At 53.4% G+C, this 57,671-nt stretch carries 48 protein-coding genes and 3 pseudogenes (1 of these 51 running past the window's edge); 24 read left to right on the forward strand and 27 right to left on the reverse strand.

All coding sequences use genetic code 11. The features are described 5' to 3' along the window. Positions 1 to 178: 178 nt before the first annotated feature. Positions 179 to 970: a crotonase/enoyl-CoA hydratase family protein gene (locus BFP93_RS20700; protein WP_065894706.1), complete on the reverse strand. Its 792-nt coding sequence runs from the start codon at positions 968 to 970 to the stop codon at positions 179 to 181. Positions 971 to 1,392: 422 nt separating this feature from the next. Here BFP93_RS20700 and BFP93_RS20705 point away from each other — a divergent pair, with 422 nt between their 5' ends. Beyond that, positions 1,393 to 3,066 (forward strand): DEAD/DEAH box helicase, encoded by a 1,674-nt coding sequence (locus BFP93_RS20705; RefSeq protein WP_065885148.1) that lies wholly within the window; start codon positions 1,393 to 1,395, stop codon positions 3,064 to 3,066. Positions 3,067 to 3,173: 107 nt separating this feature from the next. Here the strand turns inward: BFP93_RS20705 and BFP93_RS20710 are convergent, their stop codons facing one another. After that, on the reverse strand, positions 3,174 to 3,941 hold the full coding sequence (locus BFP93_RS20710; RefSeq protein WP_065894707.1) for a DODA-type extradiol aromatic ring-opening family dioxygenase: 768 nt from the start codon (positions 3,939 to 3,941) through the stop codon (positions 3,174 to 3,176). A gap of 103 nt (positions 3,942 to 4,044) precedes the next feature. Here BFP93_RS20710 and BFP93_RS20715 point away from each other — a divergent pair, with 103 nt between their 5' ends. Continuing rightward, positions 4,045 to 4,701 carry a thiopurine S-methyltransferase gene (locus BFP93_RS20715; protein ID WP_065894709.1) on the forward strand — a complete coding sequence of 219 codons (657 nt, stop codon included), beginning with the start codon at positions 4,045 to 4,047 and terminating at the stop codon, positions 4,699 to 4,701. Between the two features lie 56 nt (positions 4,702 to 4,757). On the opposite strand, the gene htpX is transcribed toward BFP93_RS20715, so the two are convergent. Together htpX and BFP93_RS20725 are read right to left on the reverse strand one after the other, a co-directional pair. Further along, positions 4,758 to 5,645: a protease HtpX gene (htpX, locus tag BFP93_RS20720; protein WP_065885152.1), complete on the reverse strand. Its 888-nt coding sequence runs from the start codon at positions 5,643 to 5,645 to the stop codon at positions 4,758 to 4,760. A 304-nt stretch (positions 5,646 to 5,949) separates the two neighbouring features. Beyond that, positions 5,950 to 7,161, reverse strand: a complete 1,212-nt coding sequence (locus tag BFP93_RS20725) for a pyridoxal phosphate-dependent aminotransferase (protein WP_065885153.1) — start codon at positions 7,159 to 7,161, stop codon at positions 5,950 to 5,952. A gap of 201 nt (positions 7,162 to 7,362) precedes the next feature. On the opposite strand from BFP93_RS20725, the gene msrB reads away from it, so the two are divergent. Both msrB and BFP93_RS20735 read left to right on the forward strand, forming a co-directional pair. Then, complete coding sequence (gene msrB / locus BFP93_RS20730; protein ID WP_065894710.1) at positions 7,363 to 7,755, forward strand: peptide-methionine (R)-S-oxide reductase MsrB; 393 nt, start codon at positions 7,363 to 7,365, stop codon at positions 7,753 to 7,755. Between the two features lie 287 nt (positions 7,756 to 8,042). Next, on the forward strand, positions 8,043 to 8,528 hold the full coding sequence (locus tag BFP93_RS20735; protein WP_065885155.1) for a glutathione peroxidase: 486 nt from the start codon (positions 8,043 to 8,045) through the stop codon (positions 8,526 to 8,528). 16 nt (positions 8,529 to 8,544) lie between these two features. On the opposite strand, the gene BFP93_RS20740 is transcribed toward BFP93_RS20735, so the two are convergent. After that, positions 8,545 to 10,854, reverse strand: coding sequence for a hybrid sensor histidine kinase/response regulator (locus BFP93_RS20740; protein WP_065894804.1), 2,310 nt, complete (start codon positions 10,852 to 10,854; stop codon positions 8,545 to 8,547). 161 nt (positions 10,855 to 11,015) lie between these two features. On the opposite strand from BFP93_RS20740, the gene BFP93_RS20745 reads away from it, so the two are divergent. Together BFP93_RS20745 and BFP93_RS20750 are read left to right on the forward strand one after the other, a co-directional pair. Continuing rightward, positions 11,016 to 11,906, forward strand: a complete 891-nt coding sequence (locus BFP93_RS20745; protein ID WP_065894711.1) for an ATP-binding protein — start codon at positions 11,016 to 11,018, stop codon at positions 11,904 to 11,906. After that, complete coding sequence (locus BFP93_RS20750; protein WP_065894712.1) at positions 11,903 to 12,385, forward strand: GAF domain-containing protein; 483 nt, start codon at positions 11,903 to 11,905, stop codon at positions 12,383 to 12,385. Before BFP93_RS20745 ends, BFP93_RS20750 begins: the two co-directional genes overlap by 4 nt. Positions 12,386 to 12,535: 150 nt before the next feature. On the opposite strand, the pseudogene BFP93_RS20755 reads toward BFP93_RS20750, so the two are convergent. After that, a pseudogene (locus tag BFP93_RS20755) lies at positions 12,536 to 13,840 on the reverse strand (ATP-binding protein); the annotation flags it as partial. A gap of 974 nt (positions 13,841 to 14,814) precedes the next feature. After that, positions 14,815 to 15,111, reverse strand: a complete 297-nt coding sequence (locus BFP93_RS20765; protein ID WP_065894715.1) for a helix-turn-helix domain-containing protein — start codon at positions 15,109 to 15,111, stop codon at positions 14,815 to 14,817. A 284-nt stretch (positions 15,112 to 15,395) separates the two neighbouring features. Between BFP93_RS20765 and BFP93_RS20770 the strand changes: the two genes are divergently transcribed. From BFP93_RS20770 to BFP93_RS20780, 3 genes are read left to right on the forward strand one after another with little or no spacing between them, the layout of a single operon-like run. Beyond that, positions 15,396 to 15,782, forward strand: a complete 387-nt coding sequence (locus BFP93_RS20770; protein ID WP_065894717.1) for a hypothetical protein — start codon at positions 15,396 to 15,398, stop codon at positions 15,780 to 15,782. Between the two features lie 50 nt (positions 15,783 to 15,832). Then, on the forward strand, positions 15,833 to 16,507 hold the full coding sequence (locus tag BFP93_RS29390; protein ID WP_256095230.1) for a hypothetical protein: 675 nt from the start codon (positions 15,833 to 15,835) through the stop codon (positions 16,505 to 16,507). Next, on the forward strand, positions 16,500 to 17,003 hold the full coding sequence (locus tag BFP93_RS20780; protein WP_065894720.1) for a hypothetical protein: 504 nt from the start codon (positions 16,500 to 16,502) through the stop codon (positions 17,001 to 17,003). Before BFP93_RS29390 ends, BFP93_RS20780 begins: the two co-directional genes overlap by 8 nt. A 124-nt stretch (positions 17,004 to 17,127) precedes the next feature. Here BFP93_RS20780 and BFP93_RS29745 read toward each other — a convergent pair. Beyond that, positions 17,128 to 17,310: pseudogene (locus BFP93_RS29745) on the reverse strand (hypothetical protein); the annotation flags it as partial. Positions 17,311 to 17,614: 304 nt separating this feature from the next. On the opposite strand from BFP93_RS29745, the gene BFP93_RS20785 reads away from it, so the two are divergent. The 6 genes from BFP93_RS20785 to BFP93_RS20810 all read left to right on the forward strand — a co-directional run bounded on the left by BFP93_RS20785 (position 17,615) and on the right by BFP93_RS20810 (position 25,405). After that, positions 17,615 to 19,276, forward strand: a complete 1,662-nt coding sequence (locus BFP93_RS20785; protein ID WP_256095231.1) for a GmrSD restriction endonuclease domain-containing protein — start codon at positions 17,615 to 17,617, stop codon at positions 19,274 to 19,276. Positions 19,277 to 20,048: 772 nt separating this feature from the next. After that, positions 20,049 to 20,324 (forward strand): hypothetical protein, encoded by a 276-nt coding sequence (locus BFP93_RS20790; protein ID WP_065894806.1) that lies wholly within the window; start codon positions 20,049 to 20,051, stop codon positions 20,322 to 20,324. Continuing rightward, positions 20,324 to 21,220, forward strand: a complete 897-nt coding sequence (locus BFP93_RS20795) for a TIR domain-containing protein (protein ID WP_065894721.1) — start codon at positions 20,324 to 20,326, stop codon at positions 21,218 to 21,220. The genes BFP93_RS20790 and BFP93_RS20795 overlap by 1 nt, the downstream gene beginning before the upstream one ends. Positions 21,221 to 21,435: 215 nt before the next feature. Beyond that, positions 21,436 to 22,584 (forward strand): HNH endonuclease, encoded by a 1,149-nt coding sequence (locus BFP93_RS20800; protein WP_065894723.1) that lies wholly within the window; start codon positions 21,436 to 21,438, stop codon positions 22,582 to 22,584. Positions 22,585 to 23,069: 485 nt separating this feature from the next. Continuing rightward, positions 23,070 to 23,714 carry a hypothetical protein gene (locus BFP93_RS20805; protein WP_065894725.1) on the forward strand — a complete coding sequence of 215 codons (645 nt, stop codon included), beginning with the start codon at positions 23,070 to 23,072 and terminating at the stop codon, positions 23,712 to 23,714. Positions 23,715 to 24,718: 1,004 nt separating this feature from the next. After that, positions 24,719 to 25,405, forward strand: a complete 687-nt coding sequence (locus tag BFP93_RS20810; RefSeq protein WP_141687996.1) for a hypothetical protein — start codon at positions 24,719 to 24,721, stop codon at positions 25,403 to 25,405. Between the two features lie 564 nt (positions 25,406 to 25,969). Here BFP93_RS20810 and BFP93_RS20815 read toward each other — a convergent pair. From BFP93_RS20815 to BFP93_RS20830, 4 genes are all read right to left on the reverse strand, one after another. Continuing rightward, positions 25,970 to 27,745 (reverse strand): UvrD-helicase domain-containing protein, encoded by a 1,776-nt coding sequence (locus BFP93_RS20815; RefSeq protein WP_065894729.1) that lies wholly within the window; start codon positions 27,743 to 27,745, stop codon positions 25,970 to 25,972. Position 27,746: 1 nt separating this feature from the next. After that, positions 27,747 to 29,885, reverse strand: coding sequence for an ATP-dependent nuclease (locus tag BFP93_RS20820; RefSeq protein ID WP_065894731.1), 2,139 nt, complete (start codon positions 29,883 to 29,885; stop codon positions 27,747 to 27,749). Between the two features lie 372 nt (positions 29,886 to 30,257). After that, positions 30,258 to 31,007 carry a PaeR7I family type II restriction endonuclease gene (locus BFP93_RS20825; RefSeq protein WP_065894733.1) on the reverse strand — a complete coding sequence of 250 codons (750 nt, stop codon included), beginning with the start codon at positions 31,005 to 31,007 and terminating at the stop codon, positions 30,258 to 30,260. Next, complete coding sequence (locus tag BFP93_RS20830; protein ID WP_256095232.1) at positions 31,007 to 32,719, reverse strand: Eco57I restriction-modification methylase domain-containing protein; 1,713 nt, start codon at positions 32,717 to 32,719, stop codon at positions 31,007 to 31,009. The genes BFP93_RS20825 and BFP93_RS20830 overlap by 1 nt, the downstream gene beginning before the upstream one ends. A gap of 676 nt (positions 32,720 to 33,395) precedes the next feature. Here BFP93_RS20830 and BFP93_RS20835 point away from each other — a divergent pair. Together BFP93_RS20835 and BFP93_RS20840 are read left to right on the forward strand one after the other, a co-directional pair. Continuing rightward, positions 33,396 to 34,877, forward strand: a complete 1,482-nt coding sequence (locus BFP93_RS20835) for an AAA family ATPase (RefSeq protein WP_065894735.1) — start codon at positions 33,396 to 33,398, stop codon at positions 34,875 to 34,877. Beyond that, entirely contained in the window at positions 34,874 to 35,560 is a 687-nt protein-coding gene (locus BFP93_RS20840; protein ID WP_065894737.1) for an HNH endonuclease, read from the forward strand. The genes BFP93_RS20835 and BFP93_RS20840 overlap by 4 nt, the downstream gene beginning before the upstream one ends. 680 nt (positions 35,561 to 36,240) lie before the next feature. Here BFP93_RS20840 and BFP93_RS27805 read toward each other — a convergent pair. The 11 genes and pseudogenes from BFP93_RS27805 to BFP93_RS20900 form a co-directional block, all read right to left on the reverse strand. Further along, the gene (locus tag BFP93_RS27805) at positions 36,241 to 37,614 is read right to left on the reverse strand and encodes a site-specific integrase (RefSeq protein WP_083205704.1); all 1,374 of its coding nucleotides are present in this window, start codon (positions 37,612 to 37,614) and stop codon (positions 36,241 to 36,243) included. Continuing rightward, positions 37,615 to 38,142, reverse strand: a complete 528-nt coding sequence (locus BFP93_RS20855) for a hypothetical protein (protein ID WP_065894741.1) — start codon at positions 38,140 to 38,142, stop codon at positions 37,615 to 37,617. Further along, entirely contained in the window at positions 38,139 to 40,400 is a 2,262-nt protein-coding gene (locus BFP93_RS20860) for a hypothetical protein (RefSeq protein WP_065894742.1), read from the reverse strand. Before BFP93_RS20860 ends, BFP93_RS20855 begins: the two co-directional genes overlap by 4 nt. Next, positions 40,393 to 42,666 carry a hypothetical protein gene (locus BFP93_RS20865; RefSeq protein ID WP_065894745.1) on the reverse strand — a complete coding sequence of 758 codons (2,274 nt, stop codon included), beginning with the start codon at positions 42,664 to 42,666 and terminating at the stop codon, positions 40,393 to 40,395. Before BFP93_RS20865 ends, BFP93_RS20860 begins: the two co-directional genes overlap by 8 nt. Positions 42,667 to 43,086: 420 nt before the next feature. Continuing rightward, positions 43,087 to 45,417 (reverse strand): annotated as a pseudogene (locus BFP93_RS20870) (transporter substrate-binding domain-containing protein); the annotation flags it as partial. An 8-nt stretch (positions 45,418 to 45,425) separates the two neighbouring features. Continuing rightward, entirely contained in the window at positions 45,426 to 46,052 is a 627-nt protein-coding gene (locus BFP93_RS20875) for a response regulator transcription factor (RefSeq protein ID WP_065885160.1), read from the reverse strand. 264 nt (positions 46,053 to 46,316) lie between these two features. Beyond that, on the reverse strand, positions 46,317 to 46,703 hold the full coding sequence (locus tag BFP93_RS20880; protein ID WP_065894808.1) for a response regulator: 387 nt from the start codon (positions 46,701 to 46,703) through the stop codon (positions 46,317 to 46,319). A gap of 166 nt (positions 46,704 to 46,869) precedes the next feature. Then, positions 46,870 to 48,201: a deoxyguanosinetriphosphate triphosphohydrolase gene (locus BFP93_RS20885; protein ID WP_065885161.1), complete on the reverse strand. Its 1,332-nt coding sequence runs from the start codon at positions 48,199 to 48,201 to the stop codon at positions 46,870 to 46,872. A 168-nt stretch (positions 48,202 to 48,369) separates the two neighbouring features. Next, the gene (locus tag BFP93_RS20890) at positions 48,370 to 48,708 is read right to left on the reverse strand and encodes a hypothetical protein (RefSeq protein ID WP_065885162.1); all 339 of its coding nucleotides are present in this window, start codon (positions 48,706 to 48,708) and stop codon (positions 48,370 to 48,372) included. Then, on the reverse strand, positions 48,705 to 49,094 hold the full coding sequence (locus BFP93_RS20895) for a phage holin family protein (RefSeq protein ID WP_057722765.1): 390 nt from the start codon (positions 49,092 to 49,094) through the stop codon (positions 48,705 to 48,707). Before BFP93_RS20895 ends, BFP93_RS20890 begins: the two co-directional genes overlap by 4 nt. Positions 49,095 to 49,098: 4 nt before the next feature. After that, positions 49,099 to 49,413: a DUF883 family protein gene (locus tag BFP93_RS20900; RefSeq protein WP_065885163.1), complete on the reverse strand. Its 315-nt coding sequence runs from the start codon at positions 49,411 to 49,413 to the stop codon at positions 49,099 to 49,101. A 315-nt stretch (positions 49,414 to 49,728) separates the two neighbouring features. On the opposite strand from BFP93_RS20900, the gene BFP93_RS20910 reads away from it, so the two are divergent. The 3 genes from BFP93_RS20910 to BFP93_RS20920 all read left to right on the forward strand — a co-directional run bounded on the left by BFP93_RS20910 (position 49,729) and on the right by BFP93_RS20920 (position 51,340). Beyond that, positions 49,729 to 49,965: a glutaredoxin family protein gene (locus tag BFP93_RS20910; RefSeq protein ID WP_065885165.1), complete on the forward strand. Its 237-nt coding sequence runs from the start codon at positions 49,729 to 49,731 to the stop codon at positions 49,963 to 49,965. Between the two features lie 74 nt (positions 49,966 to 50,039). Further along, the gene (locus BFP93_RS20915) at positions 50,040 to 50,375 is read left to right on the forward strand and encodes a transcriptional regulator (protein ID WP_065894749.1); all 336 of its coding nucleotides are present in this window, start codon (positions 50,040 to 50,042) and stop codon (positions 50,373 to 50,375) included. Between the two features lie 74 nt (positions 50,376 to 50,449). Further along, positions 50,450 to 51,340: a pseudouridine synthase gene (locus BFP93_RS20920; RefSeq protein WP_065894750.1), complete on the forward strand. Its 891-nt coding sequence runs from the start codon at positions 50,450 to 50,452 to the stop codon at positions 51,338 to 51,340. Between the two features lie 55 nt (positions 51,341 to 51,395). On the opposite strand, the gene BFP93_RS20925 is transcribed toward BFP93_RS20920, so the two are convergent. Next, positions 51,396 to 51,617 (reverse strand): YgdI/YgdR family lipoprotein, encoded by a 222-nt coding sequence (locus tag BFP93_RS20925; RefSeq protein WP_005786486.1) that lies wholly within the window; start codon positions 51,615 to 51,617, stop codon positions 51,396 to 51,398. A 79-nt stretch (positions 51,618 to 51,696) separates the two neighbouring features. Further along, positions 51,697 to 52,299: a molybdenum cofactor guanylyltransferase MobA gene (gene mobA / locus BFP93_RS20930; protein ID WP_065894809.1), complete on the reverse strand. Its 603-nt coding sequence runs from the start codon at positions 52,297 to 52,299 to the stop codon at positions 51,697 to 51,699. 76 nt (positions 52,300 to 52,375) lie between these two features. Here mobA and moaB point away from each other — a divergent pair, with 76 nt between their 5' ends. Together moaB and glp are read left to right on the forward strand one after the other, a co-directional pair. Then, positions 52,376 to 52,915: a molybdenum cofactor biosynthesis protein B gene (gene moaB, locus BFP93_RS20935; RefSeq protein WP_065885168.1), complete on the forward strand. Its 540-nt coding sequence runs from the start codon at positions 52,376 to 52,378 to the stop codon at positions 52,913 to 52,915. Beyond that, complete coding sequence (gene glp / locus BFP93_RS20940) at positions 52,899 to 54,125, forward strand: molybdopterin molybdotransferase MoeA (protein WP_065894751.1); 1,227 nt, start codon at positions 52,899 to 52,901, stop codon at positions 54,123 to 54,125. The genes moaB and glp overlap by 17 nt, the downstream gene beginning before the upstream one ends. 197 nt (positions 54,126 to 54,322) lie before the next feature. On the opposite strand, the gene BFP93_RS20945 is transcribed toward glp, so the two are convergent. Together BFP93_RS20945 and BFP93_RS20950 are read right to left on the reverse strand one after the other, a co-directional pair. Beyond that, complete coding sequence (locus tag BFP93_RS20945; protein ID WP_065885171.1) at positions 54,323 to 54,652, reverse strand: EscU/YscU/HrcU family type III secretion system export apparatus switch protein; 330 nt, start codon at positions 54,650 to 54,652, stop codon at positions 54,323 to 54,325. Further along, positions 54,649 to 56,226: a flagellar hook-length control protein FliK gene (locus BFP93_RS20950; RefSeq protein ID WP_065894810.1), complete on the reverse strand. Its 1,578-nt coding sequence runs from the start codon at positions 56,224 to 56,226 to the stop codon at positions 54,649 to 54,651. The genes BFP93_RS20945 and BFP93_RS20950 overlap by 4 nt, the downstream gene beginning before the upstream one ends. Before the next feature lie 221 nt (positions 56,227 to 56,447). On the opposite strand from BFP93_RS20950, the gene ccmA reads away from it, so the two are divergent. After that, positions 56,448 to 57,083: a cytochrome c biogenesis heme-transporting ATPase CcmA gene (ccmA, locus tag BFP93_RS20955; RefSeq protein ID WP_065894753.1), complete on the forward strand. Its 636-nt coding sequence runs from the start codon at positions 56,448 to 56,450 to the stop codon at positions 57,081 to 57,083. Continuing rightward, positions 57,080 to 57,671, forward strand: the 5' portion of a protein-coding gene (gene ccmB / locus BFP93_RS20960) for a heme exporter protein CcmB (protein WP_065885198.1). Its footprint extends 77 nt past the window's final position; only the first 592 of its 669 coding nucleotides appear in the window; it begins with the start codon at positions 57,080 to 57,082; its stop codon lies off the right edge, out of view. Before ccmA ends, ccmB begins: the two co-directional genes overlap by 4 nt.

The raw sequence follows: 57,671 nt of genomic DNA on the forward strand, positions 1-57,671 counted from the left end.
ATTCAAGCCTGCGTTCGGCCAGCGTGGTTTAACGGGGCGCCTGAGATCAAAAGCAGATCAAGATCAAGGGCGGCTCGCTTCGCATCGTGGTTACCGGCGACTCGCTGCGCATCGTGGTTAGGGTTGGGCGCTGCAGAGTTGTGTAGATGCCTATGGCCCATTAGGCGGTATGGCCAAGTCAAATACCCTTGAACACGCCCGGGCGCTTCTCGATCATCGCCCGCACGCCTTCCTTGGCATCCTCGCTGTTGAGCAATTTATCCACCGTCGGCGGCAATGCGGCCGCCGCTACGGTCTCACCTTCCCTGTGTGCCAGTCGCGCCGACATCAGCGTTGCCTGCACCCCAAGCGGCGCCTGGCGTGCGATGCGATTGGCCAACTCGATGGCGCGCGGCAGCAGGTCTTCGCTGGCCATCACTTCCTGCACCAGGCCCAGGCGCAGGGCTTCATGGGCGTCAAATTCATCGCCGGTCAGCAACCAGCGCATTGCATTGCCCCAGCCGGCGATCTGATGAAAGCGTAATGTCGCGCCGCCGAACGGAAAGATCCCACGCTGCACTTCCATCTGCGCGAAGCGAGTGTTGCTGGCGCAAAGGTTGATATCCGCCGCCAGCATCAGTTCGATGCCGATGGTCAGGCAGTAGCCGTGGACGGCAACGATCACCGGCTTATTGACCCTGGGGCCGGCGAACACGCCCCAGGGATCGCAGCCACCCAGGGGCGGTTGCCAGCCTCCGGCCATTACCCCGCTGACGTTGGCCAGGTCGAGCCCGGCGGTGAAGTGGTCGCCATGGGCAAACACCACGGCAACCCGCGCGTCATCGTTTCGATCAAATTCGCCATAGGCCATGCTCAGTTCGTTGAGCAGATCCAGGTCGAAAGCATTGCGCTTGGCCACCCGGTCCAGTCCCAACAGCAGGACATGACCCTGAAGTTCACGGCTGACGCGGCTGGTGCTGGCTTGATTCATCGGGTGTGCCCTCGGGCGCGGGTAAGGTTTCAGACCAAAGGGACGGTCTGGACAGGTGAACCGTTTAAGCGTGATGACCAACAGGGCCGGGCTTGTGAAAAATAGACCCTGGCGCAGTTATCTGCAAAGGCTGTGTCGCAGCACGGTTTCTCAGTGCTTTTCGATAAAAAAAGCTCCCTTTTTCAGCTATTTCCGGTATAGTGCGCGCCGGCCTTTAACCGGGCCGCGTTTAGGTAGCGCAATTCCCCGAAGTCAGCTTCGGCTGCACGTCCGCACAGCGGACTCTTCCTTGACGAATCTTTTTCATTCATTCGTTTTCGCAAATCCCCGCCGACAAAGCAGCCAGGGCGACTCTTGAGTCTCAACACGGCATGCGCAGCTTTGGAGCATGGGTCTTTGCGGATGCACTTAGAGGCAGACCCATGACCCAGGAAACCGGCGGCTTCGCCGCTTTTAATCTTAACCCGAACATTCTCGCCGCAGTCATCGCGACTGGCTACGAAGAACCTTCGGCTATTCAGCAGCAATCGATCCCGATCATCATGGCCGGCCAGGACATGATTGGCCAGGCGCAAACCGGTACCGGTAAAACCGCCGCGTTCGCCCTGCCTATTCTGCATTGCATCGATCCTGCCAAGCGCGAGCCGCAAGCCCTGATCCTGGCGCCAACCCGTGAGTTGGCGCTGCAAGTAGCAACCGCTTTCGAAACCTACGCCAAGCAAATGCCAGGTGTAACCGTTGTGGCCGTTTACGGCGGCGCGCCCATGGGCCCACAACTGAAAGCCATCCGTAACGGCGCACAGATCGTTGTCGCCACCCCGGGCCGTCTGTGCGACCACCTGCGTCGTGACGAGAAAGTGCTGTCGACCGTGAACCATCTGGTTCTGGACGAAGCCGACGAAATGTTGAAGCTGGGCTTCATGGATGACCTGGAAGTCATCTTCAAGGCACTGCCACCGACCCGTCAGACCGTGCTGTTCTCGGCCACCCTGCCGCAGTCGATCCGTGCCATTGCCGAACGCCACCTGCGCGATCCGCAACACGTGAAGATCCAGACCAAGACCCAGACTGTCACCGCGATCGAACAGGCTCACCTGTTGGTTCACGCTGACCAGAAGACCTCGGCTGTATTGAGCCTGCTGGAAGTCGAAGACTTCGACGCCCTGATCATGTTCGTGCGCACCAAGCAAGCGACCCTGGACCTGGCCAGTGCCCTGGAAGCCAAAGGCTACAAGGCCGCTGCGCTGAACGGTGACATTGCCCAGAACCAGCGTGAGCGCGTGATCGACTCCCTCAAGGATGGCCGCCTGGACATCGTTGTAGCGACCGACGTTGCTGCCCGTGGCCTCGACGTTCCACGTATCACCCACGTGTTCAACGTTGACATGCCTTACGATCCGGAATCCTACGTTCACCGTATCGGCCGTACCGGCCGTGCCGGTCGCGAAGGTCGTGCGCTGCTGCTGGTCACTCCACGTGAGCGCCGCATGCTGCAAGTGATCGAGCGTGTAACCGGCCAGAAAGTTGCCGAAGTCCGTCTGCCGGATGCCCAGGCCGTTCTCGATGCGCGCATCAAGAAACTGACCAACAGCCTGGCGCCACTGGTGGCTGACGCTGAATCGACCCACGGCGACCTGCTGGACCGCCTGACCGCCGATATCGGTTGCACCCCCCGTGCCCTGGCTGCAGCGTTGCTGCGCAAAGCCACCAACGGTCAGGCCCTGACCCTGGCGGCCATTGAGAAAGAACGCCCACTGGTACCGAACAACGCGCCACGCGGTGATCGTCCAGAGCGTACCGGCGACCGTCCAGACCGTGGTGATCGTGAGCGTCGCGCTCCGGTCCCATTGGCCGAAGGCCGTGCCCGTTGCCGTACCGCGCTGGGCGCGCGTGACGGTATCGCGGCCAAGAACCTGCTGGGCGCTATCCTCAACGAGGGTGGCCTGGCACGTGAAGCCATCGGTCGCATCCAGGTGCGTGACAGCTTCTCCCTGGTGGAGCTGCCGGAAGACGGCCTGGAAAAACTGCTGGCCAAGTTGAAAGACACTCGCGTTGCCGGTAAGCAGTTGAAGCTGCGTCGCTACCGCGAAGATTGATCCGCCGTCAGGCTGATTGATCGCACATAAAAAATCCCCGACTGGTTCGGGGATTTTTTTTGCCTGGGATTTATGGCCGGCACTCGATTGTGGTGAGAGGGGCTGCGTCAGCCAAAACGATAGATATCCATTCCAAGCGCGCCCAGTGTGAAGCCCTGGTGCGCCACGCTGAAATCTCCGCCCACCCCCCGCGCGAAGTACAGCGGCAGCAAGTGCTCATCGCTGGGATGGCTGCGCACGGCGTGTGGCGCCTGGCGGCGATAGTCATGCAAGGCTGCGTCGTCATTGGCCGCCAGCTTGTCGACGACCCAGTCGCGAAACTCCAGCGCCCATGGCGTGATGGTTTCAGGCCCTGCGCGCCAATCCAGCTCGCCCAGGTTATGGGTGATGCTGCCAGAACCGATCAGCAGCACACCTCGCTCGCGCAGGCCGGCGAGCGCCCGCCCGACCCGGCTCTGCAGGGCCGGGCCCATGCGGCTGGGCAGCGACACTTGCACCACCGGGATATCCGCCGCCGGGTACATCAGCGACAGGGGCACCCAGGTGCCATGGTCGAAGGGGCGGTGCTCATCGATGTGCGCACCCAGGCCATCGGCATGCAGCAATTCGACGATTTCAGCGGCCAGCCGTGGGTCGCCCGGCGCGGGATACTGCACGGCAAACAGCTCGCGCGGGAACCCCCCAAAGTCATGCCAGGTCTCGGGTGCGCTGGCGCCACTGACCAGCAACTCCTGGCTTTCCCAATGCGCCGATACCACCACAATCGCCTTCGGGCGCGGCAACTCGGCCGCCAGGCGTTGCAACGCCGGGCCGCTCGCGCCGGGTTGCAGGGCGAGCATGGGGGAACCGTGCGAGATAAACAGGCTGGGGAGCATAATAGGAGTCCTGAGCGTTAACATAGGCCCATCTTCAGTCAGATCATCAATCAAAATCTAATATAAGTTTTAGTGCTTTTTGATCGAATTTTCGAGGTGATTTATGCAGCCTGAGTTTTGGCAGGAGCGTTGGGCCCGCAACCAGATTGGCTTTCATTTGCCCGAGGTCAACCCCTATCTGCAGCGGCATTGGCCGCAGTTGGAGCTGGTGGACGGGGCCAAGGTGCTGGTGCCGTTGTGTGGCAAAAGCCTGGATCTGGTATGGCTGGCCAGTCAGGGCTGCCACGTGATGGGGGTGGAACTGTCCGAGCAGGCGGTTGAGGCGTTTTTCAGCGAGCAGGGGCTGGCGCCGCAGATCAGCCGAAGGGGCGACTTCAAGGTGTACCAGGCGGGCTTGATCGAGGTGTGGTGTGGCGATTTCTTCGCGCTCGACGCACAGATAGTCGCTGGTTGCAGCGCCCTGTATGACCGCGCAGCGTTGATCGCGTTGCCGCCGCTGATGCGCGCCCAATACGCCGAGCGCCTCACTGCCTTGCTGGGCCGTGGTTGCCAGGGCCTGCTGGTTACGCTCGATTACGACCAGGTGCAAAAGGCCGGGCCGCCTTTTGCCGTCAGCGATGCTGAAGTGCGCGTATTGCTGGGCGAGCACTGGGCATTGGACAGGCTCGAAGAGCAGGACATTCTCGGCGAAAGCTGGAAGTTTGTTCAGGACGGCGTCACCCGCCTTGACGAGCGGGTTTACCGGTTGACCAGGGCCTGAATCACGCCCGCAAAAAAGGGGCGATTCAATCGCCCCTTTTGTCTTGCCCGATGCTGTCAGCCGCGACGACGCAATGCGTCAATCCGCTCTTCCAGCGGTGGGTGGCTCATGAACATGCGCGCCAGGCCTTGCTTGATGCCACCGTTGATACCAAAGGCGGTCAGGCTGTCCGGCATATGCACCGGCAGGCCTTGTTCGGAGCGCAGGCGCTGCAGTGCGCCGATCATCGCGCTGGTGCCCGCCAGGCGTGCGCCGGCTTCGTCTGCGCGGAACTCACGTTTACGCGAGAACCACATCACGATGGCGCTGGCCAGGAAACCCAGCACCAGCTCGGCGAAGATGGTTGCCACGAAGTAGGCGATACCGCGGCCTTCTTCATTCTTGAAGATCACCTTGTCGACGAAGTTGCCGATGATCCGTGCGAAGAACATCACGAAGGTGTTCACCACGCCCTGTACCAGCGCGAGGGTGACCATGTCGCCATTGGCCACGTGGCCGATCTCGTGGGCCAGCACCGCTTTGACTTCGTCCGGCGAGAAACGCTCCAGCAGGCCCTGGCTGACGGCGACCAGTGCGTCGTTCTTGTTCCAGCCGGTGGCAAAGGCGTTGGCCTCGTAAGCAGGGAAAATCCCCACCTCGGGCATTTTGATGCCTGCTTCTTGAGACAACTGCTCCACGGTTTGCATCAGCCATTGTTCATGGCGAGTGCGTGGTTGAGTGATGATCTGGGTGCTGGTGCTCATTTTCGCCATCCACTTGGAGATGAACAGCGAGAACAGCGAACCGGCAAAACCAAAGACCGCACAGAAAATCAGCAGCTGATTGAGGTTCAGATCAACCCCGTTGGCCGCCATGAACCCATTGAAGCCAAAAAGGCTCAGGGTGACGCTGGCAATCAGTACGACTGCCAGGTTAGTGGCCAAGAACAGCAGGATGCGCATCATGGTTGTAGAATTCTCCTCATGCTTAATATGTCGCTTACTGCGGGGTATATAAGGTGCGGCCTGGGGTGATTCAACCGGGCGACTATTTCAAACTGTGTCCTACAGCGAAAATGTAGCGCGTTGAAGGGATTTTCCCACATCCAATCCCCTGTCGATTAGCCGCCAGGCGTGTCGAACAGCCCGTTAACACTGGGGCAGGGCGGCTGGCGCGGTGCCATCGTCGGCGCCGAGGCCGCCCTTGCCAAAGAAGTGTTGCCAGATAATCGCTGTACGACCAAATGAAGGTCGTACAGCCACATTTTCCTTACTGGCGATAGGACTTGAGGAAGTTGCCGATGCGACCGATGGCCATATCCAGCTCATCCACGCGCGGTAGGGTCACCACGCGGAAGTGGTCCGGCCACGGCCAGTTGAACGCGGTGCCTTGCACTACCAGCAGCTTTTCCGACAGCAGCAGGTCGAGCACGAATTTTTCGTCGTTGAGGATCGGGCAGACTTTCGGGTCAATCCGCGGGAACGCGTACAACGCCCCCATGGGCTTCACGCAGCTGACGCCCGGGATGGCGTTGAGCAGCTCCCAGGTACGGTTGCGCTGCTCCAGCAGGCGCCCCTGGGGCAGGACCAGATCGTTGATGCTCTGGTAGCCGCCGAGGGCGGTCTGGATCGCGTGCTGGCTCGGCACGTTGGCGCACAGGCGCATATTGGCCAGCATGTCGATGCCTTCGATATAGCTCTGGGCGTTGTGCTTGGGCCCGGAAATGGCGATCCAGCCGGAGCGGAAGCCCGCGACGCGGTAGGACTTGGACAAACCGTTGAAGGTCAGGCACAGCAGGTCGGGTGCCAGGGAAGCGGTGCATACGTGGACGGCGTCATCGTAGAGGATCTTGTCGTAGATCTCGTCGGAGAACACCACCAGGTTGTGTTGGCGTGCCAGTTCAAGCATGCCCAGCAGCACTTCCCTGGAATACACGGCACCGGTGGGGTTGTTCGGGTTGATGATCACCAGGGCCTTCGTGTTCGGGGTGATCTTGGCCTTGATATCGGCCAGGTCAGGGAACCAGTCGGCACCTTCGTCGCAGAGGTAATGCACCGGGTGGCCACCGGCCAGGGTCACGGCGGCGGTCCACAATGGGTAGTCCGGCGCGGGCACCAGCACTTCGTCGCCGTTGTTGAGCAGCGCCTGCAGCGACATCACGATCAGCTCGGACACGCCATTGCCCAGGTAGATGTCCTCAATCCCGACACCTTCCACCTGCTTCTGCTGGTAATACTGCATCACCGCCTTGCGCGCGCTGAACAGGCCTTTGGAGTCGCTGTAGCCCTGGGCCGTGGGCAGGTTGCGGATCACGTCCTGGAGGATTTCGTCGGGCGCTTCGAAACCAAAGGGCGCCGGGTTGCCGATGTTCAGCTTGAGGATGCGGTGGCCTTCCTCTTCCAGGCGTTTGGCGTGCTTGAGCACCGGGCCGCGAATGTCGTAGCAGACGTTGGCGAGCTTGTTCGATTTGCTGACCTGCATGGCGATGTGATCCTGAAAATGAACGATCCAGACGGCGTGGGCACTACCGTACTGTGAATCCTGCGCGGCCCGCACCTTAAATACGTTTGAATGCCGGTGGCGCGGGTGCCAGACTGGCGTTTTGAAGAGGCGCAATCATACGTGCCGCCTGATCCACGGAAAAGACACAGATCAGGGTTTTTCAGTTGCCGAGGTGTACCCATGGAAAAGCTGCAGAAAACCGTTGAAGAATGGAAAGCCATGCTCGATCCGGAGCAGTACAACGTGTGCCGTCTCAAAGGCACTGAGCGACCTTTCAGCGGCAAGTACAACGAAACCAAGACCGACGGCGTGTATCACTGCATTTGCTGCAATGAGCCGCTGTTCGATTCCAAGGCCAAGTTCGATTCAGGCTGCGGCTGGCCCAGCTTCTACGAGCCGATTGCCGACAGTGCCATGGTTGAGATTCGCGATGTCAGCCACGGCATGATCCGCACCGAAGTCACCTGCGCCAAATGCGATGCACACCTGGGGCACGTGTTCCCGGACGGCCCGCCGCCGACCGGCCTGCGTTACTGCATCAACTCGGTGTGCCTGGACCTGGTGCCGCGCTGAGAGAACACGTGTTCGGCCACAATGTGGGAATGCCAGTCCGTTAAGCGTACATCGCCCTTTGTAGGAGCGAGCTTGCTCGCGAAAAATGTCGACGATAATGCGTGCTTTCTGAATGAGCGCGGTGACTGTCAGTTTTTCGCGAGCAAGCTCGCTCCTACAAAAAGCCTTTATTGACTGGCATTCACATTGGGGGCTGGTTGATGGGGCGTCATCATTCCCGCTTATTAGTTTGTACACAATTCAATTGCGTACTATCTTTCTGCTTCCCCTTTGCCAGAGTCACTGCCATGAGCGACAACCTGCTGAGCATCCCTTGCACCACCATCAAGGGTGAGCAAAAGACCTTGGCCGATTTTGCCGGCAAGGCCATCCTGGTGGTCAATACCGCCAGCAAATGTGGTTTCACCCCGCAGTACAAGGGCCTGGAACAACTCTGGCAGCAATACAAGGACCAGGGCCTGGTGGTGCTGGGCTTTCCGTGCAATCAGTTCGGCAAGCAGGAGCCGGGCAACGAAGGCGCGATTGCCGAGTTCTGCGAGCTGAACTTCGGCGTCAGTTTCCCTTTGTTCAAAAAGATCGACGTCAACGGCAGCGACGCCCACCCGCTGTTCGTGCAGCTGAAAAAGCAGGCGCCGGGGCTGCTGGGCTCAAAGAATATCAAATGGAATTTCACCAAGTTCCTCATCGGGCGTGATGGCAGGCAGGTCAAGCGTTTTGCACCGACCACCAAGCCTCAGGATCTGAGCCAGGAGATCGAAGCGCTGCTCAAATGACCGATGCCGGCCCCAGTCAGAGGCTTGTCGTCTCAGGCACCCACAGGTCCAGCAGGGCTTTGAGTTCTTCACGGCGAAACGGCTTGGCCAGGTAGTCATTCATCCCCGCCGCACGGCAACGTTCACGCTCTTCGGCGAGGGCGTTGGCGGTCAAGGCAACGATCGGCAGGTCTGGCCAGCGGCCGCTCCGGCGAATCTGCCGGCTCGCTTCGTAGCCGTTCATCACGGGCATGTTGCAGTCCATCAACACCAGATCGAAACGCTGGTCCTCAAGCCACTTGAGGGCTTCGCCACCATGGGCGGCCACAATGACCTCGCAGCCAAGCTTGCCGAGCATGCCCTTGGCCACCAGTTGATTGACCGGGTTGTCCTCCACCAGCAGGATACGCGCGCGATGGCTGAGTGACGTGGCGTCGATGCGGACAGGGTCCGCCATCGGTTGCGTGTCGCTGTGCAAATTACGCTGCAGGATCTGATAGAGCGCGTTACGGCTCAGCGGGCGTGCCTGTTGCTGCAGCGGTGCCAGCGCCGCGACTTCTTCGCCGGGCATGAAATTGCCATAGGCCGTTACTACCAGGATCGGCGCGGTAATGCCCATCCTCAGGCGGAACAGGCACTCCGGGCAATCGGTGATCAACAGGTCGGGATGCTGTCCGCTCAGGTCGTCTTCCATGGAATAACAACGCGGCGCCAACCCCCAGTGGGGCAGCAGCAGGGTGAGCAACTCTCCCAGGCCACTGCTTGGGTTGGTAATGACGATCACGTCGCCCGCCAGTGGTACTTGAGCCACCGCCGGCAAGTGGGTGGGCAGCGGCAGGTCGACGCAGAACTGGCTGCCGAAGCCGACCTCCGAACTGATACTCAAGCGGCCCTGCATGGCATCGCACAGGTTATGGGTCAATGCGAGCCCCAGGCCCGTGCCGCCAAATTGGCGCGTGATACCGGCGCCGGCCTGGGTAAACGGCTGGAAAATCTTCACCTGCGCGTCCTGGGCAATGCCGATGCCGGTATCGCAGACCTCGATGCGTACGCCATCACCGTGTTGGCTCAGGCGCACATCGACGCGGCCGAAGCGGGTGAACTTCAAGGCATTGGACAGCAGGTTACTGACGATTTGCCGTACCCGCGTCGGATCGCCAATCACCTGGGCAGGAAACAGCGGGTCGATCAGGCAGGTCAGTTCCACGCTGGGTGCGGCGTTTTGCGACAGCAGGTTGGCGGTGTCTTCCACCAGTGAGCCCAGGTCGAACGCGATACGCTCAAGCTCCAGTTGACCGGCGTCGAACTTGGACAAGTCGAGGATATCGTTGAGCAACTCCACCAGGACCTTGCCGGAGTCATGGGCGATGGACAGTTGCTGGCGCTGCTCGGCATTGAGCGAGCTGTCCAGCGACAGGGCAATCATGCCCAGCAGGCCATTGAGCGGGGTGCGGATTTCATGGCTCATGTTGGCCAGGAACGCCGCCCGCGCCTGGGCCATTTCCAGCGCGGTCAATCTGGCAGCCTCCAGTTCATCATTGAACTGGCTCAAGCGTTGGTTGCTGGTCTTGAGCTCAAGGGTGCGCGCAGAAACGATGTCCTCAAGCTGACCCAGGTATTCGGTGAGACGATTCTCGGCATGGCGACGCTGCTGAATCTCGGTTTCCATGTTTTCGAACTGCTGGTTGGCAACGTTGACCAGCACACCGATTTCGTCATGCTCATGTCCCGGCGGGCAGTCCAGGCGCGCCTGTCGGCGCGTGCTCAACGCTCGAATAATGCGCACCAGCGGCTGGGTGAGCATGACGTAGAACAAGCCCAGCAGGATCCCGGTCAACAGCAGGCTGCGGATAAAACCGTTGAGCAACGTGACCTCGGCGCGGCGCAGGAAGCGGCTGCCGAACGCGTAGGTGTCTACATCCAGGCGCAACACGCCGAGGGATTCGTCGGGCATGTGGCTGAGGTACAGACGGTCCTCGAATGGACGGTTGGCGCCAAACAGAAAATCGCTGACGGGCCGATAATGGCTTTCCTTGCGCGGCCGGTCGACGTCGGCCAGCACCACGCCGTTGTTGTCGATCAACTGGGCGTGAACAATGGCAGGGGAGTGCAGCAGGCCCAGGGTCAGTTCCTGGGCGAGTTCGGCATCAATGTTATAGGCGATGCGCGAGGCGGGGTTATGGCTGATTTCGATCAGCGAGCGTATTTCGCGGTTGATGGATGCGTCTTCGCTGGCATAATCAATGCCGATTTGGATAAGACTGAGCAAGGTTCCCAAGACGAAACCGACCAGCACAGTCAATCTGGCTTGTTTATAAGACAAGCGGTGGGCGAACTTGATATCCATCGAGTGTTGAACCACTTCACGTTTCCCTTCGCCCGGCAAGCATAGCTGAACATCCACCAATGCTGACTTGCCCGGCATGAATCGAATTTCGCAGCCTTGTGCGGTCTGCCGCTGGGTTGCCAATACGCCATCTTTTACAAGAACTTGCCAGAGGAATAGACGTGGATTCTCGATTGAATGCCTTTCTTGAGCGGGCTGACGCAGTGCTCGCGCGCCTGGAACCCCTCTTACCCGCGCCGCGCCAAGCCATTGACTGGAATCACTGCCTGGCCGCGCGCTGGCAGCGCGAAGGCCGCACAGGCTTCCTGTTGCCGCTGCAAGTGAGCCTGGACATGCGTCTGTCGGACCTGATCGGCGTCGACAAGCAACGCGAAACGCTGGCGCGCAACACCCAGCAGTTTCTTGACGGCTTACCCGCCAACCATGCGCTGCTATGGGGTTCGCGTGGCACCGGCAAGTCCTCCATGGTCCGCGCCTTGCTCGCCCAGCATGCCAAGGCCGGCCTGCGCTTGATCGAAATTGAGCGTGACCACCTGGCCGACCTGCCGCGCGTGGTCGAGCAACTGCTCAAGCTGCCGCAGCGTTTCATTCTGTTCTGCGACGACCTCTCGTTCGAAGCAGGCGAAGGCGACTATCGCGTGCTCAAGAGTGTACTGGATGGTTCCCTGGAGCAGGCGCCGGAAAACGTATTGCTGTACGCCACCTCCAACCGCCGTCACCTGGTGCCGGAGAACCAGAGTGACAACGACAATTGGAAGCGCGTGGATGGCGAACTGCACCCGAGCGAGGCGGTGGAAGACAAGATCGCCCTGTCCGACCGTTTTGGCCTGTGGCTGTCGTTCTATCCATTCACCCAGGAACACTTCCTGGATGTGGTGGAACACTGGATCGGTGAGCTTGCAGGCAAGGCCGGCCTGCAGTGGCAGCGCGATGAACAACTCGACATTCTCGCCGTGCGCTGGGCTACCGGCCGCGGTAACCGTAACGGCCGCTGTGCCTATCAGTTCGCCCGTTACTGGGTGGGTCTCAAATTGCTGGAGCGTCAACCATGATCGATTTGCAACAGACCGGCACCGGTCTGGATGGCTATGCGCTGCTGTGCGCGCAACTGGAATCGCTGCTGGCCGATGAGCGGGATTTCATCGCCAACAGTGCGCAATTCTCCGCGTTCCTGTTCAATCAACTGGACGACCTGAACTGGGCGGGTTTCTACCTCAATCGCAATGATGAGCTGGTGCTTGGCCCATTCCAGGGCCAGATTGCCTGTGTGCGGATCCCTTTCGGTCGTGGTGTGTGCGGCGCCGCCGCCGCGACCCGGCAGACCCAGCGAGTGGAAGACGTGCATGCGTTTGCCGGGCACATTGCCTGTGACAGCGCTTCAAACAGCGAATTGGTGGTGCCGCTGGTCAAGAACGGCCAATTGATTGGCGTCCTTGACCTCGACAGCCCGTCGCTGGCTCGTTTTACCCCCGAGGACCAGTTGGGTATCGAACAGCTGGCGGCTATTTTCCTGCGCTTGACCGATTGCTGAGCGAGCGAGGCGGGGAACGCCAGTCAGTTAAGCGTATACCGCCCTTGTAGGAGGGAGCTTGCTCGCGAAAAATGTCAACGATAACGCGTGCTTCCTGAATGAACGCGGTGCCTGTGAGTTTTTCGCGAGCAAGCTCGCTCCTACACTGACTTATTGGCTGTCCAGTTCATGCAGTTGAACTTGCAGCGCCCGTTCCAGCTCGAGCATGAGCTTTTCCAGGGATTTGATCCCCGCCTCGACCACTCGCCGATCATCGTCGCGGGAACAGGCTTGTTCCAGGGCTTCGCATTGCCCGGCCAGGGCATTGGCTTGGACGATGCGTGCGGCCCCCTTGATCTTGTGGGCTTGTTCGATGATGTCCATGGGCGACGCCTTGCGCTCCAGTAGCGCGGTGAGTGCCTGACGATCATGAACGCTGCTGGTCAGCAGTTCTTCGAGCAACCGTCGGCTCAATTGCGGATCGCCTCCCGTCAGCGCGTCCAGGCACGCCAGGTCCAGGCGCTGGCTCGTGGGCTGCGGTGTGATCTGCGCCAGTTGCCGCTCCAGTATCGTGAGACTGATGGGCTTGAACAGGCAGTCGTCCATGCCCGCTTCCAGGCAGCGTTGTCTTTCTTCCGGCTGGGCATTGGCGGTGAACCCCAGTACCACGCAGGGTGCCAACTGTTCGCGTTGCTCGTACTCACGAATGGAACGGCTTAACTCGTAGCCATTCATGATGGGCATGTTGCAGTCGGCGATCACCAGGTCGAACTGTTCCTGGCGCCAGGCCTGGAACCCGGCGGCACCGTGCTCGGCGGCGGTGAACTGATGGCCCAGGTAGCCCAGTTGCTGGCACATCAGCAGGCGGTTCGCCGGGTGGTCGTCTACCACCAGCACATTGAGTACCGGGGTAGAGGCCGGCTTGGCGGGTGCATGCTCGCCCACGGTCGTCACCGGGTGCAGGCGCGGCATTTTCAGGTTGACGTGCACCTGGGTGCCGACCATGGGCACGCTGCTCAAGCTTAACTGGCCGCCCATCATTGCGCAGAGGCTGCGGCAGATCACCAGGCCCAGGCCGGCGCCACTTCTGGCCAGGTGCCCGGAGTTGTCGGCCTGGGCGAATGGCTCGAACAGGCGCTGCTGGTCTTCCCGGTTGATGCCTATGCCGGTGTCCTCCACCACCAGCTTCAGTTCGACCTGTTCCGGTGTCTGGCTCGGTTGCACCTCAACCTTGATCTTCACCTGCCCATGTTCGGTGAACTTGATGGCGTTGCTCACGAGGTTGGACAGCACTTGCTTGAAGCGCAGCGGGTCGATCAAGACTTCGATGTCGCTCGGATCGGGCTTGAATTCCAATAGCAGGCTGAGGGTTTTCTGGCGGGCAAGCCCATCGAAGACACGCACCACCGACTCAATCACCTCCCGCAGATTGACGCGCTCCGGGGCCAGGCTCAGGCGCCCGGACTCAATACGCGCGTTTTGGCTTTTACTCCAATATCAGGCCGTAATCGTCAGCGGCCATACTACATATCCCTTTATTAAATCTTTTGCCCTTGATCTTCACCGTTTTTCCAAGGTTTTCCCGAAAACTCGCACGGTCGATGGCTATTTTCTTCCACGACCCAACCAGAAATCGTTAGATTATCTACCTGCCGGGGAGTGAGCCTAAGATGAGTTAACGATCCGAGATGAAGTGTTAATGTCAATCATATTTAACAAGCAGTTGGAGCGGCAAAGATTTAGTGACAGACTATACGTAAAATGCATCAACATAAAGTTAATAGTTATGAGCTTGAGTTATATGATGCGTCTAACATAAATATGGCCTGTGAGATTTTGTAGTAATAAATTTGATGTCAGAGATGAGTGCCTAGGAGATATGTTCTTGCTTCGTAATGAGATGGGTGCTGATGACAGGATTCTGAAACGCACTTTTATTCTGGAGCGCATATCTCCAGATGTGGGGGGCTCGTTTTTCGCCTCGTACCAGCTTAACGATCTGCTGGTAATAGCTCATTCAGTCGAGAGTGTGTATGTGATTGTTGAGAACCTACAGATATATACTTACAAGTGTTGTGTGCTGGAGTAGTGCGGCTAGCCTGCCTGCAATTGAACGGTGCCAATCCCCGGAGGGAGATATGTTAACTTCCTAAGTCGAGCGACTTATCATGGCACATGAAAGGACGGTGCGGGAGTGGACTAGCGAGGGACCTCCACGTGCTAGCAGGCGAGCCGTATTTGGATCTACCTCAAATCCGACAGAATCCTTTCTGCAATATTATTATTGCTATATCGATCCAGACGTTTTGGAGCTGCCCCCCCCTCAAGCATCCTAGGAGTCGAAACCAAAATCCCTGCTGAAGGTCTATGCTCGGCGATGTGTGTAACAAGAGAGTCGCCACCTGTCAATTATCGTCAGCGAGATCGTAAATCCCGAGTCCCTCTGCGCCCTAAACCCCGAATGCTTCCAGATCTGTTTTGATCCTGGTCATCATGTCCTCAGGCGTATTCCCCTCGAAATGCAGGTACGTGAGCGTTAGGAGAGTCAAGGGATGCAAGCCCAGCTCGCGGGATATTTCATCCACCTTCCCTATGGTTGGCATCTTCTCACCCCTTTCGAGGGCACTAAGGTACGTACGGCCGCTCACCCGCTGTGCTAGTTCGAGAATGGACAAATTTTGGCGGAGGCGAGCTTCCTTTAGAACGACTCCCAACGCCTTACGTAGCTCTTCGTCTGCCGATTCCATCGTATTTTATGACCGCCCAAAAGCGAGCATAGGGCCAGATATCGAAAAAACTTGCGACACCCTATAGGGTGTTTTACTATTTGAGTTCTTAACTGAAGTGATGTATCTTTCATCCGTCCGGTTAATTTTATTTTCAATTTTGCGTGTTGCGTTCAACTTTTGCACCTCAAATAACGTGTACGCATCCGCCGCAGCGTAGATGCGGGCTTCGCAGGTGCATGATTTCGATTGGTGTTAATTTTATTTAATTCACGTCAATGTCATTATCGTTAGAGGAGATTCGAGTGAAAGAAGAGCTTGAAAGAACCCTATTGTCCAAATTTCCAAAAATCTTCGGTATCAAGGATTCCGATCCTGATGATTTTTTGTGGGGCATTCACTGCGGAGATGGTTGGGCTCCATTGATCTCTGGAATGTGCCGCCAACTTCAGACGCACGTTGATTCGACGGGCATGCCTCAGATTGTTGTCACTGAGATCAAGCACAAGATGGGAATTCTGAGATGCGTATTTAATGGAGCTGACGACTACAGCAAAGGCGTGGTTGATGCGTTGGTCGGTATGTCATTCGTAACATGCGAGACGTGTGGCAACAAGGGCGTTATGGCTCGTAGCTCGGAGGGATGGATCCAAGTGCTGTGCGATCGGTGCCGCGTTGGGAATCCTAGCTGAAAAAGTCTGGTCGTGCATCCATTCACAATTTCAAGAATTGAGGATTCATCGTGTTTCATATTCACTCAAAATTAAATGGTGGTTTATACGACCACATCTCGCATGAGTTGGATGACAATATATTTCATGCCATAGCATGTTATGTCGGCCCGTCGCCTCTAGATTTTCCAGAGCGCCGGATGATGATGACCCCAAGCCTCCTGGTGCTCGATCAGGTGTTGAGTGGGAAGGAGAAAGGCGTATCAATCGACAAGATCCAGATTTTGGCCCCAAGCGATGCTGGCTCTGTGGAAGAAGGGGCTTACCGCTTAGGTCGGGTCACCCGGATAACTCGGTTCAACGCCTCGGCGCAAGGTGTGCCGCGTTATCTGGTTGAGAGCACTGTGGGCAATATTTTGGATGGTGACGTGGATGGGCGTTGGAGCAGCTACAAGCGAACTGTGTTGTTTGATGCTGGCGGCGCCAAGCGGTTTGCTCCAATGGGCCTAGCTGAGGGCGGGGCCGCAGAGATCGGTGGTGTTAAAACTGACATTCTCGTTTTTACCTTAGATCTCTATGCCATTGATGGAGAGAAGACTGCACATTGGTGGCAGCAGACGCATCCGGAATTGGACAACAAAGCGCCCAGCGAGCTAGAGACATTAGCTGAATACCAGAAACTCCTAGTACTTCTTCGAGGGCTCAAGCAAATCGTGCTAAGCAAGGGCGAGACACAGGATGATTGATTACTCAACGCTCATCATGGCTAACCATCCGCACCTTTTGCCTCGACTTCGTCAGCATTTCAGTGAGGAATACACAGTGGATAACGGCCGCACACCCTGGTGGGTGCTGCGCTCCATAGTTTCGTCACCGCGTCTGGCGGATGTGTATGTGAGGGGATTTGATCCCGCAGGTTTTACTGAAGTTGGGGACAGCTTTTTGGAGAAGCACACCATGCTCGCGGACCGACCTCAGCGGACCTATGGAGTTAGCCTTGAGCGCTGGGGACAAATCTCGGCGTCGCTCAATGTTGTGGATATCATCCCGTTCAGAGACAGTGCCATCAGCCGAATCCAGGTTTGGCCATTCGATCCGCTAAGTCTGGCGCCTGAGGCGATGAAGATTGCTGTCGCCGTGTCATATACCGCACTGGAACTGATCAGGGAACCGAGGCTAGTCGGAGCGATCAATCATGTGCTCCATGCATACGACTTCCAAGCCGATCCGCACGAGCGCTAAGGCCACAGCGAGCACTCAGCTAGCAAGTCTTTGAAATCTGATTGTTGTAACTGCTGGCTGAGATGAGCCGCTAGGACCATTCTTGCCCATGCGGCCGAATACATCGAGCGTGGATAGTAGTCAGTTACTGCCATTCAAAGTCTTGGTGGCATGTGCGCTTTGTTGATACGACGATGTATGAGCGACACGACACGATGCTGAGAAGATCTTCGGCGTCTTCCTTAGTCATTTCCCAATGCACGCGAGCATAATGTGCGATGGGATTAGGTAACATTCTGAATGTGCATCTTACGAGGTTTGCGAATCCGCTGTGTTCGCTTTACCCGCTGACTGTCGAACGTGGGTTGACCACCAGGAGCGTCGGATCGCCTCCAAAGACGCGATCCACTAATGTTCCACGGTCGCCCAGTTGCCCGCCAAAAGCTCTGCGCGACAAAACCTTAGCACATCCAAATGAATGCCCCGTCCCTTTAGATCCGCCCGATGATAATGGGTTCGCCGCTGAGCTTCGGGCAGGGTATCAGCGGGCGGATCGCGGTCAGCGTATCTCTCATACCATTCATGATAGCGGTCTGATACTGTCGGCATTTTTAGGCAGGGAGCTTTACGACGTGAATGCAGTGAGTACTTCTCCAGTAACGGTGTTGTTTCAACCAGAAAACCAGAATAAGAAATATGAATCTCTTTTTTTGGAAATTGATACGGGTCAGATTAAGCTTCCAATGTTTCAGAGGGAGTTTGTTTGGGAGAAAGAGCAGTCGGCAAAACTGATTGACTCAATACTTAAAGGCTTTCCTATTGGGACCTTTATATTTTGGAAAACTCGCGAAGAGCTTAGAAGCTATAAAGAGGTAGGGAACCACGTTTTGCCGGACACTCCAAAAGGAGATTATGTCCAATATATACTGGATGGGCAGCAGCGAATAACCTCGCTTTATGCTATTCGAAAGGGGCTTCGGATCAGCAAGGATGGTAAGGAAATAAATTATCAAGATATTTTCATTGACCTATCTGAAAATTTAGAGCGTGAAGAGTCTATAGTCAAAACATCGCGCCTTGAGGGAGAGTCGAACCTCATATCTGTTCACAGGCTTTTGACATGCAAGTTCACTGACCTAATGGACGAGTTTACAAAACCTCAGCTAGAACTGATAGAGTCTTACAAAAACAGCCTTACAAATTATGATTTCCCTACAATAACCATTCGTGATTATCCGATAGAAGTGGCTTGTGAGATTTTCTCCCGAATTAACACCGGAGGAAAAGCACTGACCGTTTTCGAAATAATGGTCGCGAAAACCTATGATGAAAGTAAATCTTTCGATCTGGCAGAGCGTTACCAAATTTTGAGGGATGGTTCTGAAGATGAAAAAACATGTCTCAGGACCGCCAAGTACGAAACACTTCCTCCGTCTTTAATTATGCAGTGCGTAGCGGCTATCACGACACGCGCCGTGCGTGGGCGGGACATTTTAGGGATTAAGCGAGAAAATTTTATCGCGAGCTGGGCACCTATGAGTGCCTCTCTCTTTACAGCAATAGATTTTCTTCGCACAGAAATAAGGGTTCCCGTTTCTCAGCTACTACCCTATCCAGCTTTGCTGATCCCTCTAACTTACTACTTCCACTCCGCCAAAAACCATAAGCCAACAGCTCCACAAGCTAGGCTGCTTGAGCAGTTTTTTTATTGGGTTGGATTAACGGAGCGATACGGGTCGTCTTCCGACTCTGGAATCACTGAAGACTTCAATAAAATGGATATTATATTGGCCGGAAAAACGCCGGACTATCCTCAGTCAGAGCTTCTTGTTGAAAGTCAGGATATAGCGCAGACTTATTTCTCATCTGGCAATTCCTATTGTAAGTCCATACTCTGTTTATTGGCATTTAACCAGCCAAAGTCTTTCGATACAGATGGTGTCGTAATACTTGATAATAGCAATCTCAAAATTGCGAGTAGCCGAAACTATCACCATTTCTTTCCTACCAGATACTTGGCCACTGTCATGCCGGGTAGGGATGCAAATCTGGTGGCCAATATAACATTGATTGACGGTTATTCTAATAAGCATCGCATCAGTAAAAAGGCGCCGAGTGAATATATCTCTGCTTTTTCATTGGAGAATGGAGCCATACAGCATACACTCATAAGCCATTTGATTCATGATGTTGACGGCTATGGCGTGACGTCGGATGACTACGACAGATTTATTGAATGCCGGTCTAATGCTATCGCATCTGCACTAAACGCAAAGCTGCTCGGATCATACTAACAGTAGAGTTTAGTGTCTTTTGTTGCTAGAAGGCCTTGCCGTCTCAGCGAGGCCAAATCTTGGCTATCGACCTTTGTTGTAAATTCTTGCTTGCCCGCAGGTTGAAGGTATCTAATGCTCAGCGGTGCATGCAAAATGGGGAATTAGCGATGCAATCATTATGGAGCAGTACACAATTGCTGGGTGCAAGTGCCATAAGGCATCAGGCACCAGTCTTTAACCGACTCACCACACTTTTCGCAGCACTTAAAGTGTCCGCTGTTAGCCGATAGCTGTAAGTATGAGCCATGTGGGCTTAGGATGAAGGCTCTTTCAGGGTGCTTCTGACGGCGGTTTCGCCAGAGTCGTGCGAATGACAGCTCCTGGCCCAGACTTTGTAAAAACGCTTCGTCAAAATTAAAGTCCGCGCGTCTATGCGAAATCTGAAAAATTTCCGCTACTTAGCTGATCTGGAATTTTCGTAGAAGCGCGTTTTTCAGTCCAACACTGGGCTCCAATTGCGCTGAAAAACCTTTTTACACACCCTCGGCCGATAGCTGACGGTCACAGGACATGAAGCTCGACGGCTCACTTTAACGGTGACCTTGCTCGCGAAGCGGCTCAGCCCAGAGGCAAGCGCAGGAGCCAGGCGCAAAGCCACTCACAACCTCCTCGGCGGCCTCGCTTGCTGTCAATCCACGGCTCCGAATGGGCGGATACCAGTTGCCTGTTGCTGCTTCCAGCTACTCAGGAATTGGTGATATTGTTCTGAGATCACACAGAGGTGGTGGACATGCTCAAAGGACTCGATCAGCTTCAACGGCAACTTAAGGAAGCAGGAGAAGTAATCAAGAATCTGGACGGTGATTTATGCGCGGTAAATTTCGACCCCAGCGATCCTGAAAGCATTGAGCAGGCCATTCAGCAGATTGAGGCTGCTATCGATGAGCGCACAGGACGCTACGCTTCCAACCCGTTCATTGGACCGCTTGCAGCGGAAATGAAAGAACGCTATCGCGCTGAAATTCTAGAGCGTGCCGCCGCTGCAAGACTGGAGACAGACGAGTAATGCACACCGATCTTTTCAAGCAATTGAATAACGCGTTGTTAGATCTCCAAGGTGCGAATCTTCAAACCTTCGAGCGCCCTCTAAAAAAGATCTCGACCCTCCTAAACAATCCTGATCTGGATGCCTTCAATAGCTCACTTAAACGAGGCGTCGATCTGGACGCGTTTTTAGAGGCAAGTGAGCGTACAGCAGGAAGCATGGTTGGTAGTGCTTCTCTTCTCTGGCCCGAAAATCATGAAGACACGTTGGGGCTTACGCTGCTTTTGATTGACAAGATGGCCGCAGATCCTGGGTTTGCTACCAGCTTTGGGCATCATTTCTTCTATGCGGGTAACAAGGTCATCGCAGGCGTTCGCGAATTAACTAAGCAGCTTCTGATCCCTTTCATCAGGGACTACAAGCTCTACGTTGACTCCAATGGAAATGTGAAGCCAAAACTGAAATTGCCCCTATCCAACAAAATATTCATTGTCCATGGTCACGATAACGGGGCGCGCGAGACGGTCGCGCGCTTTCTTGAGCGAATCGGCTTTGAGGCCATCATCCTGCATGAGCAGGCGAATCAAGGTCGTACGGTCATTGAGAAAGTTGAGGCCCACGGAGACGTCAGCTTCGCGGTGGTACTCCTTACTCCAGACGACGAAGGGAGAGTGAAAGGCGGCGAGCTAGAACCTAGGGCACGGCAGAACGTTCTCCTGGAGCTTGGTTACTTCCTCGGGCGGCTTGGGCGAAGCAAAGTCTGTGCACTTAAGCGAGGTAAACTGGAAATTCCAAGTGACTTTGCCGGTGTAGTCTGGGAGCAAATGGACGACGGTGGAGGCTGGAAGCTGTCCATTGGACGGGAGCTAGAGGCGGCGGGACATCTGATTGATTGGAGCAAGTTGTCCCGGGCGTGAGACCTAGGGGAAGTCGTAATTTCTGTACAGTAGGTGACTCGCCAAAGCGGTCCGACACATCGAATTGAACGACTGACTCTTCGTCACGTTGCGAATCAATGAGCAGGTTCACGAGTTCTACTTCGGTGGAGATTTCCAAAGATGGCTGAACCTTGTGTTTTGACCAAATCCATCGGTCGTCTCATGCAGTAAATCAGGTCAAAGGTGAGGGAAACTTGGTAGATCATAAAAAGTGTGCGCTTTGCCCAAACACCTTATCAGCCAAGAATAGGACGAAAGAGCACATCATTCCTAATGCGATTGGAGGCAGAAAAAAGACGACAGGCTTTATCTGCAACGATTGCAACAACTACTTTGGTGAGCGGTGGGATGCTGAGCTTGCCAGGCAACTCAATTGGTTCTCTTTGGCTGTAGGGATCAGCAGAGAACGGGGTGAGCCGCCCAAACAGATCGTACAAACCATCGATGGCGAAAGATACTGGTTGCTCAGTGATGGATCCTTTACACCGGAGAAATCTTCTTATTCGGAAGAGGATCTTGGCGGCGAGACCAGAATAAATTTGACAGCGAAGACCATTGACGAGGCGAAGCAGCGGCTCAAAGGTATTGCTAGAAAGCATCCGAAATTCGATGTTCAGAAGGCTCTCAATGAATTGAATGTAACGACCAACTACCTTGCTTCGCCCCTTCATGTCAACTTGTCTCTAGGTGGGCCCGATGCAGGCAGATCGGTGGTTAAGACGGCCTTTGCCTTTGCATCTGAATGTGGCATCACACATGAGCAGTGTGAAAAAGCGCTTGAGTATCTGCTGAATCCAAATCTCCAGACCTTTCCATTTGGTTTCGCTTACCTGTCCGACCTCCTCGAAGACAGGCCAACGGATAAGATTTTTCATTGCGTTTCGTTGCATGGTGACCCAAAGAATAAGCGTCTGTGGTCCTACATAGAATATTTCGGGATGTTCAGGCTCGTTGTTCTTCTGAGCGACGTATACGACGGCCCCTATAAGAACGAGGTATACGCAATCGATCCTATCAAGGGAGAACGGATTGCCTTGAAGATAACAACGCAAATCAGTGAAGCAGAATTCACAGCACTGATGGTGGGAGAAGGCTTTGATCAGGATAAACACAAGGCAGCTGCGGACTACGCTCTTCCAATCATAATGGATAGGGGTAGGAGCCGAACCTTGGAGCGGACGGTAAAAGAAGGCTTTGAGCATGCCGCAAACCGGCTTGGAATAAAAGATGGGGAGATAGTTCCGAAGGAGAAGGCTGCGGAATTTACCGGGCTGATGATGGAAAAACTTTCTCCGTTCATACAACACTTGGTTCGAAATGGACGTCGGAACGGTCGTTCGTAAGCAGCCCGCTCGTCTGAGGGGACTCTATACCGAATGCAGCAGAAGATATGGGGCGGCTGGTCGATGCCTCCACTGTCACCAATCGGCTCCGTTGCCTGAGTACAACTGAGCCTTCCCCAATGTCAGCTATGGCCGATAACTGCGTGTTGAGTGTCGGGCGGATTTCGGTGTAGACCAGCCGTTCGAGTGTTTTTCCTATGACTCAGGCGGGTGGCATAAACGGGCCGACATCTGCTGCTTGAAAGGAGGTTGGCTGGACCAACGTGCCTTCACTCCTGGATAATTTTGCGAAGCGGTCTACGCCCTACAAAAAACGCTTCGCGGAATTGGTCCGGATGCAGCTACCGACCCATTGCTGCCATTCGTGCGGCCGATGATGACTACAAATCAGCTCAACGCAGAGGGCTATGATGTTAAAATGATTGCGCTATAGACATGCTGAAGATAAATTGTTACGAATATCAAATGGACAAGGATGGTACACGATGGAAGCTGAACAGCTAATTGCACATGACAGCTACTTTGGTTATACGGATGAGCCACTGCACCTGTGTTTTGAAAGACTTACACTCCGGCATGACAGCGTGAAAGTAGTTCTAGATAAGCTTCCTTACCTAAAATCTTCAGTTACGGGGCAGGTATTCTTTACCGCTCCAGCTGTCCAAATAATTGAAACAGAAGTGGCCTATGCCAAATCTCAGGGTAAAGAAAAAACTACGATAAATCAGTTGGGAAAGTTTAATCGTGGGAAACTTCCTATTGCAGGCGATACGAACTTTAAATACTCACTTGTAGAACATTTTTTTATCCCAGGACTGATCAGGAGCATTCCTTCGGACGGATACTTGACTCCTGTATATTTCAATCAGGACGTGCTGATCAAATTCGAGCATAGTGAAAGCTGTAATCTACTAAGATCGACACCTACCTCCGGCCTTATAACTACCAAAGATAACGTTCAGGTTCCATATGGAATTAACTTGTCTGGCAGCGTGGTGATGTGGTTGGGAGATATCATTAATCTCTCGGAAAAAGAGCACCTTTATCTTTACTCCGAAAACATTGACCCTCAATACGACTTACACTCAGACTTTTACCGAAACCAAATCCTAGGGGAGTGGCTTGGCTGAATCTCGCTTTTGAGAACTATTCTCCAAAGCACTTAGCTTGTTTCTGCGGTTCTTAATTGACAGGAATCGGTCAATATTTGCCTATCGCTAATGACTGCTTCTGGCCGGTAGCTGCCACCTGGAACCGGCAGTTTTTGATCCATAACGGATTGCCGAGTCGGGGTAAACCGGCTAGGGTGGACTTGGCGTCTTCTCGCCCAGGTCTATAAGCTGCAATCATTAGTCCCGATTACCTTCCGTAAGAGGCAAGCCTGTGTCTACAGATCCGCCATGTCTCGTTTTTATACCGCCGCTTGTATCCCTGCTTAAAGCGGCGGAGGATCGCAAAGGCACACAACTCAGCGAGGTAGAGGTGCTTGAGATTCGAGATCATGCAACCGCGACAGCAGTGCCTTTCAGTGCCGCCTTTGCGATGGAGAAAGAGCGGGGTTATAGAGACATCGTTCCGGAAGAGTGCTGGAAGGAATGGCAGCGGGTACGCTCATCGCTCTGAGTGACCGTGGGCTTCTCCCGTAGGGTTGGAATCCAAGAGATCGGATACTGAGCGGCGTTTGCCTATGGGCAGTAATCGACTCATTGCGACCGCTCAAAAACCTGCGAAAGTGCCAACGCTTCTGGTGGACGCAATGATGCCGGAATCAATGACCTGAATGATCTTTCCTGTCAATGATGCACAATCCCATACAGTAGGCTAGGCAAGCGTATCATGGGCGAGATCATTAAATACCTAGACGCCAGTATTCTCAGGTGTTATCGCGGATAGCGAAGCGCAGGAAAGCCGAGCGGAGTTGGTTTCGTGTATATTAAATAATTTATCTAAATAGCACCCAGAATGCATCAAAGCTAGCAAGTCGAACCAAAAGCTTGATGTTAGGGATAAGCTAGGTGGCATGAGTAAGTGCCGTCGTTCCTGACTGAATTCTTCGTGCCTAGGCTAACGGCGCTCGTAGAAAATCATCAATCCAAATCAAAAATACATTTTGGCACGTTTAACGGTAGGGTAAATGAGTAAGTTTGAAGAGCAAAAAAATAAACCGGTGCTTATTCACCTTTCCAAAAGCCCGGTATCAGATTTTTCAAGCGGGACATTTAGGGTCAGAACAGGGGGGCGGGTGTACGCGATGCGCTTAGCGCCTGGTATTCTAGACAGCCCCACTATAGGATTTCAGGTTAAAAGCGCACTGGTGTTCAAAGACGCCGCCGCACTTAAATTTATTAAACACGAACTAGAACCTCCCTTCTTTTTTAAACGTATATTTGGGCAATACGTTTCCTCCCAAATAGGGAACATCGCGTGGAATCAAGCAGATGCTCGCATAGCGTCTGATGTCCTTGAAATCTCGGATTTCACATTTGAAACCATTTCTGATGATGATGGAGAAATTATTCGCAAAAGAAATTCAAAAGCAAAAATTTTTAATTGGTGCTGCGTTTCTTTCATAATCCTCCTTGCCACAGTATTAACACTGTTTGCAATTTGGGGGAATGCAATAACTGAGTATCTTCCAATATTGAAAAGCTTGGATTCTATTTTGTGTAAGGCTGCTAGAGTGGCGAGCATGATCTGGTACTGGGTAATAGCAGCGGTTATCGCCTGCATCGGATCTGTCATCATTTATGGTAGGCTTAAGAAATTGCCACCTGGCGTGCTCTGTGGTCTCAAAGAGCTGGGCTATACCTCCTCAAGATAAAGACTGTTAATGAGGTGATAGTTATTTTCATATTCTCTGCCAACGAGTATCGAAATGAATGTGATATCACATTGACAACGTCACGGCCAATCCTTGGCTTGTCAATACGAGCAGTCACGGTCCTCTAGTAGACAATGCCGATCCCCCAGCATTGGTCGACAGTCGACTGGTGTGAAGGGCGTGGTTGGGTCTGGTGTCGCCAGTCGCAATAGACGCCTGTCGACCCAAAGCTGCCTATGACGAAAGAAAAAAACCGGCCAACAGCTGCCGTGCAGTCCAGCCAGAATGACATCGGGTCCCTAATCGAATTGACCAGCGACTGCAACAGCGCCGCTCTGATGATATGAAGTTGATTTACTGAGGGAGCCAGCCCCCTTAAGTTTAGGCAATGTGCATATTTTGCACATTGCTTACCTCTCCGCAATTAAGCAGCCGATCTAAAGCTAATCTTTAATTATAGAATGCTGAACCAAGCATCTATGGACACCAACTGGTATTTCAAAGCCGTAGCTTGATTTCGCGAACGTTTAAAATATAGGTAATAAGATCAAAAATTCAAACACGCTAAAAAGGTAGGGAGTACTGATGATTATAGTTTTTCAGAATGAAAGTGGGCGGGTTTCTTTTTCCCGCCTCAGAAATTAAAAAAATATTTTTACGTGCTCTAGACATTATGACATAAAGCAATTTATTCGCACTTTGCAACTGCTCCGGATCTTTATAGTGGGGAACCACGCCTTGCAACAGAGAATACGCGATGATGTTATCAAATTCGGCACCTTTAACTCCATGAATAGTTGAGATAGTTATCCCTGTACGGGGTCGAAAAACGCGCTTAAAACTTTCGATATTTTCAAGAAGCTCATTTCCATCTTTTTTTGCTCTTTCGATTTTTCGATTTGCGTGTTCAAAAAAAGAAAGATAATGATTTTTTAGGCCTGGGAAATGATCAATATCTATTTTCATCGCGCATAAGAACTCTTCAAAGTAAGACGTTAAATATGCCATGCCTTTTTTTTCATGAATTTTAATTTTATTCAAAAGCTTCAGTAATTCGCTTTTAGAGTGGGAGCATTTGAATCCTTCAATGTTTAATGCACTGAGTACCTCGGATGACCAGCGAAGCCGCCTGATATACATATCAGGGGCGGGCTCGGACAAGCAAATCTTACTCAATTTGTACCAGAAATTATCTAATTCCCGTCCAAATGGCACCATGCCCGGACCGTCAAAATCGCATTGGGGAAGGCGAGCCATTAATCTGCGAGTTAATTGGGCTAGAGACTGCCACTGGGGACCTATGATACAGATCTGGCTTTGTTGAATATTTAAATCATTCATACTGTACCTAACAAGCCTCACTATCTCGTCTTCAACGAATTTCGCTGAAATCGTAGTGTTGTACGTAATCAGACTCGGGTAATCCTTGTCTTCAGAAGCAGCGACCACATTGACGTTGCTCAAACTGAAGTGAGCGTAATAATCAATAATCTTACTGGATGATCTGTAATTCTGAACCAATGAAAGCTCTGTAATCGCCAACCCGGATAATTCACGGAAGTGCTGAACTTCGATTGGATACCCGCCAAGTGTTTTGAAAATTGCTTGATTTGGGTCTCCTACAATGAATGCCTTTGTTTTGCCCAAGCCAGCTTTAAAAATAGAACAAACTATTTGATACTGAATTTCTTTAGTATCTTGGTACTCATCTATAAGTACTAAACGAAATAATGCTGACAGTGCTGAAGCTATCGGCGGGTGCTCTCTCAAAAGTTTAGCGGCAAAATATAGAATCAACTCAAAATCTATTTTTCTAGTTTTGCGCAAAGTCCTGAAATATTTTTTCAAAACCAGCTTTATACTCTCATGCTTTTCCTTGTCGGAACTGATAGGGACGGGCTTGTCATTTTGAAAAAAATAGCCACAGTCTAAAGAAGTGATTTTAGGTCCATTAAGATCTTTGCAAATATCATCAAGTATCGCATCAGCATCTGGCTGATTTATAAGATTGAATCCTGATTGCAAACGAGGCACATATATTGAGTACGGCTTCAAGATCCACTCCAGACAAAATGAATGGATAGTGCCCACCCACAGCTGCTTGGTTTCCAAGCCTAAATTTTCTACGCGTTCCATTATCTCATCAGCAGCCCTATGGGTATAAGTAATGGCGACTAAAAATTCTCGGTGCGAGGAGATTTTTTGTAATTCGACGGCAATCTTGTATGTAAGAGTCCTTGTTTTACCGCTGCCGGGGCATGCCGTTAGAAAAACACTTCCTGGATAGTTTGCCGCGAGAATTTGCTCGTCATTTAGTTTCAAGAGGCTGAACTGGTCCATACTAAAGGCCCACAAGTTTTTGTATCAATTTATCAGTTGGAAAAAACAGTTCCAAAGCATTAATTAAGTTTTCGTAGTCTATAATTCCATCTTCTAAAGCCTGGATTTGCTCTTCAGCCTCATATACGGCTGCTGCAAAGTCCTGAAAGTAGTTAAACCGTTTAAAAGTGCTAATTCTGTACTGTAAAATTCGAAGCCTCAAGCTGTCAGATATACTTGGCTGCGCATCAAATATAGCATTTAGGATATAGTCTGGGATGGTAGTACAAGGGCTGATTTTATCGGCAAGTTGAATGGCAAACCAGCCCTTGCCAGCGTAAGTCGCCATAGTTAGAGCGCGCTTGCCATAGACAGAGACCCTTCCGGACATAATCTCTTCTCTGGAAAGAACCTTGGTGTCATCGTCTTGGTAAATTTCATCAACAACATCATGGACCTCTTCCTCATTGCCGCTTTTTATAAAGTCGACTTCAAACGTATGGCTTGCATAGTGAACACTTAAATAAATATTACCTTTACAAAAATTGTCCAGACGGACTTTACGTGCCACCCCAGCTTTTTGAGAGGCAGCCATTTTTTTCTTATATCTTACCAGTGCAGGGTTATCAAGATCGTCTTTATCCGTGTTCGCGATAGCTGCATCAAGATCAGTGATAATACTACAGTAGCGCCTAATTCTAGACTTATGAAAGACACAAGCTACGTTTTCAAACCCAGTGCTTCTGATGTTAATTAAACTGATTCCCAGCTCGTCCAAACTGATACCTAGCACTTCCCTCACAAGGGCCGGGATCATAATTTCTTCGGCATCGCCTTCTATGAGTATGACACCCTTGGCGAAGAGCAAACTACTTCTGGTTGCATCCAGATACCGTTGTAGGTTTCTAATTTCCTTTGGATCAAGCCCTGTAGCGGGTTGATACGACTCGCACAATCTACCCTTTCTAGCAAGGACGTTTACTTTTTCTATATTGCTAGCTTCTGATATATGAGTCGAATGTGTCGAATAAATAATCTGAGTGTTTTCGTATTGTATATTACCGAACAAAGTCTTTTGTATGTGCGTGTGGATATGCGCTTCAGGCTCTTCGATTATTAAAAAATTAGCTACTGACTCTTTTTTTCGTTGATACTTGAACTCTAATAGTTTCAGGGTTAAATATATTAAGTTTGCACCGCCCAAACTTAATTCCGAAATATCGCCAGAGTAGCTTTCGTCATTTTCACCAACAAATAGCTTGAGTGACTGGAATAACTTTTCGGCTTCAGTCGGTAAATCTGATTTTATATGAAGCGCTGCGGGTGCATACGCCTCACCTGCCGTTTCGGCTATCGTATCTATAATATCAAAACGAACATCTTGAACATCGGGTAAAATTTCAATATCAGCATTTAGAGCCTTGACTTTATCAGTTATCAGCTTGTATTTTTCAATATTAATCTCTTCACTTTTACGTTTCAGCAAATTAAGCAACGGATTTTGTCTATTTCCAGAGAAATCTGATACCACGTCTCTTAAAGCCTTAACAAAAGTGAACGAAACTTCTTTTGCTACAGATAGCTGATTTGGTATCGGCGAACCGATGAGGTGCGATGAAACTGCTGGGAACGTTACCTTCTTAAAATCTCCCACTATATTTCGATATACCGCTACATCAGCAAAATCAGCAATGCTTCGACCCGTAAAATAGGACTCATAATCAGTTATTGAAATTTGCGCCTGAAGTTCCCTTAGCGAATCATTATCCCCTGGAGCTAACTCTGAGAGTCTCATTCTGATAGATTGATTCGGGCGAAATATCAAATTATAGGTTGCTTTACCTACTTTACTACCATCAACAACTGCGCCCCGATGCAAAAATAGAGACTGAATTGCCTCATTTTGATCAACTTCATCGAATTCTAAACTTATTATTATCCAATGTCCTTTCCAGCATTCTTTCGTTCTGAAGAAATCTGTTTCCTCCATTGCGTATGCTGATCTATAAATGTTGGCGTCTAATAACAACCTTATCGCCCGGAATAGATTGCTTTTTCCCGAACCGTTTTCACCGATTATGGTGTTAACGCCTTTTCCAAAAATAAACCGCGCTCTTTCAAAATTTCGGTAGTTTACTAACGTTGTTTTTGAAAGGTACATTGGCACATTCCTTTGTATTTAGAGCACTGGCGATGTACGCCTAAAAAGTACGCCTAGTATCCGAGTAAGATATCAGAGTGGGCTGCACTATGTCTTCATCATATCCAAAGCTAATCCAAGCAAAACCAGCTGTGTATGCCCAAAGGCTGTGCAGCTGATGGTCCTGCATGACAAAACAATTGAAGCATTCGCTCTGCGTTAACGCCCAAAAATGGCCAGAGAATTCCTCCGTCTGACTGCCTGCACTTTTTTACACGATATATGATCTGTTAACCCAATTGACGAAACCCAATAGACATCTACTGGGCGCGTTCTTAAAACAACATGTTTACCCATAAACTTGGCATAAGGTACTGCCTACAGGGCTAAACTCTACCAAGCCCGCTGAAACCTAGCAGCGGTCATTGCGATATGCCCAGCGAAGGTAGTGACGAACGTGTTTAAACTAGTCAACGCGGACATGGCACCATATTCTCCGCTGTCTACGGCGGAACGGGGCGACGTGATCAAGGCAGTCGTCGTGTACAATTGCTCTTGCACCAGTCGTTGGCAAAGGACATCATATCGTTTCAAATATGAAGCTCCTTGGAACTCACGAAATACAGGGAAATGAGGCGACGCATCACGCACCGGGGAGCGCGATTTAGGTTCGTCCTCGACTAGCATCAACCAACCTATAAACGGACGCATTTGCTGGCCAAATGCTCCTTCCCTATAAGCGACCCATAGGTCATGTGCCGTTCCAATCGCTTCCTCTGTCCGATTATTAAAATTGTTACCGAATGATGGACCAACTTGACTCTTTAACTCAATGGCCGCAATTAACTCGCCCTTGTATATCACGATTAGATCCCATAGTTTTGTAGGACGAAAATAACCAGGCAGCGTTAGGACGGCTCTACTTTGATGTATTTCTGCATGTGATAAGCCGTTTGCTCGAAGTAGTTCAAGCAGCAAAACCATAAAACCATCCATGTTTTTGCCGCCTGTTACACCCGCTCTCTCACCTTGATCCAGAACACCCGCTTCTATTTGCTTAGCTCGGGCAGCGGTCCGGTTACCCCAGAAAGCTCTAACGGCTTCCGAAGCTAGCTGTTCATAATTCGCCAAATCTAAAGACATTAATTCGTGCCTCCTAGCACTGATTTTTCTTCGTTCGTTAGAGAGTAAAGCTCAAAGACTGCCGAGTTACACTTGTTAATGTCTCTACTAATGCCAGCTGCGATTAACTGTGTCTTCATTTCCTTAGAAATCTCTGCCCAGATGGGCAACCTTATCCTTCTAAGATACTGCGCCTGAAACCTCAGAAATCCCCCGCGCATTTTCGTTGAATATGTTGCGATGAATAAGCGGGTCACGGCAGAAAGCAAAACCGCCTGTAACGCGTGAAGATTCCAAGAGTCGGACGTTATATAATATAAATTATGATGGGGGTAAAGACGCCCTTCTTCATAGACAATATGAGCTTCGCCTTTAATATCTGGTATCAACAGTTTAGGCTTTAGTGCGATTGACGGTGTAATACGATCAATAGTTTTATACCACTGTGCCGGATTCTTCTGCGCGCAGTGCCTTCCTAATATAATATCCCGATGCCTCTCCAGATACTTTTCAAGTAAAGGATAGTTTTTCAGGTCTACCAACCCACCTTCGTCTCGGTAAGGGTTGATTACTCCTTGGCCCGTCCAATTCACGGTTCCCGAGCGAATATCTTTGGTTGTTACCAGCGGTAATTTTCGGCTAGGCTCAACCTCCAAGGCGGCGTAATCGCCTATAAAAACTTTGTCAGCACCAGTTGCAACTCCGATCCCTACCTTGCATCCAGCGTCCTCTAAAGCAGGAAAAATAGTTTCCAATCTCCGTATGATGGCCATTTGGTCAGATGACTCCAAAAGCCATGGTTCTACCCCTGACATCACACCGGTGATTTCCTTAATCCCTGTACTCGGCTTCTCCGCACGAAGTGCATCTGACAATAATTTTAAGCTTTCAACGCTGATATTCGGCCGATGATAAATACGAGTGGGTCCCGATTTTTCTCTAATTATCGTGGTAATGGCCGGATAAGCGACAACCTCGGAGTAAAATGCGGGGCAGTCATACATATCGATATAGTATTTTAGATTGAAATCTTTATCTACCATATTGCGGAGTGGGCCGCCGTAGCGATTTTTCATCCAGCGGTCAGCGCAGATAAATGTTAAAGAACCTTTTTTCGAGAGTAAGCTTAATGACCGTTCTATAAATGGAACATATAGATCTGCGCGATCATAAAGTGTTTTATATCGACGCCGATATTCACTCAACAGGATTGGCTGTATTAGTTCCTGCCTGACATAAGGGGGGTTACCAATTACAAAATCAAAACTTCCCTCTAGTTCACAGAGAAGAAAGTCATCCTGAGTCATCCAGAGATTTGCTAACCCAGACGCCTCAGATGGTTCCATGCCTGCGGCGGATAGCTTTTCTATAACCGCTGCACGGGTTTTCGCAAAGGTAGCACTGTGTAGCTCTACTGCCCGAATTGCACCTTGTAGATCGTTGATGGTAGGCGGGCAGGTGCTGACGTTACTCCATGCGGAAAGTAGCCGTTCTACAACCGGAATGAGGAAGCTGCCGCCCCCGCAAGAAGGTTCAAGCACCCTGTACTCGTGTAAGGGTGCATTGTCCGTGTAGCCGCACAGGTCTAGCATGAAGTCAACGACTTCTGGGCGGGTGTAGAAAGCGCCTAGCTCCTCCAGCCCACCACGACTTGCAAGCGCTTCTACTGCACCCGAGAGGTGGCTGCGATCCACATCAAATAAACCGGACGGGGACATTTCAGAAACTATCATTCAGGACCTCAAGCTGCTCGTGCCACCGCGTCAGGTTCAGGCACATCGATAGGTAGCGAGCCTACCGTACCAAGCGGTGCTTTGACAGAAAGACGATGCGAAAGTCAGCTTTGGGGTCATTAATTTGGGACATTCCTTAGCCCTTTCCTCGATTCCTTTCAGGCCGTTTCCCGGCTAGCCATCTCAAGCTTTACGAAGGTCAGCGAGCTTCATTTTTAAAAGATCTCTAAATCCTCGAACTCCACTTCCGAGACCTCTGCCGCAGGGGGAGGTAATCAAGATTGGTGCATAGTGATGAGACAACCTGTTCAGGAACCTGTGACAGGAACGAAGGGCATTCATCGGGAGTTCCGTTCGAATGAAATTGCACCCCCTGGACATGCTCGAATGTGTGCCATAGTGCACCATTGGAGGTAACTGGAACGTTAGGTATGCCTTGGGGCGCATACGGAATCCTTAGCGGCATCCGCTCGGGTATCTCCGAGCTGCGATCAGCGTCTCGCGAGCGCTGAAGGCAATCCGCCGAATGCCCACCTGGTAAAAGGCCAGGCAACCAGCCGTAGGCAGTTGGGACGACCTTCGATCAAATTCACGTACGCATCGGTGATGCCTGAAGCGGAGCGAAAGGCGTTACTGAATTTTCGATACACCAGAAGAACTGGGGCCTGTCGCCACTATGCATTTACACAGTCTGACCTTGACCAATGTTCGGCAGTTCGAAAAACGAACTTTCGAGTTTCAACCCGGCTTCAACTTGCTAGTAGGTGAGAATGGAGCCGGCAAAACAACGATCCTTCGCGGGCTGCTCGCCGCATTGGGTAGCACACGGCAACTGGGGCGCCGCCCAAGATTGGAAGACGATGATATTCGATTGCGCGCGGATCGAGCGGAGGTTACTGCGGTAGTTCAATCCTCGGACGACCAGCTGGACCAATTTAGGTTTCAGAAGACGCTTTGGCAGCGTGCTAATCGCTCAGCTCGTCGAGGTAATCTTCCATTGATTCTGCTCTACTCATCGAATGAAGCCATCTGTTCCGCGATGAAGATGAGACGTGCCACCAAGGTCCGGGAGGGCGGCAGCGATCAATTTCGGAGCGATGAAGAATTTTTATACGCGATTGAGAGGGATTTCTCTCACGGCTCAGCGGAAGTTGACGAGCGCCGGTTCGGGAACAGTCGGTCGGTAAAAGAGTTTGTTGGAAAAGTACTGTCAACATTTTCTCCTGATATGAATGACTTCTATTGGCACTTCGAGCCCTATGACTGCTCTCTCGTACCTCCGAAGGGAGCAGAAAAGAACGGGGGTCTGGATGAAGATACGCAAAAGCAGGCACGAAATTTTGCTTTGCGCAGGTTCCAAGAGGCCCAGATACAAAGGCGAAAGCGGCCCTTTGATTGGCCTGATCAAGCAAAGCTTCTCCTAACACCCGAGACGCCTGAGCATAAGCGCGACGACAGAAACCTCCCCAATCTGCGTGAGATTTGGGAAGGCATGAAGATTTCGTCAGAGGCCATGCGAGAGTTCCTTTTATCGTGTTCATTGGAAGTAAGACTCACTCCTCGAATCCTTCTAAGGCGTAAAATAGGCACGCTCAGTCTCAAGCAGCTTTCCGACGGCGAGCAGCGGCTTTTTTCGCTATTCGTTGACATTGGAAGACAGCTGTCTGTCAATCGCCCCAGCGATGCATTTGGTGACGGTGAGGCGATCATCCTTATTGATGAAATAGACGTACATCTTCATCCTAAGTGGCAACGCCGAATTGTTCCAGCATTGGAGGATCTGTTTCCCAACTGCCAGTTCATCGCCACCACTCACTCGCCGTTTGTGATTCAGGCGGCCGGTCGCCAACGGATAACCTTTATTGAGCCGCATTCAGCAGTGAGGCTTTTGGACGGGGGTAATAGTCTCGAAGATATCGCAGAAGATATTCAGGGTATTTCCCAACCTCAACGTAGTGTGCGAGCAGAGATACTAGGTATTGCTGCGAAACGGTACTTCACACTCCTAGAGCTGAAAGCGGTGGACGCGAAGCAGGTGGCCCCAGCCGATTTGCGCGACGCTGAAAAATCATACCGGGAGGCGAGCGAACCATTTACCTCAGACCCCGCTGTACACGCCTTGCTTAAAGTACTGATGATGGAGGGCAACGCCCAATGAGGCCTGTTACAAGGGGGCTCGCACCGAATGTTTATGGGAAGTATCAGGATGCAATTGGAGATCTAGAAGATTGCTTTGGTCGGTATTGTAGTTACTGCGAACGTCGTTTCCCTGCGCTACTAGCTGTAGAGCATGTTTCTCCGAAGAATTCCGACGCTGCGCGTGCGACCGATTGGACCAATTTTCTTCTTGGATGCGTTAACTGCAACTCAACGAAGGGGCATACGCCGACAAACGATCAAGACTTTTTATGGCCGGACAAAGACAACACCCTAACGGCCATCGAATACAGAGAAGGTGGGCTAGTCGAACCTGCGTCAGGGCTTGATCCGATGGTTGTGCCAAAGGCGGCTGCTCTTATAGACCTCGTAGGGTTGGATCGCCATCCTGGCCAGCCTGCGGAGAAACAGCCCACCGACCGAGATAAGCGCTACCTGGATCGTGAAGAGAAGTGGAAGCTTGCCCAAGACATGCGCGTCAGGCTAAAACGTAACGATAATGACGACTATCGGGAAGCACTGGTCAACTTGGCTAAGGAATCTGGTTTTTTCAGTATCTGGATTGCCGCCTTTGACGATGACCCAGACATGCGTCGTCGACTGGTTGAGACTCATGTCGGGACCGCGAGAGAATGTTTCGAAACTGACTGGACTCTCAAAGCCAGAGTTGGCGGCCATATCTAGACGCGATCACCACGCGCACACGGCTTTCAACGATCAGTTCAGCTGATTAGGGACTGAGTGTTAGGCTCTGTACGTAAAGTGGCTGCGCTCGGTGATGCTGCGTTAAAAACAGGCTCGGAATGCTCATTTACAACACGTAGATTCCGCTTCCTCGTCTGTTTTTGCCTTGCCTGACCTTCGCTCGCCGACTTTTCGTACAAAACCTAGAGTTGGCCTATCAGTACTATCACGTTCAACAGGCGGGCCTGGGAGAGGTGTTTGTCTGGCAACCCGAAGGCGATGTGGGGGTCGACATACCATGTCCCCGTGTCGGCCAATGTGAAGTTGCGCGTTCTATTGAAGAAGTTGCAGCAGAGAAGCTGCGTATTGCTGCGAACGTCACTAACGCGGCTGACCAGCATTGGAGGTGACGCAGTTGTTCGGGGTAAACGGCTTACTGGGACGGCTCGGGAGTGGATAGAACTGATCCTGGACACGTAGCTTATATTCCGTTCGTGGAGCTAGGCAGGCTCCGCGACGTCAAGCAGATGTAATTACGCGGTTACGATGCTGCGTGAAGAGGACCGCCCAACCCATAGGCCGTTTTTCTGCGAATGCAGGTAGTAAAACTATTATCTACCCGCACTCTACAGGTTGCCGCGGGCGCGCCGAGAACTCCAGAGAGCTGCATTCGGTAGGAGTCAGGAATTTTTAGATGCACGAATGGCGGCGATCTTCAATTCAAGAAATTCTTCGAGTTCTTCAGGAGTCATTTCAGATGTTTCTTCCATGAGAGAGTTTATAGCCGTATTCAAAGCTGGCTTTAGTTGTTTAACATTAGTGGCTCGCTCGACCAGCATATTGAAGAGCTTGCTTTTGATAGTCTTGACGTAAGTGTCAAGCGAAGCACGATCTTTGTGCCCTGAGTATTGCATGATCTCCCAAGCCACTGCGGCCATTATCGTATCAAGAGAACGTAGCGGGCTGGTACTGGCGCCAATAGCATCGAGTACAAGCTCTTCAAATTTCTTCGAAATATACAGGTGGCGAAGTTGGTGGGCATGAGCCTTTTCAGTAATCCCTGCGGCTTTTTTGAGCTTGTTAAAAGTCGTAGTGATATACTTAATCGAAAGCGGTTGCCCCGTTCTCTCGCTGATGAATAGCATATCACAGGAAAGCTCAGGGATTTTTTTGATATGAAGCAGAGTTCGGCGCTCAGTCTCGATGAAATCCCACACATCTTCTAAAACATGCCGATCAACAGGAATCTCACGTGTAGCGTTTCTCAAACCTTTCCTGGACTGCATCGTGACATGGGGCTGAAGTTCGTTGGTTGCCATAGCCATCCTTATCTTTGATACCAGAAAATTGCCTGCCTCGGCACGCCGTCCCCCTGTATGTTCAAGCAGCATAACTAAGACTTGAGTACGCCGTCTGATGAACCCATTTTTGATCGTATCAATCTGAGCTTTCAGCTTTTCGAGCGTATCATCACCCATGGCATGCCCAGTTCGAGATCTTCCATCGTCTTCAAGCAAGCAAGAGTGTGACCAGGTGTAGATTAATACGGGTGCGCCGGATACACGCCTTCTAGAAACCTTGATGATTCGCTCCGCTTTGATTACCCCCGTCGCGCTCACAAACTCAGGTTGGCCAACTGACCTCCCTACAAAATGAAGGAACTCCAAGTTAAATAGCAGTATTCGATTGATTCGCCGAACTCCAGTTTTTCTGCCACGGTAGCGGCGGGCCCTAAGCCAATTTCTAAAATTTTTGAAGCGTGAGTCTGTCATCTCCAAGAGATTGATCTGGCTGTCGTAGACGAAGTTCAGAAGAAGAGACATCTGATTTGCAAACTCGGTTAGACTGCCACCACCATCCACGATTGAGTAATTTTGATCGTACAGGTGAAGGATATATAAATTCCCGAAGAAGCAGGGGTGTCCGTTAGGTGAGGTGACGAATGGAATATCAGGAGCATTACGGTGGGTCAGTTTTCCTCGAAAATCGACCGTGTCCGGTAATGTGAAGTCCGAGCTTAATGACTTAACTACCTGTGGTTTGTAGCGAGACATTTAAACGTACTCCAGAACAACGCCTAGCCCTGCAAGAATTGAAAATATTTCGTTCATGTCAAGCGCGTGTCTCTCTTTGACCACGCTTGGCGGTAACGAGGCCAGTGTTTGATAGCGGCTCTGAATTTCGCGGATGACATAGGTGAGATGCATATTATGCTCACGCAATTGAGTAAGTTGCTGCTGTAAAGCTTGCGTTTTTTTCATTAGTTCTACTTTAGAGTCTGATCTCGGGGCATCAGAGTCTTTTGCCGGAGTGCATAGCTTAATTAACGCCTCCTTACGCATAACATCAAGATACTCGAAACCCCCATCGATTATCTCGTTGGCGGTATTTTTGAGGTTATTTAACGAAATCGCGTGTAGAACCATCTCGGGGAAGGAACATGCTGCAAAGGTAGCCTGGGATTCTAGGCTTGCGAGGAAAGATAAATGCGAATTAATGGGCGACTCGGATTGTAAGATGTCCTTGAGCAATTCATGCTTACGAAGGACAATTTCTACGCTGATCAGTCTTATGCTGCTCACAGATTCTTTACCTTAAGTGCCAGGTTGAAATGAAATACGGTGCTGCCGTCCGGATCTTTCACCTCAAAAAAATCAGGTTCCAGCGTGATTTTTCCTTGTTCAAGATAGTCCAAGATCTGACCTTCACAAGAATGCGAACGGAGGTAGTCATCAAATTCCGGTTGTGTTTGAATGAGACCTTGGGAGTGCATCGCATGCATGCTGCCGAAAATATCGCTGTAAGTTTTGATCTGAACTCGTCTCACATTGTGCTCTTTGCGAAGCATATCAATAAGCTCGTCAAGGCCAGCTATATCACGGTTGCCCTTAGTGAGGCTTGCCTGGATCCTGTTGGCTTTTGCCTCCTTAAGAATTCGGCCAGTTACAAGCTCAGTAACATAGTGGTAAAAAAGTTTGGCATCTGTGTGTCCCAGCATGTAACTAAGAGTTTGGAAATCGGGATTGTCTGTGCCCCAAAAAAAAGCAATTGCGAAAAAACGCCTAAGTTGATGCTGGCGGATGTAGTAACGTTTCTCAGTGCCTTCATCAATTATGGTGGGAAGCTTAAAATAGTCACATGCTGCATTCATACAGTTGTACTGACTATAGCGGTTGCCCTCACTCACTGTACCGTTAAGTCTGCCAATGCTTTTGAATAGTCGGCCGGGCGAGTTGATAGCCCCTATTGTATAAAGGCGCTGATTGAATGTTTTTAGCTTCCATATGAAAGATGCGGCTATGCGGAGCAGTGGCCTTTTCAAGGTTTCGCGCTTCCCTGAAGCTCCAGTCTTTTGTCCCTTGAAAACTAGGTAATATCGCGTTGCACAGTTTTCTGGCAAATTAGGGTCGGTTGAAGGTTCTAAACATGTTTCGCTGTCCAAGAATGCGATTTCGTCCCTGCGCCTCGCCATAGTGGCACCGATCACAGTATGAATGGAGCCTATCAGCACTTGATGAAGGTCGACTAGGGTCGAATTGCTTCGTACTTTCTCGTAGTAACCCGTTTCAGACCTAGGAATCGCCCAGTAATTTACACCTTGGGCTAGCGAAGTCTCACTAAATCGGCCTCTAGCAAAATCCTGGAAATTTTGGCCATAATCATCGGATTGAAGCTTAGCTTCGATGATCTCGTAAAGCTCTTGAAGGATCCAGTCAGCGTTCACGACGGGGAACTCGATACTGCTCCGGAGAGCTTGGAGTACTACCTCAATAGGAGCAGTCCGATAACGACCTGTCTGCTTGTAGTCTTTCCCCGCTATGACGCGATCCTTTGTGATCCGCTGCAACATTTCTTTGTCGATGCCGGTGGAGCACTCGTTGATCAAACCAATTTTACGGAAGGTCTGAATATAGGATGATAATCTGCGATGTGATGCACCATCATTCGCTACGGCCCTCACCTCTACAGGGGGGAACTCGCCCCTGTATCGCGTTTCACCTAAGTCCAGTTCAGGGAAGTGGTCCGGTTTTATATTGCGCCCGTTGAAGGTATTTTTATATATGTCAGCGATTATTGGTGCTGCGCGTAACGATTGGGCACCGGACACGCAAGTATAAAAACCCCTATTTTTTAAAAGTATTCGTGCGCGAATAACTTCCTCATCAGTGAGATCCAGCTCTCTCACAATGTCAGTAATATCAGAGCACAATTCGCCAGCGTGAATCGCGCTGGCTACTTGCTCTTCTTGAACTTCGTGGATACGCTTTTTTATCCATGTCGTGATGCGGCTGGAATAATCATAAATTGCTTCGCTTATCGGCTTTTTTGTGATCGCATCTAGCAGGCTGAGAACGCTGTTCTCATTGATTAGAGATAATCCAACTTCACATATTTTGAATCGCTCGCCGTTTAATAAAATCCAATCGGCAGTCTGTAAAGCCCAAGTCATATTTAAATAAGCTACATCAGGGCTAAAAGGCTTACCGCCGGTGTAGCGTGGGTGGATTTGGTAAGCGAAAAAATATGCAAACGTTAGTAGAAGGTTGTGGTTCTTAGCGTCGAGTAGGTTGGATCCGTCATAGAGTTCAATATCGAAGTCGATGACTCTATTCAGCGGTGGACGATTCTCAACTGGGATAATAAAATCCCATCTTGGCATGTGGAACTCGGTATCTGGTGCAAACCAATAGGGCTTTGTTAAACTACTCCCGATTGGCATATGAGAAAATACAAAATCTCTTAGCGCACGTGCGTCGTCCAACGGGTCGTCAGTTAGCGATCTGAAATTCGCCAATGCCTCTGGTGTTAGTTGACTCTGTTCGACAGATAAGCTAGGCATGTACGACGTCCTTGATCTTTTCCAGGAGTTGTTCACTAGGGTTAGCTTTGGAAAACAGTGCTAATACGCTTCGTGAGCAGTAGCTTGACAGAGTACCCTCTTTATGAAGATGCACGGCTCGGTATAATAGTGTTGCGATTGGGTACCATCGCATTGCCGCTGCGACTATCTCTATACCGGTTTTTAGGGCCGCGTAAATAACCTCATAGATGCACAATAAAACCTCTAGTTTTGCGAGATTAAGCTCAATATACATGCGGTCATGATCGGCGACTTTTAACTCGGTGCCAAATTGATGAGTGACGGATTCATTGTCTGGTATTACTTTATAATGCTTTTTGTGTGTGTGCAGAAACTCGTCGAGTTCCTCAAGAGTGTTAAAGTCCACGGCATGAAGCAGATAAGGGCTGTCTTTCATCGCTTCATATACGATGGCATTCTGGAAGAGTCTGATCCAGCGGTCCATCATATAAAAACGAAGGGCGGAAGGAATGTAGACTTCGCCCGACTCTGCATTCCCAGGCGCATGTCCTAATGCCACGGCAACGGCTTCCATGCTAATAGTTCGTAAGAACACCTGAATCGCTACTGCATCACGCAGTGAGCGGAGCGAAAGCCGGTTGATGATTCGTCCCACGCGCTCGTTAGAAAAGGTTTCGCTGACGTTACCCACCATCACCGCACGCATAAAAATGTCAGAATCCATCCTCCCTACTGGAGCGATAGTATCGATAGGCGCTGGTTTCTGAAATCCCCTTCCTCCGCTTAGAAATAGCCGTCGATATGAGTCGTCTCCGATTGATTTAAGATAATCACGAGCATCTTTCGTGAGCAGGATGATGTCATCAAAAATTTGTTTTGTGACCTTTGTAAGCACTACGGACTGTTGCTCATGACCTTTTGCGCGAGGCTTGAAGCTTGTTGCGATCCAATTCTCACCTGACTGCGTGTAGTTAACCTGCTGACCAGAACTATCAAATAGCTCAAACTCGATGAGCCACGGCGGGGTAATGATCGGGTGATGCTGTACCAAGACATGCATGAAAGGAAGCAATGTGTTCGCTCTGAGCGGCTTGGCGATCTGAAAAAATTCACCTTTCGTTATGACGCTGAATATCCCGGTATCGGCTATGTTGTATTTATATTCTAGCCAAGTGCGGCAGACATCGTATGTGGTAAATTCGCTACGAGATTCTAATTTGCTAAAGTTAGAGATGACTTTCCCTAACTTTGCGTTCTCAGTAATCTCATTGTAGTTGTTGATTTCAATTGAGCACGCACTAAAGCAGCACTTCTCGATGAAAGACAGCTCATCGTTTATTGCTGACTCAAATGAATTGAAAGCTTGCTCGTCCGAGAAAGTTAAAGGTGCATCAATGAATGCTTTCTCGAAAATTGTCTGATCTTCTTTTACGTCATGCTCAGATGCGGTGGCATAAGTAGGGCACAGCAGCGGCCATTCCGGCTTAGACATTATTACCGTCCCGGTTAGCATGTCGTTGAATAGCCCTATTGTCATAGGCCATCCATAGTAGAAGCTTTTGAGATCGAACCCGTTGGAGATAGTGTAGGATGTAAGGTTCGTAAACAATATTTCTACAAATTCGTTTACGTTTTTTCCAGCTTGCAGTAATAGTAACTTTTCTTTGTTTTGATAGAGCGTACACATCATTTTTGTGATTCGCTTTAGATGCACTAATTTAGTATGGCAGGTGTTATGAGAGAATTTTATTAAATGGCTTTTGATTAGATCTAGGATTTGATCTGTAAGTTGCTCGCCGTAGCAACCGTAAAAATCAATCAGGTTTGCGAATTTTATCTTACCGTCTCTGCATTCAATCCACCAGCCTGAGTAATACCTGAGAAGAGCATCAGACTTTGCGTTAAGTTTATAGAAGCTGACGCTTACTTGCTGTCTTGCTGTAATTGTATTTTTAACGCCATGATTCTCTCTGGTCCACTTCACGCCAATTGTCGCAGCTAATAAAACCTTCGCTTTGGTGCGTATCTGCGCGACAAATATATTTGTGAAGTTTGTGGTGGAAAGCAAAAACCCTTCAAGTCCGTAGAGGGTTTCATCAATTTCATCGATAGATGAAAATGTATTGTCATCAAGATGGATGCCCACAATGTGAAAATAGCAATTAAGGTACGCAGTGATAGCAGGCTTGACTGCTAGCCGATTATTAGCGCTAGCGAGTTTTTTTTGCATCCCAGGGGCGATGGCTAGCAGCGGGTATTCTAAGAGGCGTGAGGTGACAATCATGATTGTGCGTGTTTTAAGTTGGTGCTCTATTTGAAGTGAATTATGCGAGTTAAGTCAAGAGTATTTTTTTAGATTGTTGTTAGTGTTTCGGGAGACGAAAAGTGGCCCGGTGCTTGCTTTAGCATTTAACATTTTCGATTATTATTGTTTGGTTTTTTTTGTGCATGTAATTTTGTGTTTTCAACAATTCTTCAACAGGGTAATTCAAATGCTCGTTCGTCCTGATTTACTGGTTCGTAATTCATGCGTCTTCAAAATTTTGTATTGATATCAGTTTTTTTGTATATGCTTACAGTATATGTATAATTTTTCGAATGCTTGTGTTTCTACTGATGATCATCAGAATGTGAAGGATGATCATGTCTATGTCCTACTAAGAGTTGTGCTTGTTTGACGACTGGTGTAAATAGCAAAACCCTTGATATCGAGAATATCGCCGATCAGCTCCAGTAGATCCTTGGCCGAGTTGTACGCCACTTCTATCGCCGGCCGGTCGAGATGGCCCTGGTCGGCGCGCTTGAGCGTCAGTTCCAGCATGCCGATCACCGCGTTCATCGGCGTGCGTATCTCGTGGCTCATGGTGGCAAGGAAGGTGCTTTTGGCGCGGTTGGCCTCATCGGCGCGTTCCTTGGCGGCACGCAGCTCATCAAACAACTGGCGCCGTTCACTGATGTCGATCCAGCCGCCAATGATGCCCTGGACTTCGCCGATGGAGTCGCGGTAGGGCAGGATCCAGTGGTAGATCGTCAGCTTCCTCTCATGGATATGCAGGGTGCGGTCCAGGATCAAGGGCGTGCCCTCGGCCACCACCCGCAGGTAATCGGCATGGTACTGCGCTGCTTCGGGCGCCAGGGCCATGTTCATCTGGGTCACGCTTTTGCCGATCACCTCCTCTCGCTTGACATCGAATGTCTGCAGGTAGCTGTCATTGCAGGTTTGCAGCAAGCCGTTACGATCGCGTACATAGATGGGGTGTGGCGTTTCGTTGACCAGCGCGCGCATGAACTCGAACTGGTCGTTGAGGGCGCGCTCGGCCATTTTTCGTTGCCTGATCTGGCGGCGCATGTAGGCGTTCCAGGTCAGCGAAACCAGGAGCAACAACCCGGTTCCGATGACGATCCTGGCAATCAGCTGGTTGTAATTGCGCCAATAGCTGTCGGACTCGACGGTGTAGCCGCGCCAGCGGCTGTTGATCACGCCCATTTCATCCGGGGCGATACTGAGCAGCGCTTTGTCGAGGATCGAGCTCAATTCGGTGGCATGGCGGGATGTGGCCAGGGCGAACGTCGCCGGGCTGGTGCCGATGGTGGTAGTGATCTGCAACTTGTCGCGGAACACTTTCGAGGACAGGAAGTAGTTGGCGATCAGCAGCGTGTTCACAGCGCCGTCCACTTGCCCTTGTGCGAGCAACTCGGATGCCCTGAAGGTATCGCCGGTTTCCACCAGTTGAATGCGGGGATAGTCCTTGCGCAAGGTATCGACCAGTGGGGTACCTTGGGTCACCGCCAGGCGCTTGTCCGTCATCTGCTCCAGGTTCAGGGGCGCTCCAGGCTCTTTGCGGGTCAGCAGCACATAGGAGTTTTCCAGGTAGGGGCGGCTGAAACTCAACTGCGCCTCCCGTTGGTTACTCGGCACGATGGCCCCGATGATGTCGACATTCTGTGCGGCGACCTGCTCGATCATATCGTCGACCTCACGCCCGCGCTGAACCGCGAAACGCAAGCCGGTCCGCAAGCGAATGAGTTCAAGGAGGTCAGCGGTGATACCGCGAAAGTTGCCCTCCGCGTCGAAGAAGGTGAGGGGGGCAAAGGTTTCATTGACGACAACCTTCACAACCGGATTGGCCTTCAACCAGCGTTCTTCGCGCGGAGTCAGTTGCAGTTTCTTGTCGGTCAGCAGGATATCGCTGCCGGCGCTCCAGCGCTTGGCGATGCTGTCGCGTTCGTTGATGGGCACAGCCGCCAGCACCGTGTCGACAATGCTCAAGAGAATCAGGTTGTCGTGGCGCAGGGCGAAGCTGAAACCGTAAGCCTCATGCTTGCCGAAATTGGCCATGCGAATGTTCTTGAGGTAGCCCTTGTTAATCATGAAATGGGTGGAAATGGTGTCGCCCAGAAACACATCTGCCTGGTCGAATGCCACGGCATTCAGCGCATTCTGATAAGAGGGATAGGGGCGGATATCTGCCTTGGGGTACAGCTTCTCCACCTCGTCGAGGGGCAGGTAATGGTAAACCAGGCTCAAGCGCAACCCTTCCAGGCCATTGCCGAGACTGCGGGTTTCTCCTTCGCGAGTGACCAGTACCGGCTGGTCCACGGCATAAGGGGCCGACAGTGTGAGATGGGGGTTTGCGGCCTCAAAGCCATTGGAGGAGCCCAGCAAGTCAATGTCGCCGGCTTCAAGGGCTTCAATGGCGGACAAACGGGAAGGGTAACGCAGGACCTTGACCGGTATGGCGAGCGCCTTGGCCAGCAGACCCGCATAATCTGCCGTGAGCCCCTCGTAGTCGCGGCCACTGGAGGTGAGGTCGAACGGCGGGTAGTCAGGCGCGGCAGTACCCAGTACCAGCTCGCGCTTGTACTGCAGCCACTGGCGCTGGGCCCTGTCCAGTCGAGTGTCCAGTTGAACGGTTCCCGCGCGGCTCAATAAGGTGAAATGTTGTGGGGGGATGGAGGAGTCCGCGAGCACGGCGGTGCTGAAGTACAAGCTGGCACTCAATATGATCAAATAGTCCTTGATACGGCTGGGCATCCGTTTTCTCACACTAGCGCGTTTCGTTTTGCCATCTCGATAAGCTCAACTAAAGATTGGGCTTTTAGTTTTTGCATTAAACGCTTTTTATAGGTGCTGACTGTTTTATTGCTCAGGAACATGCCTTTGGCTATTTCCTTATTAGTGCGACCTTGTGCAAAAAGTTGCAGGACCATGAGTTCCCGGTCGTTAACGGCTTTGAACAGTTCCAGCTCCTGAGTGTCCGCGCCTTCGGTTCCATTTGCATTCAATGCCTGGCTGGGGAAGTAGTTGTAACCGGAAAGTACGGCACGAATGGCGCTCAGCAGTTCGGTCAGGTCGCCTTCCTTGCAGACATAACCGTCAGCGCCGGAACGCATGCAGCGCGTGGCAAACAGGGTTGGGCACTGGGCCGTGAGCACCAGGGTTTTCATCGAAGTGTTCATGGCGTTGAATCGGCAGAGCACTTCGAGGCCGTCAAGTTTCGGGATGCTGATATCCAGGACTACCAGGTCGGGCAGGCATTCGCGGACCATTTGTATGGCATCGCATCCGTTATCCGTTTCTCCAACGACTTTGTAGCCTTCGTGTTCCAGTAACATTCTGATGGCAAGCCGTATAACGGGGTGGTCGTCGATAATAAAAACGGTGTTCATAATCAAATTCCATGCAGGTGCAAATAAAGCGGTCACATTAGCTCAGAAGAAGCGGCAGCAGCATGAAGCGAGAGGTGAACAAGTACAAAACAGGAAGTTTCCTACGTCAAAAAAGGTAGAATCCTACAAGTCGATCGGTAATTGTGAAACTTGATGTTTGGGCTTTCAGGGTGTCTGGCATGGCCAGCGGTCAAAAGCGTTTTGCGACGATGATTACGTTATTTTTCGCAGTTGATAAGGTTAAAGTTCTTACTTTGACAGGGGTTAAGTCAAGACCATTAAACTTGCAAGTTCATCTCTGTTTAACGGTTTTGACAAACAGCCCAGCAGTGGAAGGTTGCGCTGCGCAGCTTGTGTGGTCAGTTTGAGCAGTTCCGTCGCTGGGAGACTGCTCAATAGAATCGCACTGGTAATAAATTGACCGCGGCTGGCGATTTCCACCAGTTCCAGACCGGGCAGGTCAGGCAGGCATTGGTCGCATAACATCAAGTCGTAAGAGAACTTGCACTGAGTCATTGTGCGTATGGCCTGCTCCGCATTTTCCACGGGGGTGAGCTGGTCGAAACCAAAGCTTCTCAGCAGGCACTGGGTGGCCAGGAGTTGAAAGGGATGATCCTCCACCAGAAGAATACGAAGGGGGTGTCTGGGCATAAAGAGCACACAGTAAGTCAAGCATCGATGGGAGCGTGGGGGTTGCTCGTCTGGTTCACGGCGGCGTGCGTGATTATTCCTCGGGAATATGTACGAATTCGATCAGGCCGCTCTGTTCCCATCGTAGGGCAATTCCTTTAGGGCGCAGGGCGGCGTGGTCAGGACGTTATTGAGGACTGGAGCGCCCGGTCATTTCCCGCGCCATCTCGGTGGCATAGCTGTCGGTCATGCCGGCGATGAAGTCGATCATGCGCAGGAACGAGGCATGTAACGACCAGGCGGGGTCCGGCGCGCTGTTGCCCAGCAAGTCGAGGATGCGCCGGTTCTTGAACGACGGCGTGCGCCCGCCGTGTTGCTCCAGGGCCGCACCGCAAAATGCGTTCAGCAGAATCTCCAGGGTGGTGTAGGCGCCGATTTCATGCAGGGTCTTGCGCTTGTCCTGGAAGATTTTCTTGCGCGCCATGTCCTTGGCATCCAGTACGCAACGCTTTGCCGGACCGTGCATGTGTTCCACCAGATCGCCAGGCAGGGTGCCGGCAAGCAGCGCGTCCTGCTGTTCGACGAAGGCACGCGCCGCCGCGTTGGTCAGGTGCTCAATGGCCTTGCCGCGCAGGATTGCCAACTTGCGACGGCGGGAGTCCGACGCGCCTAATTGTCGATACGTCTGCGGCAGGTCATCACCCACCAGGTCGAGCAGCAGTGACTCGACTTCGGCGTACTCCAGCAACTCCATTTCCAGGCCATCTTCCAGGTCGATCAACGCATAGCAGATGTCGTCGGCGGCCTCCATCAAGTACACCAGCGGGTGGCGCGCCCAGCGTTGTTCCTCCAGTTGAGGCAGGCCGAGTTTTTGCGCGATCTGCTCCAGAATCGGCAACTCACTCTGGTAGCAGCCGAACTTGTGTTTCTTGTAACCCAACGAGTCCGCGTGGCGGGCAGTCCAGGGGTACTTGAGGTAGGTGCCCAAGGTGGCATAGGTCAGCCGCGTGCCGCCGTCGAATTGGTGATACTCAAGCTGGGTCAGCACGCGGAAACCCTGGGCATTGCCTTCGAAGTTGAGGAAGTCATTGCGTTCGGCACCGCTCATGTCATCCAGCCAGCCGCGCCCGGCGGCCTGCTGGAACCAGTGGCGAATCGCATCTTCGCCGGAGTGCCCGAAGGGAGGGTTGCCGATGTCATGGGCCAGGCAGGCCGATTGCACCACCATGCCCAGATCGCTCGGATCGCACCAGTCGGGGAGGGCACCGCGCAGCGTTTCGCCGACGCGCATGCCAAGGGAGCGCCCCACACAACTGACTTCCAGCGAGTGGGTCAGGCGCGTGTGGATATGGTCGTTGCTCGTCACCGGATGCACTTGGGTCTTGCGGCCCAGGCGCCGGAAAGCGCCAGAGAAAATAATGCGGTCATGGTCTTTGTGGAAAGGGCTGCGGCCCAGTTCTTCAGGGCTGTGCAGCGGCTTGCCAAGACGTTCGCGGGTCAACAGGGTGGGCCAATCCAAGGCGGGTACGCTCCGTACGGTAAATGACAGTTGCAGCTTCCCGTTTCCACGCAGGCGGGGCAAGCGCAAATGTTGAAGTCGATTGTTTCGACAGCGATGAACAACAAGCCCTAACCGCCGTTGCGCAAATGGCCCGGCGGTCAGGACGTGGTGTTGAACGAGCGGGGCTTATCGTTTGCGCGAGGCGCCTTGCATGGCCAGCTTGATCAGCGGAATCAACCCGGCCCCCAGCCGTACCAGGCGCGTTACGCTGCTGATACTGCCGCCCTTGGCGCCTTTGCCGGTAAAGAACCCCATCAGGGTCACCGCCGCCACGCCCCACAGCGGCGCGTGCTTGATGCCCAGGCTGTCCTGCCAGTTGTGACGCATGTCGCGCACTCTGTGCAGGGGCGCCATGAGTTGCTGGGATTCATGACGGATTTCCTGACGGTGCATTTCCATGCGCAGGCGAATCAACGCCTTGCGCATTTCCCGACGGGACGTGTTTTGCGGTTCAGGCAGGCTCATGGCAACAGGCGCTCCCGGTCATTGGCCAGTTCTTCGAGGGTGGCATGGAAAGGCGTGGACTCATCGAACACCGCCGCTTTCAAGCGTACCCCGCAGAACGCTGCGGCCAGGGTGTAGAACACACACAGACAGATGATGCCGGTGAGGCGGTAGCCGGTGTCCCACACCAGGATCATGACCAGTGTCGATAACCCTACCAACAGCAGCAGGGCAAACACCAACGCCAGGCCGGCGAACAGCAGCAGGCTGACAGTGCGTGCCTTCTGCTCCTGCAACTCGATGCCGAAGAGTTCGACATGGCTGTGCAATAAGCCGAGGACGGCAGCGCCCAGTCGGCGGGAAGTGGTACCTGCGCCCTTTGACGAGCTGGATTCGTCGATAGCCATGATATTAGCGCCTGGTAGCCAGCAGACCGATCAAAAAGCCTACGCCGGCAGCGATGCCGACGGACTGCCACGGGTTGGCCTGCACGTAGTCTTCCGTTGCAGTGATAGCCGCCTGGCCGCGCTCACGCAGGGAGTCTTCGGTCAACTGCAGGGTTTCGCGAGCCTTGAGCAGGCTTTCATGGATCCTGGTACGCAGCTCATCGGCCTGGTCACCGGCCAGGACGGCGGTGTCGTCGAGCAACCTTTCGGTATCGGCGACGAGGGTCTGAAAATCCGCCATCAGTATTTCTTGAGCAGTCTTTGCTGATTTACCGGCCATGGTTATCTCCGTGTGGCTGTTCTGTACGTGTGGTTTCGAGTCGCGGGGTTTGCCGAAGGTTCACTGCGATTGTGTGGTACCGCTTTTGCTTTGCCCTGGTGCGCACGCCCTGGGGGCAAAGCTCAATCCGGGCGGTCGCGGCGCAAGCCTTGAAAAACCTTACTCTAATTAACTCAAACTCGCGCAAATAGGTACCGCCTTTGGCGTCGCCGTCGCGCTGGTCGGCGGCCTGCGGGTATATGGCGTGATCAAGCGCCTTTGCGGGCCGCGTTGGGCTTAGAATGGTGAGGTGTTTTCCATCCGAGTGCATTTGCCATGCTTGCTGAATGCCAGCTGTTCGGCACCCTGGGTTGCCATCTGTGTGAAATTGCCGAAGCCGAAATCATGCCGCTCGTCGAGCACGGGTTGCTCGTGGAGCTGGTGGATATCACCGATCCCGACGACCTGACCGAGGTCTACGGCCTGCGGATTCCGGTGCTCAGGCGGGTGGACACGGGGGCTGAGTTGGACTGGCCGTTCGACACCGAGCAGGTGGTTGCCTTCCTGCGCTGACGTTTATGCGATGGCGAGTTTCCGAATATTACGTTACTGTATGTTTGTACAGCGATTGAATAGAGGGAACGCCCGTGGTGAATGTCGAACAACTGAAAAGCAGCGTCAATCGCATGTCCGCCGACATCGTGCGCGATGCGGTGAACGAGCTGCGCCTCGATGGCCTGGTCACGGAAGGCAAGACGCCCTTCAACAAGGTGCATTTCAACACCTGTTTCGCGGAAATCGAAGCGCTGTTCCAGCGTGCCGGTTATCACAAGCAGCTGGATGTGGTGGGCTATCAGGGCCTGCTCTACGCACTGTACGACCCGGGCCGTTGGGAGGCCGTGGACGTACTGCGCTGGCTCAAGGAGTTTACCGAGGCGGCGAGCGCTTCACCGGTTTTGCGCGTGCAACTGGCCAAGGTCTGAGATCTCTCCTAGGCTCAATCCCGCGCCATGCGGGATAATGCCCGCCTGTTTATTTCCAGGCTTTGAGCATCTGCATGTCCACTTCCGGTTTTTCCCCTTCACAGCACCAAGCCAGCACCTTGTACCTGCCGCCTGGTCCGTGGGCAACGGTGCTTGATTGCCTGTGCGAGCATTTCCCGGCGATTGCCCGTGAACAATGGCTGGACCGCATTGCCCGTGGCCGGGTGCTCGATGGCAATGGGCAGCCCATCAGCCTGGGTCTGGCTTACAAGGAAGGCCTGTGCATCCATTACTTTCGTGAAGTGCCCAACGAGAAAGTGATTCCCGTAGAGGAAACCATCCTGTACGCCGATGAGCATCTGGTGGTGGCCGACAAGCCGCATTTCCTGCCGGTGACCCCTGCGGGCGAGTATGTCGAGCAGACGCTGTTGCGCCGTTTGATCCGGCGCCTGGACAACCCCGCCCTGGTGCCCCTGCATCGCATTGACCGGCATACCGCAGGGCTGGTGCTGTTCTCGGCCAATCCCGCCACCCGCGCGGCTTATCAGCAACTGTTTCCCACGCGGCGTATCGATAAATTCTACGAAGCCATTGCCCCGGCCTTGCCTGACCTGACGTTCCCGCTGGTGCACAAGAGCCGGCTGGTGGACGGTGAGCCTTTCTTCCGCATGCAGGAAGGCCCCGGTGCCAGCAATACCGAAACGGCGGTGCAGGTGCGCGAAAAACACGGCGATCTATGGCGCTATGGCCTGTTCCCGGTCACCGGCAAGAAGCACCAGTTGCGTGTGCACATGACCGCGCTCGGCGCGAGTATCTGCAATGACCCGTTCTATCCCGAGGTGATCAAGGACGCCAAGGACGATTACGCCAACCCGCTCAAGTTGCTGGCCCAGGGCGTGCGTTTCATCGACCCGGTCAGCGGCCAGGAACGCAGCTTTCGCAGTGAACTCACCCTGGACTGGTAAGCGCCGCAAACGACAAGGCCCGCGCGAGGCGGGCCTTGTGGGCAAGCGGTAAGGCTTACAGGTCTTTAACGGTGCGAACCTGATCCTTGTTGATGCGGGTGCGCTTGCCGTCAAGCTGTTGGAATTCATAGAAGCCCGAATCTTCGTCAAATTTCGGGGTGTCGACGGCCTGGATTTCGCGACCGTCATTCAGGGTGATCACTGTCGGCGAGGCGCAACCGGCGAGGGTGGCGAGGCCCAGTGCAAGCATGAGAGCGGCGATGGTCCGTTGAGTCATGAGTTTGTCTCCGAGAGAATGCTTTTAAAATGCTGACCTTGTGACGTGTGCAACGCCGGCAAAGTTCCTGATGCAAGACTCATTCTGACACGCCAGGCCTTGTGTGCAACAGGTCCGGTGTATTGAGGTTGGCCAGGCGTGGGTCATCGGCCGCGCATTCCAGGCCCACGGCGCCCAGCTGCAGCAGGATTTTACGCGGGCTGCGTTCGCCAGCTTGCCAGGCCTGCTCCACCTGATCCTTCAAGGCGACAGGGATGATGCACAGCAAGGGTTCCCAGAACTCGCCATGGCGGACCATCACCGGAACCTGCCGGTTGAGTCGTGCTGTCGCACGCAGGTCGGCCAGCAATCGCCCATCGATGTGCGGCACATCGCAGGGCAGGATCAGCAGATGCCCATGGCGTGCGGCGAAGAGTCCCGCGCGGATACCGGCAAGTGGTCCGGGAAAATCCGCGCTGTCGTCGCTCACCAGTTGATCGGCATAGGCTGCATACCGCTCATGGTTGCGGTTGCACGAGATGATCAGGTCGTCCGTGAGCGGCCGTGCCAGGCGTTGCAGGTGCGCAATCAAGGGCTGGCCGTGCCACTCCAGCAGGCCTTTGTCCTGGCCGCCCATGCGCTGGCCACGACCGCCGGCCAGCAACAGAATCGAGCAGGGCAGGGGTAAGGATTCAAGGGGCATGAGGGTTCCGCTGCGGCAGGTAAACAGAGGCTTGTGATATAACATCGGGCTGTTCCTTCGACAACCGGACCGTGCCATGAAAGCCAAGGCTGATGCGCCTTTCGTACCTCTGAATATCGCTGTATTGACCGTCAGCGACACCCGCACCCTGGACACAGACACCTCGGGCCAGGTCTTCGTCGACCGCCTGACCGCCGCCGGCCATACCCTGGCCGAGCGCGTGCTGCTCAAGGACGACCTTTACAAAATCCGCGCCCAGGTCGCCCACTGGATCGCCGAAGACGTGGTGCAGGTGGTGCTGATCACCGGCGGCACCGGCTTTACCGGCCGCGACAGCACACCCGAAGCGGTGAGCTGCCTGTTGGACAAGCAGGTCGATGGGTTTGGCGAGCTGTTCCGCCAGATATCGGTGGCCGATATCGGCACCTCCACGGTGCAATCGCGCGCCCTGGCCGGCCTGGCCAATGGCACCCTGGTGTGCTGCCTGCCGGGCTCCACCAATGCCGTGCGCACCGGTTGGGACGGTATTCTGGCTGAACAACTGGACAACCGTCATCGGCCGTGCAATTTCGTGCCGCACCTGAAGCAGGCCCAGCCCTGTGAAACCCGTGGATAAGCCCGGCAAAACCGGCGCCTTGATGCCGGTGGAAGCGGCTTTGCAGCGTTTGCTGGACATGGCCGACGCCGCGCCGATCCGCGAGCACGAAACCGTGCGCCTGGCCGAGTGCGATGGCCGCGTATTGGCGCAGGACCTGGTCTCCACCCTCGACCTGCCACCCTGGCCCAACAGTGCCATGGATGGCTATGCCCTGCGCGTCTCAGACTGGGCCGGCGCGCCGTTGCCGGTCAGCCAACGTATTTTCGCCGGCACTGCGCCTGAGCTGTTGGCGCCCGGCACCTGTGCGCGCATCTTTACGGGGGCGCCGGTGCCTCAGGGCGCGGACTGCGTCGAAATGCAGGAAAACGCGACCGTTCACAGCGACGAGCGCGTGAGTTTCAGCGAGCCGTTGCAAGCGGGTCAGAACATCCGCCCGCAAGGCCAGGAAACCACGGTCGGCGAGTTGGTACTGGCCGCAGGTACGCGCCTGGGCCCGATTGAGCTGGGCCTGGCTGCTTCGCTTGGGCGTGATCGCCTCGAGGTGGCGCGACGTGCGCGGGTGGCTGTGCTGTCGACCGGCGATGAGCTGATCGAGCCTGGATTGCCCCTGGGGCCGGGCCAGATCTACAACAGCAACCGCCGCGTGCTGTGCAGTTGCCTGACGCGCATGGGCTGCGAAGTGATCGATGCTGGCATCCTGCCCGACGACCTGGAACAGACCCGCACGCGGTTGGCCGGACTGGGCAGCGTCGACTTGATCCTGTCCACGGGCGGTGTGTCGGTGGGCGAGGCGGATTTTTTGGGCATTGCCCTGCGTGAAGAGGGCGAGCTGGCGCTGTGGAAACTGGCGATCAAGCCGGGCAAGCCGCTGACCTTCGGGCATTTTCGTGGCGTGCCGGTGATCGGCCTGCCCGGTAACCCCGCGTCGACCCTGGTGACATTTGCGTTGTTGGCTCGGCCTTACCTGCTGCGCCGCCTGGGTGTGGAGGATGTGCAGCCATTGCGGTTCGACGTGCCGGCCGGGTTCGTCTGGGCCAGGCCCGGCAACCGTCGCGAGTACTTGCGCGGGCGCATCGAGCAGGGCAAGGCGATCATCTACCACAACCAGAGCTCCGGTGTGCTGCGCAGCGCGGCGTGGGCTGAAGGGTTTGTGGAAGTGGTGGAAGGGACCACGTTGGCCGTCGGCGACCGGGTCAATTTCATTCCCCTGAGCGAAGTTCTGAACTGACCTGGATCTGAATGTGGGAGGGGGCTTGCCTTAAGGCTTTTTGTAGGAGCGAGCTTGCTCGCGAAAAACTCACAGGCGCTGCGTTCATTCAGAAAGCACGCGTTATCGTTGAGGTTTTTCGCGAGCAAGAGCTAGGCGCCCCCCTCGCTCCTACAGACGGCGATGTACGCTTGACTGGCCGGTAGCTTGTGGATTACTCAGTAATCATCCCCACGCTCGGTGACATCGCGCTCCACCGGCCCCGCATCCGGGTCGTACCCCACCGGGAACTTGCCCTTCAGCGTCCACGCGAACGCAATGATCTCCGCCACCGTGCGGTACAACTCCTCTGGAATACTGTCGCCCAGCTCCATGCGCGCCAGCAGCTTCACCAACTCGGCATTTTCATAGATGGGCACTTCGTTTTCCCGCGCCAGCTTGAGGATCGCTTCAGCCAGGGCCTCATCGCCCTTGGCGGTCAGGGTGGGCGCTTGTTGGCCATCGTACTTGAGGGCAATCGCCTGGCGGGGAGGGGCAGCGTTCTTCATGCGGTTTCATCCACCCAGCGTTGTTCCAGTCCGGTTTTTGGCCCGCGCGGCGGGCTGCCGAGGTGGCAATCCAGGTCGCCGACGTCAAGCCCGGATGCCACCAGGCGCTCGCGTAGGCTGCCCAGGTGATTTTCGATCAGGCTGGCGGTGAAGGCACGGGTGGCCCACAACTGGCTGGAGAGTTTGCCCTGGGTCAATTGCGCCTGCACCTGCAACGGCCCCAGCGGTTCCATATCGAACGCCAGTTCGACGCGCCAGAGCATGTGTTTGGCGTCTTTGCGGTCTTTGTGCTCGGGTTGCTCCTTGTCGGGCGCCGGCTCCTCGCGCTGGAACTTCACCTGCAATGGGACGATGTCCTGCAGGCTGCGCATCGGGATTTCCAGTTGCCAGGTGGTTTGCAGGCGGCCGTCAGCGGTGGTGCCGGTCTGTTCCAGGCTCGACAGCTGATGGCTCTGCAATCGGGCGATCGCCCCGGCGGCCAGGCGCAGCAGGTTTTCCAGGTCGCCTTCGCCTTCAAGCTTGGCCATCAGCCGCTCGGGCAGTGGAAAGCTGACCGGGGCCTGCCGCGCGCTGACCTGGCCCAGCGTATTCAGTGGGCTGCGCACAAAGTTGGGCAATACATGGGCCAGCGTGTTGGCCGCAAGAATGGCGTTCAGGTTGGTACTGGCGGGCAGGGCGGGCAGTAAGTCCGCGACAAGGCGCAGCAGTGCGCCCTTCATGTCCAGTGGCGGTATCTGGGGATTCTGCCCAGCGAGTAATCTGGCTTCCAGAAAGGCGCCGCTGTTCTGGATCACTTGAGCCAGGACTTTGGGGTTACTGACCTGTGCCAGGTCGGGCAATGCAGCGAGAAGACGGTCGGCGGCGGCGCGCAGGTCGGCGGACGTGCTGTCGCCACGGGGCAGGTTTTGCAGGGCGGTGAAGACCGCATCCAGGGAGCCCTGGCGACTTTGCTGGGTCGACAGTTGCTGGGTGACCGCCAATTGATCCTTGAGCCCGCTCAGCGGCACGAAATTGAGGGTCTGCGCGTTCTGCACCACTGCGCTGAGCAAACTGCCCACGCGCAGCGGTTGTGGGCTTTCCACCGTCAGTGTCGCGCCCGCCAAGGCGTTATTCAGCACCGTCACCAACGAACGATAAATCGCCGGTTGCGCCGTGCCCTGAGGCAGCATCTGGGTGGTCAGTACCTTGGCTTGCAACAGCGTACCTTCCGGGACCTTGGCGGTGTCGATGCGGGTGAGGGCAGCGATGTTGGCACTCAAGGCCTGTTGCAGGCTGAGGGTCAGGTTGCCCGCCGGCGTCTGGCTCACCGCCACATTGCTGCCCAAGGGCAAGGGCTGGGCGCTGCTGGCCTGCACCAGTGTCTGGCGGCCGCCGTCCAGGGTCAGCTTGAGCAGCAACTGAAAGGCTTCACCGCCTTGTTTAAGGGCAATGACTTCAGCATTCGCGGTTTTCCCAGGGTCGATCAGCCCGGTCTGCGGCTCCAGCAGTTTGAGCAGTGCCCCGGGCGCAGGCGCGGGGCTTTGCCCGGCTGACGGGGTGGGAGGAAGCGTAGGAAGGTTGATCTCGCCGGTCATGGTGCGCATCGTCTCTGGGGAAATTGCTCTCTCTAGCGTAGGGCATCGCATGTTAGCGTGGGGCATCGCATGTATAATGCCGCCCGTCTGCAAAGAGAGCGGTAAAAACCTCACAACTATTTGATCCAGCTCTCTAAAATCGGTCGCCAAAGCCGTTATTGTGCTCCTTTACTATAACGGCCGCTGCACCGCCGACTTGAACCGTAAAGGCCCGCGATCTCTTGACCAGCCCTCTTCTTGAAGCCCTAGCGCTCTCCTGCGAACGCGACCTGCGCCTGCTGTTCGAGCACCTCGACCTGCGCCTGGCGGGCGGTGACATGGTGCAGGTCAGCGGGCCCAACGGCAGCGGCAAGACCAGCCTGTTGCGCTTGCTGGCCGGGCTGATGCAGCCGACGGCCGGGGTTGTGCGCCTCAACGGCAAGCCTCTCGCCGAACAGCGCACAGAACTGGCGCGCAGTCTCGTGTGGATCGGTCATGCCGCCGGTATCAAGGACGTGCTCACGGCCGAAGAAAACCTCAGTTGGCTCAGCGCCCTGCATCACCGCGCCAGCCGTGACGCCATTTGGCAGGCCCTGGCTGCCGTGGGCCTGAAGGGCTTTGAAGATGTTCCCTGCCACACCCTGTCCGCCGGCCAGCAGCGCCGGGTGGCCCTGGCCCGTTTGTACCTGCCGGGCCCGCCGCTGTGGATCCTCGACGAACCCTTCACCGCGCTCGATAAACACGGGGTCGCCCAGCTCGAGGAGCACCTGGCGAGGCACTGTGAGCAGGGCGGTACGGTGCTGCTCACCACCCACCACAGCCTGACCCGCCTGCCCGCCGGTTACCGTGAGCTGGACCTAGGGCGGTGGTCGGCATGAGCGTATTCGCCCTGTTGGTTGCCCGCGAAGCACGCCTGTTGTGTCGTCGCCCGGCCGAACTGGCCAACCCGCTGGTGTTCTTTGCCATCGTGATCGCCTTGTTCCCGTTGGCGGTCGGTCCCGAGACTAAACTGTTGCAAACCTTGTCCCCGGGACTGGTGTGGGTCGCGGCGCTTTTGTCCGTGCTGCTCTCGCTGGACGGGCTGTTTCGCAGTGATTTCGAGGACGGCTCCCTGGAACAGTGGGTCCTTTCGTCGCACCCGTTGCCACTTCTGGTACTGGCCAAGGTGCTGGCACACTGGGCTTTTTCCGGCCTCGCGCTGGTCTTGCTTTCGCCGCTGCTGGCGCTGATGCTGGGCTTGCCCGTCGAATGCTTGCCGGTGCTGCTCCTGTCCTTGTTGCTCGGTACGCCGGTGCTCAGCCTGTTGGGGGCGGTGGGCGCAGCGTTGACCGTCGGTTTGAAGCGCGGTGGCCTGTTACTGGCCCTGCTGATTCTGCCTTTGTACATCCCGGTTTTGATCCTCGGCAGCGGTGCGTTGCAGGCCGCGCTGATGGGGATGCCGGTGACCGGTTACCTCCTGTGGCTTG

This window comes from Pseudomonas sp. 44 R 15, from assembly GCF_900004965.1.
Classification (GTDB): Bacteria; Pseudomonadota; Gammaproteobacteria; order Pseudomonadales; family Pseudomonadaceae; genus Aquipseudomonas; species Aquipseudomonas orientalis_A.

Coding starts and splice junctions, on each gene's coding strand:
- BFP93_RS20700 (WP_065894706.1), bottom strand. CDS start 970: ATGAATCAAGCCAGCACCAGCCGCGTCAGCCGTGAACTTCAGGGTCAT.
- BFP93_RS20705 (WP_065885148.1), top strand. CDS start 1,393: ATGACCCAGGAAACCGGCGGCTTCGCCGCTTTTAATCTTAACCCGAAC.
- BFP93_RS20710 (WP_065894707.1), bottom strand. CDS start 3,941: ATGCTCCCCAGCCTGTTTATCTCGCACGGTTCCCCCATGCTCGCCCTG.
- BFP93_RS20715 (WP_065894709.1), top strand. CDS start 4,045: ATGCAGCCTGAGTTTTGGCAGGAGCGTTGGGCCCGCAACCAGATTGGC.
- htpX (WP_065885152.1), bottom strand. CDS start 5,645: ATGATGCGCATCCTGCTGTTCTTGGCCACTAACCTGGCAGTCGTACTG.
- BFP93_RS20725 (WP_065885153.1), bottom strand. CDS start 7,161: ATGCAGGTCAGCAAATCGAACAAGCTCGCCAACGTCTGCTACGACATT.
- msrB (WP_065894710.1), top strand. CDS start 7,363: ATGGAAAAGCTGCAGAAAACCGTTGAAGAATGGAAAGCCATGCTCGAT.
- BFP93_RS20735 (WP_065885155.1), top strand. CDS start 8,043: ATGAGCGACAACCTGCTGAGCATCCCTTGCACCACCATCAAGGGTGAG.
- BFP93_RS20740 (WP_065894804.1), bottom strand. CDS start 10,854: ATGGATATCAAGTTCGCCCACCGCTTGTCTTATAAACAAGCCAGATTG.
- BFP93_RS20750 (WP_065894712.1), top strand. CDS start 11,903: ATGATCGATTTGCAACAGACCGGCACCGGTCTGGATGGCTATGCGCTG.
- BFP93_RS20765 (WP_065894715.1), bottom strand. CDS start 15,111: ATGGAATCGGCAGACGAAGAGCTACGTAAGGCGTTGGGAGTCGTTCTA.
- BFP93_RS20780 (WP_065894720.1), top strand. CDS start 16,500: ATGATTGATTACTCAACGCTCATCATGGCTAACCATCCGCACCTTTTG.
- BFP93_RS20790 (WP_065894806.1), top strand. CDS start 20,049: ATGCTCAAAGGACTCGATCAGCTTCAACGGCAACTTAAGGAAGCAGGA.
- BFP93_RS20795 (WP_065894721.1), top strand. CDS start 20,324: ATGCACACCGATCTTTTCAAGCAATTGAATAACGCGTTGTTAGATCTC.
- BFP93_RS20805 (WP_065894725.1), top strand. CDS start 23,070: ATGGAAGCTGAACAGCTAATTGCACATGACAGCTACTTTGGTTATACG.
- BFP93_RS20810 (WP_141687996.1), top strand. CDS start 24,719: ATGAGTAAGTTTGAAGAGCAAAAAAATAAACCGGTGCTTATTCACCTT.
- BFP93_RS20815 (WP_065894729.1), bottom strand. CDS start 27,745: ATGGACCAGTTCAGCCTCTTGAAACTAAATGACGAGCAAATTCTCGCG.
- BFP93_RS20820 (WP_065894731.1), bottom strand. CDS start 29,885: ATGTACCTTTCAAAAACAACGTTAGTAAACTACCGAAATTTTGAAAGA.
- BFP93_RS20825 (WP_065894733.1), bottom strand. CDS start 31,007: ATGTCTTTAGATTTGGCGAATTATGAACAGCTAGCTTCGGAAGCCGTT.
- BFP93_RS20830 (WP_256095232.1), bottom strand. CDS start 32,719: ATGATAGTTTCTGAAATGTCCCCGTCCGGTTTATTTGATGTGGATCGC.
- BFP93_RS20835 (WP_065894735.1), top strand. CDS start 33,396: ATGCATTTACACAGTCTGACCTTGACCAATGTTCGGCAGTTCGAAAAA.
- BFP93_RS20840 (WP_065894737.1), top strand. CDS start 34,874: ATGAGGCCTGTTACAAGGGGGCTCGCACCGAATGTTTATGGGAAGTAT.
- BFP93_RS27805 (WP_083205704.1), bottom strand. CDS start 37,614: ATGTCTCGCTACAAACCACAGGTAGTTAAGTCATTAAGCTCGGACTTC.
- BFP93_RS20860 (WP_065894742.1), bottom strand. CDS start 40,400: ATGCCTAGCTTATCTGTCGAACAGAGTCAACTAACACCAGAGGCATTG.
- BFP93_RS20865 (WP_065894745.1), bottom strand. CDS start 42,666: ATGATTGTCACCTCACGCCTCTTAGAATACCCGCTGCTAGCCATCGCC.
- BFP93_RS20875 (WP_065885160.1), bottom strand. CDS start 46,052: ATGAACACCGTTTTTATTATCGACGACCACCCCGTTATACGGCTTGCC.
- BFP93_RS20880 (WP_065894808.1), bottom strand. CDS start 46,703: ATGCCCAGACACCCCCTTCGTATTCTTCTGGTGGAGGATCATCCCTTT.
- BFP93_RS20890 (WP_065885162.1), bottom strand. CDS start 48,708: ATGAGCCTGCCTGAACCGCAAAACACGTCCCGTCGGGAAATGCGCAAG.
- BFP93_RS20895 (WP_057722765.1), bottom strand. CDS start 49,094: ATGGCTATCGACGAATCCAGCTCGTCAAAGGGCGCAGGTACCACTTCC.
- BFP93_RS20900 (WP_065885163.1), bottom strand. CDS start 49,413: ATGGCCGGTAAATCAGCAAAGACTGCTCAAGAAATACTGATGGCGGAT.
- BFP93_RS20910 (WP_065885165.1), top strand. CDS start 49,729: ATGCTTGCTGAATGCCAGCTGTTCGGCACCCTGGGTTGCCATCTGTGT.
- BFP93_RS20920 (WP_065894750.1), top strand. CDS start 50,450: ATGTCCACTTCCGGTTTTTCCCCTTCACAGCACCAAGCCAGCACCTTG.
- BFP93_RS20925 (WP_005786486.1), bottom strand. CDS start 51,617: ATGACTCAACGGACCATCGCCGCTCTCATGCTTGCACTGGGCCTCGCC.
- mobA (WP_065894809.1), bottom strand. CDS start 52,299: ATGCCCCTTGAATCCTTACCCCTGCCCTGCTCGATTCTGTTGCTGGCC.
- moaB (WP_065885168.1), top strand. CDS start 52,376: ATGAAAGCCAAGGCTGATGCGCCTTTCGTACCTCTGAATATCGCTGTA.
- BFP93_RS20945 (WP_065885171.1), bottom strand. CDS start 54,652: ATGAAGAACGCTGCCCCTCCCCGCCAGGCGATTGCCCTCAAGTACGAT.
- BFP93_RS20950 (WP_065894810.1), bottom strand. CDS start 56,226: ATGACCGGCGAGATCAACCTTCCTACGCTTCCTCCCACCCCGTCAGCC.